Annotated in this window: 53 protein-coding genes and 4 tRNA genes (2 of these 57 running past the window's edge); 25 read left to right on the forward strand and 32 right to left on the reverse strand. The window is 35.2% G+C overall.

Going from position 1 to position 57671, the window contains the following annotated elements; translation table 11 throughout:
- The 4 genes from AC2A1G_RS12180 to AC2A1G_RS12195 all read right to left on the reverse strand — a co-directional run.
- On the reverse strand, positions 1 to 337 hold the 5' portion of the coding sequence (locus AC2A1G_RS12180) for a sigma-54-dependent transcriptional regulator (protein ID WP_484047185.1). Its footprint begins 1010 nt before the window's first position; 337 of the gene's 1347 nt are visible here — the first part of the coding sequence; the start codon lies at positions 335 to 337; its stop codon lies beyond the left edge, outside the window.
- A gap of 115 nt (positions 338 to 452) precedes the next feature.
- The gene (locus AC2A1G_RS12185; RefSeq protein WP_484047186.1) at positions 453 to 833 is read right to left on the reverse strand and encodes a DUF7674 family protein; all 381 of its coding nucleotides are present in this window, start codon (positions 831 to 833) and stop codon (positions 453 to 455) included.
- A 42-nt stretch (positions 834 to 875) separates the two neighbouring features.
- A complete protein-coding gene (locus tag AC2A1G_RS12190) occupies positions 876 to 1013 on the reverse strand; it encodes a hypothetical protein (protein ID WP_484047187.1) in 138 nt (45 codons plus the stop codon).
- A gap of 12 nt (positions 1014 to 1025) precedes the next feature.
- Entirely contained in the window at positions 1026 to 1385 is a 360-nt protein-coding gene (locus AC2A1G_RS12195; protein WP_484047188.1) for a DUF7674 family protein, read from the reverse strand.
- A gap of 400 nt (positions 1386 to 1785) precedes the next feature.
- Here AC2A1G_RS12195 and AC2A1G_RS12200 point away from each other — a divergent pair, with 400 nt between their 5' ends.
- From AC2A1G_RS12200 to AC2A1G_RS12240, 9 genes are all read left to right on the forward strand, one after another.
- Positions 1786 to 2574, forward strand: a complete 789-nt coding sequence (locus AC2A1G_RS12200; protein WP_484047189.1) for a hypothetical protein — start codon at positions 1786 to 1788, stop codon at positions 2572 to 2574.
- 98 nt (positions 2575 to 2672) lie between these two features.
- Positions 2673 to 3482, forward strand: a complete 810-nt coding sequence (locus AC2A1G_RS12205; RefSeq protein WP_484047190.1) for a helix-turn-helix domain-containing protein — start codon at positions 2673 to 2675, stop codon at positions 3480 to 3482.
- Between the two features lie 696 nt (positions 3483 to 4178).
- The gene (locus AC2A1G_RS12210; RefSeq protein WP_484047191.1) at positions 4179 to 4802 is read left to right on the forward strand and encodes a hypothetical protein; all 624 of its coding nucleotides are present in this window, start codon (positions 4179 to 4181) and stop codon (positions 4800 to 4802) included.
- Between the two features lie 244 nt (positions 4803 to 5046).
- Positions 5047 to 11544 (forward strand): DUF8202 domain-containing protein, encoded by a 6498-nt coding sequence (locus tag AC2A1G_RS12215; RefSeq protein WP_484047192.1) that lies wholly within the window; start codon positions 5047 to 5049, stop codon positions 11542 to 11544.
- Positions 11545 to 11623: 79 nt separating this feature from the next.
- A complete protein-coding gene (locus tag AC2A1G_RS12220; RefSeq protein WP_484047193.1) occupies positions 11624 to 12256 on the forward strand; it encodes a hypothetical protein in 633 nt (210 codons plus the stop codon).
- Positions 12257 to 12376: 120 nt separating this feature from the next.
- A complete protein-coding gene (locus AC2A1G_RS12225) occupies positions 12377 to 13111 on the forward strand; it encodes a DNA-binding domain-containing protein (RefSeq protein WP_484047194.1) in 735 nt (244 codons plus the stop codon).
- A 197-nt stretch (positions 13112 to 13308) separates the two neighbouring features.
- Positions 13309 to 13755, forward strand: a complete 447-nt coding sequence (locus AC2A1G_RS12230; RefSeq protein ID WP_484047195.1) for a transposase — start codon at positions 13309 to 13311, stop codon at positions 13753 to 13755.
- Complete coding sequence (locus AC2A1G_RS12235) at positions 13742 to 13948, forward strand: hypothetical protein (protein WP_484047196.1); 207 nt, start codon at positions 13742 to 13744, stop codon at positions 13946 to 13948. The genes AC2A1G_RS12230 and AC2A1G_RS12235 overlap by 14 nt, the downstream gene beginning before the upstream one ends.
- Before the next feature lie 61 nt (positions 13949 to 14009).
- A complete protein-coding gene (locus AC2A1G_RS12240) occupies positions 14010 to 14339 on the forward strand; it encodes a helix-turn-helix domain-containing protein (RefSeq protein WP_484047197.1) in 330 nt (109 codons plus the stop codon).
- Positions 14340 to 14438: 99 nt separating this feature from the next.
- Here the strand turns inward: AC2A1G_RS12240 and AC2A1G_RS12245 are convergent, their stop codons facing one another.
- Positions 14439 to 15725, reverse strand: a complete 1287-nt coding sequence (locus AC2A1G_RS12245) for an adenylosuccinate synthase (RefSeq protein WP_484047198.1) — start codon at positions 15723 to 15725, stop codon at positions 14439 to 14441.
- Positions 15726 to 16056: 331 nt separating this feature from the next.
- On the opposite strand from AC2A1G_RS12245, the gene AC2A1G_RS12250 reads away from it, so the two are divergent.
- Together AC2A1G_RS12250 and AC2A1G_RS12255 are read left to right on the forward strand one after the other, a co-directional pair.
- Positions 16057 to 16212, forward strand: a complete 156-nt coding sequence (locus AC2A1G_RS12250; RefSeq protein WP_484047199.1) for a hypothetical protein — start codon at positions 16057 to 16059, stop codon at positions 16210 to 16212.
- A 203-nt stretch (positions 16213 to 16415) separates the two neighbouring features.
- Positions 16416 to 16664, forward strand: a complete 249-nt coding sequence (locus AC2A1G_RS12255; protein ID WP_484047200.1) for a hypothetical protein — start codon at positions 16416 to 16418, stop codon at positions 16662 to 16664.
- Positions 16665 to 16736: 72 nt separating this feature from the next.
- On the opposite strand, the gene AC2A1G_RS12260 is transcribed toward AC2A1G_RS12255, so the two are convergent.
- The gene (locus AC2A1G_RS12260; protein ID WP_484047201.1) at positions 16737 to 18332 is read right to left on the reverse strand and encodes an ABC-F family ATP-binding cassette domain-containing protein; all 1596 of its coding nucleotides are present in this window, start codon (positions 18330 to 18332) and stop codon (positions 16737 to 16739) included.
- Between the two features lie 328 nt (positions 18333 to 18660).
- Here AC2A1G_RS12260 and hpt point away from each other — a divergent pair, with 328 nt between their 5' ends.
- From hpt to AC2A1G_RS12280, 4 genes are all read left to right on the forward strand, one after another.
- The gene (gene hpt, locus AC2A1G_RS12265) at positions 18661 to 19215 is read left to right on the forward strand and encodes a hypoxanthine phosphoribosyltransferase (protein ID WP_484047202.1); all 555 of its coding nucleotides are present in this window, start codon (positions 18661 to 18663) and stop codon (positions 19213 to 19215) included.
- A gap of 159 nt (positions 19216 to 19374) precedes the next feature.
- Entirely contained in the window at positions 19375 to 19953 is a 579-nt protein-coding gene (locus AC2A1G_RS12270) for an adenylate kinase (protein ID WP_484047203.1), read from the forward strand.
- Positions 19954 to 20032: 79 nt separating this feature from the next.
- On the forward strand, positions 20033 to 21016 hold the full coding sequence (obgE, locus tag AC2A1G_RS12275; RefSeq protein ID WP_484047204.1) for a GTPase ObgE: 984 nt from the start codon (positions 20033 to 20035) through the stop codon (positions 21014 to 21016).
- A gap of 85 nt (positions 21017 to 21101) precedes the next feature.
- Positions 21102 to 21746, forward strand: a complete 645-nt coding sequence (locus AC2A1G_RS12280; RefSeq protein ID WP_484047205.1) for a porin family protein — start codon at positions 21102 to 21104, stop codon at positions 21744 to 21746.
- A gap of 31 nt (positions 21747 to 21777) precedes the next feature.
- Here the strand turns inward: AC2A1G_RS12280 and AC2A1G_RS12285 are convergent, their stop codons facing one another.
- The gene (locus AC2A1G_RS12285) at positions 21778 to 22338 is read right to left on the reverse strand and encodes a class I SAM-dependent methyltransferase (RefSeq protein ID WP_484047206.1); all 561 of its coding nucleotides are present in this window, start codon (positions 22336 to 22338) and stop codon (positions 21778 to 21780) included.
- A gap of 205 nt (positions 22339 to 22543) precedes the next feature.
- Here AC2A1G_RS12285 and AC2A1G_RS12290 point away from each other — a divergent pair, with 205 nt between their 5' ends.
- Both AC2A1G_RS12290 and AC2A1G_RS12295 read left to right on the forward strand, forming a co-directional pair.
- Positions 22544 to 23032: a DUF6438 domain-containing protein gene (locus AC2A1G_RS12290; protein WP_484047207.1), complete on the forward strand. Its 489-nt coding sequence runs from the start codon at positions 22544 to 22546 to the stop codon at positions 23030 to 23032.
- 168 nt (positions 23033 to 23200) lie between these two features.
- Positions 23201 to 24460, forward strand: coding sequence for a DEAD/DEAH box helicase (locus AC2A1G_RS12295; protein ID WP_262148607.1), 1260 nt, complete (start codon positions 23201 to 23203; stop codon positions 24458 to 24460).
- 51 nt (positions 24461 to 24511) lie between these two features.
- On the opposite strand, the gene AC2A1G_RS12300 is transcribed toward AC2A1G_RS12295, so the two are convergent.
- The 7 genes from AC2A1G_RS12300 to AC2A1G_RS12330 form a co-directional block, all read right to left on the reverse strand.
- The gene (locus tag AC2A1G_RS12300) at positions 24512 to 25276 is read right to left on the reverse strand and encodes a TatD family hydrolase (RefSeq protein WP_484047208.1); all 765 of its coding nucleotides are present in this window, start codon (positions 25274 to 25276) and stop codon (positions 24512 to 24514) included.
- Between the two features lie 4 nt (positions 25277 to 25280).
- On the reverse strand, positions 25281 to 25793 hold the full coding sequence (locus AC2A1G_RS12305; RefSeq protein WP_484047209.1) for a DUF4269 domain-containing protein: 513 nt from the start codon (positions 25791 to 25793) through the stop codon (positions 25281 to 25283).
- Positions 25794 to 25813: 20 nt separating this feature from the next.
- Positions 25814 to 26770, reverse strand: a complete 957-nt coding sequence (locus tag AC2A1G_RS12310; protein WP_484047210.1) for a GSCFA domain-containing protein — start codon at positions 26768 to 26770, stop codon at positions 25814 to 25816.
- 93 nt (positions 26771 to 26863) lie between these two features.
- The gene (locus AC2A1G_RS12315; protein WP_484047211.1) at positions 26864 to 27835 is read right to left on the reverse strand and encodes a polyprenyl synthetase family protein; all 972 of its coding nucleotides are present in this window, start codon (positions 27833 to 27835) and stop codon (positions 26864 to 26866) included.
- Between the two features lie 105 nt (positions 27836 to 27940).
- On the reverse strand, positions 27941 to 29080 hold the full coding sequence (locus AC2A1G_RS12320; protein ID WP_484047212.1) for an anion permease: 1140 nt from the start codon (positions 29078 to 29080) through the stop codon (positions 27941 to 27943).
- Positions 29081 to 29095: 15 nt separating this feature from the next.
- The gene (locus AC2A1G_RS12325) at positions 29096 to 29734 is read right to left on the reverse strand and encodes a DUF47 domain-containing protein (RefSeq protein WP_056081940.1); all 639 of its coding nucleotides are present in this window, start codon (positions 29732 to 29734) and stop codon (positions 29096 to 29098) included.
- A gap of 229 nt (positions 29735 to 29963) precedes the next feature.
- A complete protein-coding gene (locus AC2A1G_RS12330) occupies positions 29964 to 31709 on the reverse strand; it encodes a DEAD/DEAH box helicase (protein ID WP_484047213.1) in 1746 nt (581 codons plus the stop codon).
- Between the two features lie 271 nt (positions 31710 to 31980).
- Between AC2A1G_RS12330 and AC2A1G_RS12335 the strand changes: the two genes are divergently transcribed.
- On the forward strand, positions 31981 to 32649 hold the full coding sequence (locus AC2A1G_RS12335) for a DUF2461 domain-containing protein (protein WP_484047214.1): 669 nt from the start codon (positions 31981 to 31983) through the stop codon (positions 32647 to 32649).
- Between the two features lie 95 nt (positions 32650 to 32744).
- On the opposite strand, the gene AC2A1G_RS12340 is transcribed toward AC2A1G_RS12335, so the two are convergent.
- The 6 genes from AC2A1G_RS12340 to AC2A1G_RS12365 all read right to left on the reverse strand — a co-directional run bounded on the left by AC2A1G_RS12340 (position 32745) and on the right by AC2A1G_RS12365 (position 36234).
- Entirely contained in the window at positions 32745 to 33653 is a 909-nt protein-coding gene (locus AC2A1G_RS12340) for a helix-turn-helix transcriptional regulator (protein ID WP_484047215.1), read from the reverse strand.
- 5 nt (positions 33654 to 33658) lie between these two features.
- Entirely contained in the window at positions 33659 to 34105 is a 447-nt protein-coding gene (locus AC2A1G_RS12345) for a hypothetical protein (RefSeq protein WP_484047216.1), read from the reverse strand.
- A 92-nt stretch (positions 34106 to 34197) separates the two neighbouring features.
- Complete coding sequence (locus AC2A1G_RS12350; RefSeq protein ID WP_484047217.1) at positions 34198 to 34893, reverse strand: hypothetical protein; 696 nt, start codon at positions 34891 to 34893, stop codon at positions 34198 to 34200.
- Between the two features lie 16 nt (positions 34894 to 34909).
- The gene (locus AC2A1G_RS12355) at positions 34910 to 35281 is read right to left on the reverse strand and encodes a hypothetical protein (RefSeq protein ID WP_484047218.1); all 372 of its coding nucleotides are present in this window, start codon (positions 35279 to 35281) and stop codon (positions 34910 to 34912) included.
- Positions 35282 to 35355: 74 nt separating this feature from the next.
- Complete coding sequence (locus tag AC2A1G_RS12360) at positions 35356 to 35601, reverse strand: hypothetical protein (RefSeq protein ID WP_484047219.1); 246 nt, start codon at positions 35599 to 35601, stop codon at positions 35356 to 35358.
- Positions 35602 to 35619: 18 nt separating this feature from the next.
- On the reverse strand, positions 35620 to 36234 hold the full coding sequence (locus AC2A1G_RS12365; protein ID WP_484047220.1) for a hypothetical protein: 615 nt from the start codon (positions 36232 to 36234) through the stop codon (positions 35620 to 35622).
- A gap of 126 nt (positions 36235 to 36360) precedes the next feature.
- On the opposite strand from AC2A1G_RS12365, the gene AC2A1G_RS12370 reads away from it, so the two are divergent.
- Together AC2A1G_RS12370 and AC2A1G_RS12375 are read left to right on the forward strand one after the other, a co-directional pair.
- Positions 36361 to 37155, forward strand: coding sequence for an FkbM family methyltransferase (locus AC2A1G_RS12370; protein WP_484047221.1), 795 nt, complete (start codon positions 36361 to 36363; stop codon positions 37153 to 37155).
- A gap of 9 nt (positions 37156 to 37164) precedes the next feature.
- Entirely contained in the window at positions 37165 to 38640 is a 1476-nt protein-coding gene (locus AC2A1G_RS12375) for a lipopolysaccharide biosynthesis protein (RefSeq protein WP_484047222.1), read from the forward strand.
- Here the strand turns inward: AC2A1G_RS12375 and AC2A1G_RS12380 are convergent.
- The 3 genes from AC2A1G_RS12380 to AC2A1G_RS12390 all read right to left on the reverse strand — a co-directional run bounded on the left by AC2A1G_RS12380 (position 38633) and on the right by AC2A1G_RS12390 (position 41742).
- Positions 38633 to 39658, reverse strand: coding sequence for a hypothetical protein (locus AC2A1G_RS12380; protein ID WP_484047223.1), 1026 nt, complete (start codon positions 39656 to 39658; stop codon positions 38633 to 38635). The genes AC2A1G_RS12375 and AC2A1G_RS12380 overlap by 8 nt on opposite strands.
- Before the next feature lie 90 nt (positions 39659 to 39748).
- Positions 39749 to 40603, reverse strand: a complete 855-nt coding sequence (locus AC2A1G_RS12385) for a glycosyltransferase family 2 protein (RefSeq protein WP_484047224.1) — start codon at positions 40601 to 40603, stop codon at positions 39749 to 39751.
- 113 nt (positions 40604 to 40716) lie between these two features.
- A complete protein-coding gene (locus AC2A1G_RS12390; protein ID WP_484047225.1) occupies positions 40717 to 41742 on the reverse strand; it encodes an N-acetylmuramoyl-L-alanine amidase in 1026 nt (341 codons plus the stop codon).
- 134 nt (positions 41743 to 41876) lie between these two features.
- On the opposite strand from AC2A1G_RS12390, the gene AC2A1G_RS12395 reads away from it, so the two are divergent.
- The 5 genes from AC2A1G_RS12395 (at position 41877) to AC2A1G_RS12415 (ending at position 42659) form a co-directional block, all read left to right on the forward strand.
- Positions 41877 to 41963 (forward strand) — tRNA-Ser (locus AC2A1G_RS12395).
- A 14-nt stretch (positions 41964 to 41977) separates the two neighbouring features.
- Positions 41978 to 42052: transfer RNA gene (locus AC2A1G_RS12400), tRNA-Pro, on the forward strand.
- Between the two features lie 135 nt (positions 42053 to 42187).
- Positions 42188 to 42258, forward strand: a tRNA-OTHER gene (locus AC2A1G_RS12405).
- A gap of 32 nt (positions 42259 to 42290) precedes the next feature.
- Positions 42291 to 42364: transfer RNA gene (locus AC2A1G_RS12410), tRNA-Arg, on the forward strand.
- Positions 42365 to 42407: 43 nt separating this feature from the next.
- Positions 42408 to 42659: a GIY-YIG nuclease family protein gene (locus AC2A1G_RS12415; protein WP_484047226.1), complete on the forward strand. Its 252-nt coding sequence runs from the start codon at positions 42408 to 42410 to the stop codon at positions 42657 to 42659.
- 107 nt (positions 42660 to 42766) lie between these two features.
- Here the strand turns inward: AC2A1G_RS12415 and AC2A1G_RS12420 are convergent, their stop codons facing one another.
- The 9 genes from AC2A1G_RS12420 to AC2A1G_RS12460 form a co-directional block, all read right to left on the reverse strand.
- On the reverse strand, positions 42767 to 43135 hold the full coding sequence (locus AC2A1G_RS12420; protein WP_484047227.1) for a hypothetical protein: 369 nt from the start codon (positions 43133 to 43135) through the stop codon (positions 42767 to 42769).
- A 66-nt stretch (positions 43136 to 43201) separates the two neighbouring features.
- Positions 43202 to 44470 carry an ATP-binding protein gene (locus AC2A1G_RS12425; protein ID WP_484047228.1) on the reverse strand — a complete coding sequence of 423 codons (1269 nt, stop codon included), beginning with the start codon at positions 44468 to 44470 and terminating at the stop codon, positions 43202 to 43204.
- Between the two features lie 5 nt (positions 44471 to 44475).
- Positions 44476 to 46632, reverse strand: a complete 2157-nt coding sequence (locus AC2A1G_RS12430) for an eCIS core domain-containing protein (protein ID WP_484047229.1) — start codon at positions 46630 to 46632, stop codon at positions 44476 to 44478.
- A gap of 18 nt (positions 46633 to 46650) precedes the next feature.
- On the reverse strand, positions 46651 to 47472 hold the full coding sequence (locus AC2A1G_RS12435) for a peptidoglycan-binding domain-containing protein (RefSeq protein ID WP_484047230.1): 822 nt from the start codon (positions 47470 to 47472) through the stop codon (positions 46651 to 46653).
- Between the two features lie 26 nt (positions 47473 to 47498).
- Complete coding sequence (locus AC2A1G_RS12440; RefSeq protein WP_484047231.1) at positions 47499 to 48854, reverse strand: contractile injection system tape measure protein; 1356 nt, start codon at positions 48852 to 48854, stop codon at positions 47499 to 47501.
- Between the two features lie 3 nt (positions 48855 to 48857).
- Entirely contained in the window at positions 48858 to 49454 is a 597-nt protein-coding gene (locus tag AC2A1G_RS12445) for a hypothetical protein (protein ID WP_484047232.1), read from the reverse strand.
- 18 nt (positions 49455 to 49472) lie between these two features.
- Positions 49473 to 51926 (reverse strand): hypothetical protein, encoded by a 2454-nt coding sequence (locus AC2A1G_RS12450; RefSeq protein WP_484047233.1) that lies wholly within the window; start codon positions 51924 to 51926, stop codon positions 49473 to 49475.
- 10 nt (positions 51927 to 51936) lie between these two features.
- Positions 51937 to 54945, reverse strand: coding sequence for a hypothetical protein (locus AC2A1G_RS12455; protein WP_484047234.1), 3009 nt, complete (start codon positions 54943 to 54945; stop codon positions 51937 to 51939).
- A 10-nt stretch (positions 54946 to 54955) separates the two neighbouring features.
- A protein-coding gene (locus AC2A1G_RS12460; RefSeq protein WP_484047235.1) for a hypothetical protein crosses the window boundary here: on the reverse strand, positions 54956 to 57671 show its 3' portion. Its footprint extends 395 nt past the window's final position; only the last 2716 of its 3111 coding nucleotides appear in the window; its start codon lies off the right edge, out of view; the stop codon is at positions 54956 to 54958.

Consider the following 57671-nt stretch of genomic DNA (forward strand, 5'->3'; position numbering starts at 1 on the left):
CCAAAGGAATAATTTTGTTGTTATCATCGCCTTTTGTAATGTAATCGAAAGCCCCGTTTTTTATCGCCTGAACGCCGTCTGGAATATTGCCATAAGCAGTGAGAAGAATCACTTCGGTTGCAGGATGTTTTTCCTTAATGATTTTAGAAAACTCAACACCGCTTCCGTCGGGAAGTTTTACATCACTCAGAACCACATCAATATCTGAAATATCAAGGCGCTTTTTAGCGCTTTTCAAATCAGAAGCCTGATACACTTCAAAGCCTTCCAAACTGATAATTCTGGAAAGCAATGTTCTGATTTTTTCTTCGTCGTCGATGATGAGGATTGTATTCAATTGAAATTATTATGAAGCAAATGTAAATAATAATCTATAAGTTTTCATCAAGCTATTTTTACAAATTAAATGCTGATCTCAATTTTCCATCTTAAATTATTAAGATTCAAAAGCTTTAATTACACCCTATTTTCTGGTCTTGTCTGATTTGCTCAAAATAGATATTTTTAAAGTCTGAAGGAATCTCTTGAAAAAGAAATTTCCATTGTTGTGAGCTGGCTTTCCTTCTTAGGCTTTCAAAAGACCTTATGAAAATATTCTCTATAATGTATCGGACGTAGGAATTACCTCTTTTGTAAATCCAAGCCATCCGTTTGACATTTCGAATAACCGATTGAACTTTTGATTGTGATAAGAGATTTTTTAGCTGGTCGACTGTAATCTGCATAATTCCTGCAAAGTTATTTGCCAGTGAAAGATTCGAAATTTCATTGCGGATTTCTGGATACAAAACTTGCAAATACTCTACTGTTTTTTTTTGATTAATCTTTTGCATTAGTCAAATTTTAAGTTTTAAACTTAATCTTAATATTTTCTATTAAGGCTGGAGAATATAAGCGCAAACAAATACAGCAATAATCACAGCTAAATTTACAGTCAGTATTTGCAAATCATGTCTTCTGTTTGAAGATTTCCATTGATTGTAACGGTCCTGATACTTTAATTTTCTGTTCATTGTTTTTTTATTTTAAATTCCTGATTTATAAACCTGTTTAAAGTATGCTCTACTCAAATCTTTTGGGATTTTAGAGAAAATTAGGTTTTTGTAGGCATTGGTACAAGAGAATGTGAGACTGTCGAGAGAATAGACAAAGACGTTTTCAATGGCATTTTTCAGAGATTGGTCGCCTTTTTTGTACAACTCATTCATCTTAACAAGTGACTTCAACAAAATCTTAACGTCGCCTTTGTTAATAAGATTTTTGATATGTTTTGTAAAAACGTTGATGACCATAAAAGAGTTCTTGGTTTTATAAACTTCCTGAAATTCATCTTTAGATTCCGGTGCTACTTTTATAATCTCTTGGATTGCTTCTGTGTGATTCATTTTATTTTGATTTGAATCATTAATGCCAAAAGATATTCCTTTAAAAAAGCATTAACTCCAACCAATTGCAAATCAAAAATTTATAATTTAATTTGTTTTTTTTCACATCGGAAAACATAGCAAAATGATAGGCTTTTTTATCAAAATGATAGAAGGAAAATAAAAATCTAATGTTACGTCGTTTGACCTAATTCATCTAAGACAAGCCTTTCAATTCTTTATTTTTATTAAAAAGAAATTCCAAAAAAAATAGATTTTAAAACTAGCTTTTTGAAATGCTGTAAAAGGCAATCTGAGTTTCGAAAAACATATAAAATAATAAATCTGCTTTACAGATTAAATTAATGTACTTTTGATTTGCCTAAATTTAACCAAACACACAACTGAAAACTATTCTCTGATGAATATTAAAGTATACTTATTTTTCATCTTCTTTTTGACCCAATCCTTACTTGCTCAAAATGCAGAGCCTACGGGTAATACGGTAGAAACAAAAGCTATCGACAGACAATTAAATGAGATTGCTGAAAAAAGCAAAACTTTTGTTGACCCTAAGTACGAAAATACATTACTAAAATTGAAGTCTGATTCTAAAAAAACAGATTATGACTGGGGAATATTGCGAAGTGGTAATTATCTTACATCTATTTACCTTGGGATAGGTGAAGATCAGAAAACCGTAGACCTTGCTAATGAACTTAAAAAGGTTGCAAAAAATAAAAAAGATCTTTATGGTCATATATCGAGTATCTACAGAAGAAGTGCTTTAGCATTGGGATATTTAGGTCTGAGCGATGAAAGCTACAAAGATTTTGAAAAAGCGATTGAGTATGCAAAGCAAGTAGAAAATCATGATAAAAAAATGCAGCTATTATCTTTTGCTTATGAGAACATCAATGTTTATTATGAAACCAGAGGAAAAGAGCAGGCGGCAAATGATTCTATGTTTATAAATTTCAAAAGAAGCCTTGAGATGGCAAAAAACATCAGTGATAAAAGTGATGTGATAAGTCCTGAGCAAAAATATGACCTGATTGCTTATATGAATATGAAATTAGGGCTTTTTTACCTGGAACATGAATTGATTAAGGATTATTTGAAATTGGCTGAAAAATACCTTTTAGATGCGCAAAAATATATGAAAATAAAAAGTACGATATTGATCCTGCCAATAAAGCTCAGACATTAAACAATCTGAGTAGATTATATATTACAAAAAAAGAATACCATAAGGCGATAGAATGCGCTGAACGTGCTTTAAATTATGAAAAGCAACACAGCTATCCAATGCTTAGAAAAAATTCTTATGAATTTCTCCTTCAGGCTTATTTAGAAATTAATGATACCGAAAAGTCAAAATTTTACAGAGATAAATACAAGGATCTTAATGACAGTATTGACTATGTACAAAGAAATGCAACCAATTCAACGATGAAAGAAATGGTAGCTAAAGTGGATACAAAACACGAAGAAAAATCAAAAAAGCAATGGATTATCACAGGAATTCTTGCATTACTTACGGGAATAATTACAGCTGTTGTATGGAGAAGAAGAAATAAAATACTCCGTAAGAATTACGAGCAAATCATTGAAAAGCTAAAGGATGATTCTCCTTCTACCGCTTCTGAAACTGTTTCTGATGATATAAATAATATCTACATAGACGAAAATGAGTTGCTTACTGGTGAAGAAATAGAGAGTAAGTCTGTAAGCAGAACTATAATCTCTAAAGAAACTGAAGCAAGAATTCTTAAACGATTGGAAGCATTTGAAAAATCTGAGAAGTTTCTGAAAAAAGATTATACCTCCAGCATTCTTTCTATTCAGTCAAATACAAACACAAAATACCTTTCTGAGATTATACGCACTCACAAGTCTCAAAATTTCAGCAACTACATCAACGAATTAAGAATTAATTACATTATACAAAAACTCTACAACGAAACCAAATACAGAGAATACAAAATCAGTTACTTAGCCGAAGAATGCGGTTACTCTTCATCACAGGTCTTTGTATTGGCATTCAAGAAATTTGCTGGTGTCACACCATCTTATTTCATACAAAGTCTTAAAGAAGATCTTGACAATAAGCTATAATTCATTGGTTTAAATTTTTCTTAATCATAATTCCAGATTATTTTGCTTTTAGTAAGTAGGATAATCTGGAATTTTATTTTTTTGATACTTTAAATCAATATTTAAAGTAGAATATTCTCATAGTTTTTGCCTAAAAGCTTTTCTTAGCAGACTTCATCAAATTTCTATTTCCAAATGAAATGCCTTACGGAATAATCTTCTTGAATTCTTATATCTGAAGTTCTGCAGGTTTACTTTGATGCTTCGTTTTCTGACTTTCATCACCCTCACAAAACATCCTACTTTCCACCTTGAATTGGAATTATTATAGATTAATCCTGACGAAGGCAGTGTTGTTTTTAGCTTACTAAATTTTATCTACTTCACGAATCTATTGATGATTTGTCAAGAATTAACCTATACAAGAACTAATTTATAGAAAAAATCTTTGCCTAGAATACACATGAGACACATGATAATTTCAGAATTGCAAAAAATAAAAACAGGGTACAAAACCACATAACAATATATAAAAGATTGATTTTCATATATGTAAAATTGTAAAACCAAAAATTTATAATGGAATGATTTCAGTAATTATGAATTAGTTTTGTTTTTTCATCAACAATATCACTGTATTATTGTCACACATTTATTAGAAAATATTCCCCTCTTTCTATTTAAATTATCAACTAAAAACTAATAAAATCATTTGTGATGAAAAAAGACAAGAACTCAGTTTTCTTCAAAATGAGACCCTTTGGTTTCATTAGAAAACTGGGTTTTATTTTTTCCCTGTTATTAGTTTTATTCTCCACTCAACTCTATGCGGTTTGTGACCCAAAAGATGCAGTATCGGAAGCTTATGTTGATGACCAAAATCCTGAAAATCCTCCTGTAGTTGTTTCTGAAAACGGAATTTTACATGTTTCTAATGGTGCCCTTGTGTACGGAATGGAAAACATTGAATACAAGAATGACACCAACAGTTCTCCAAAAAAATCAAAAACAGCTGGAAACAGTGTATTACACACCAAAGCAAAGCAAAAAAACATAGTTAAAAAGACTGTTGATGTAGCAGAAAATAAAACTCTGAAAAAAGAAGTTCCTGTAAATATCACTTCTCATCACCCTAAAAACGCTTTCGAATCATCTAAGCATAATAGTACAGTTGCTACTACAAACAGCAATCATTCTTTTAAAGCCATTACCATACATTATCATTGCCTGATTTTCTCAGCACAGTTCTGCGAAATAAAGGCCGTCAAATACCAATTTTCTTTTACGCCGAAAACTATGTACTCCCATAGTTTCACTCGTCCCCCTCCATTCATGATATAATCTAAAAACAGGAATAAACATCTCATGTGAAATTCTTGTAATATTCAGAATCAGTTAAGAAATAATAGGTCGGAAAACTTGAAAAACAGTTTTTGCGGTATATCTGTTTGATGAGTCTCTACTGTTCGGGGTAGGGAGATCACCAATCAACACACGAAGCAATGCACATTTCATAAAATCCGGAACATAGACTCTGGATAGATAAAAGCAAACAAGTAAAAAAAATTTTAAACCTAATGATATGATGAAAAATCTCCTAGTATTATTACTATTTTTCACGGGAAATCTGCTGGTTTTCTCGCAGTCCTGCTCGGTCAACGCCGGAGGTAACACAACCATATGTGGTACGTCTTACACACTGCAGGGATCCACAACAGGTACTCCAACTGGCACCCCGACTTGGACAATCGTGTCTAAGCCTCCCGGTGCAACAGATCCTGTATTTAACAATACCAATACCCTGACACCTACTGTCAGCCAAATGAACTCTTCCGGGAACTACGTTTTTCAGGTAACGCAAAACTGTACCCCATCCGGAACTGCAACTTCACAGGTAACGATTACATCTACCGGTGCTACAACTGGCTTTACAGCAGGACCAGATATTACAGATATACCTGCAACTACAGGTGTAGCCACTCTTAATGCTACCATACCCGATGGATACAGCCCTTCATGGAGGTTTTATAACATCTATGATTTTGAAACCTTCGGACAGATGAATCCTACCAATGCTACACTTAGCAGTAATACAACGGCAAGTACTACATTAACGCTTACCAGCAAGGCAAATCATACCATAGATCCTGCTTACCGTGTTATTGTAAGAATCACTTCTAATGTAAACTCGAGTTGTTGGTATGAAGATGATGCAATCGTTAGGTTTATTCCTAATCCTAACATGCTTTGGAATCCTATAGCAACTACATGTGTGTCTCCACCCGTTGGTGGCAGTACATTTTATTATGATCCTACTAATGCTTCACCCAAATTGGCAACTACAACTGCCAACTCATCGGGAAATCCTGCTTTTGGTACAACAGTTACAATGACACCTGTAAGCCAGCCGCCTGGAGGAAATATTCAGTATTCCCGTATAGCGAATGGTAGACTTTATTTTACAGGAATTACAGCTACCGGCGATTATGTATTCGATCTTACCATTTCAAATAGCACAGGAAGTTTTACTAACAGACTTACTTATAGATTTAATGGTTTCCAGCCAAGTGCTTTAACGTTCTTAGACCCTGCTCATCCTAACCAGACAGAGGTGTATAGTGCTGGAAATACAGGAGGGGCAGTATATTGTGGTATGGTAAATTCTACGGCACCCATTACTTTTTATTATAAAATTAATGCAGCAGATCCGCCGACAATTTCTGATGTCATAACAAACGGAACAGCAGTGCCACCGGGAGGGTCACCCACATTTGTACAGAGTGGTGCGGGAACTGCCAACAGAAGTGTAACCCTTACACCACCATCGGGAGGGTGGAGAGCGGCCACTTATAAAGTTGCTGTTACGCTTACCTCAGCCGGAGGTTGTACAAGACAACATATTTTTTATGCTCATATATCAGATGGAGCACGCCCTGCTGTGAATGTAAACAACATTACGATATGTTATCCTGGTTCTGGAGTGGTAGCGGCAACAGTGCCATTACCGGCATCTTATATAGCGCCGGCATCGAATCCAACTTATCTTCAGGAGTATGGCGGACGTTATGATTTTACTTTGCTTGCAAGTCCTGCAGGGGCAGCGACTCCTGTTTATGAGGTTCAAGCTAACAGATCACTTACCAGTGCATCTACAGTCATCAGCAATCTTAACAGAGCAGGAGAATATGTCTTCAGAATAAGAGCTGTGGGTAGCGGTTCCGGAAAAATATTAACCGATGAATATGCCTGCTCAGGAACTTCACTTGAAGATACCTTCTCTATTTTTGTTACAGCACAAGTAGGTGCCAATGCAGGGTCAGATCAAAATATCGTTACGGCAAGCACCACTACAGCTACGCTTAACGGAAACAATGCAGGAACTTCTACCGGCACATGGTCTTTGGTATCAAAACCGGCAGGTGCACCAGATCCTGTAATCGTAAGTCCATCAGTGCCTAACACCAATGTTACAGGGCTCAATAACGTAGGGGCTTATACTTTCAGATGGACGGTTGCTACCGGAACTTGTACAAGTTCTGATGATGTTACCGTAAATGTAAATGCAGCATCACCTGCAGGTGTTCAGAATGGAATATCATATTGGTACCGTGCAGATAGAAATGCAACAAATACAGGCGATGGTACAGATCTTACTGCATGGGTTGATCAGTGGTCTGGAACTACAGTTTCACAAGTAGGCGGAAATAATCTTCCTAAGTACAAGCAAGGTGCAGTAGACTATTTCAACTTTAACGCGGGAGCTAATTTTACAGCCATAAACCAAACCATAGGAACGCTTGGCGTACAGACCATTTTCAATGCGAATAACGACCTGTTTATGGTGACCAAAGAAGGCATGACAAATCCAGGCAGCGGTAACCCCCATTTATTCAGTATAGGTATGAATAACGTTAATACTTCTATTGATAACTGGGATTATTTAGGTATTTGGCCAACAGGGAATGTTGAAAGAAGGATTTATAACGGATCAACTACTTTTCCAAATGTTGCGCCTGGTTTCAGTACAACCATACCAAGTATTATGTACTATAACTTCCTGAACCAACCATTCAGCAGAGGATTAAACGGTGCTGCAAACGGAAGTACTTATAATAGTAACGGAGCAATGGGAATTCCTTTGGGAGGACACATTTTTGGTTCTACTCAATGGACAGGAAGTGGAAGTGACAATGGTGGTTTCATAGGTCATATTGCTGAAACCATTATTTATGGTTCAGGAAACATTACCCCAGCTGAAAGAAGAAGAGTAGACTCTTATCTTGCCATTAAGTATGGTATCACGATGGGACGTGTAGATACAGACCATTATCTGGGTGCTGATGCCGGAATAGTATGGAACGGTGCTGCCAATACAGCTTACAACAATAATATCTTTGGTGTGGCAAGAGAAGACATCGGCGTTTTCCATCAAAAAGTATCAAAAAGCGTGAACGACGGAACGATACTTACCGTGGCAACAATTAATGATTTTGTTAATCCTAACCTTGCACCAGCACGTACAGGATTGGCTAATGACAAAACGTATTTCTTATTGGGAGATAACAATGTTACTTCAAATACGCTTACTACCATGAATGTGAATAGTGTTGCAATGCAGCGCATTCAGAGAACATGGTTGTCTCAACGTACCAATACCGCAGGAGCATTGTACTTTGAAGCAGATCTGTCAACTTACGGAGGCTCATTTGCAAATGGCGGTAATGTAGAAATGATCATTGCAGATGATGCTGCATTCACGACCAATGCAATACGGGTTACAGGTACTTTTACGAGTGGAAAATGGGTTTTCACTAATAATTTTAACCCAGACAACACCCAAAGGTATATTACTTTTGCGAGAACTGTAACCAGCAATTGTGTTACTGGAGACTGTAACCCAAATACTTTTGTAAATACTTTAAACCCTAATACCATAGAGTATGATAATATGGTTTCAGGTTTTCACGCTACTATCATAAAAGAAAGTAATGGCGTATTTAAAACATGGGGAGAGTATAGTGCAAACAGTGGCAACGGACACAATCTTTCTCCTACAGAAATAAGCCCAACAACTGGTTATAACTATATTGGTACTCCGCTTAAAGCTACAATGGGTAGTAATTCTGAAGGATCACATCAATCTGCTCTTTTAACCACAGATGGTTTATATGTATGGGGGGTAGCAAATGTTTTAATTAGTAATACTATTAAAAACACCAGACCTTTTGAAAAAATCACTATAGGTGTTGGCAACACAAATGGATTACCTACAGGTGTAGCCCCTGCTGATGTAAAAATGATGTTTGGTTCTCACGGAACTTTAGCGATTACTACTTGTATCGGCGATGCTTACGTGTTGTCTTTCAATGGAACTAAAAATGGTGACGGTACGCCCCAAAATGCAGCCAATAATGTCATCTGGCATAAAGTAAAAACAGCGGAAACAGGAAATCCAGACCTTGTCGATGTAGTTGCCTTACGTGGTACATCCAATGCTATGTTTGCATTAACTTCTAGCGGGAAGCTCTATACCTGGGGTACAAGTACATACATCAACAGCGGTGCTGCTGCTGCAAGACCTTATGCAACGGAAGTAACAGTACCTGCGGGTGTAACGCCTAAAATGATAGGAATGACTCAAACTACTAGTGCTGCTGCACAAACCTATTATCTTTTGGCAACCGATGGGAAGCTTTACGCTATGGGGAATAACGCCAGCCGACAGTTAGGAGATGGTACTACCACCGCTAGTAATACATGGAAAGAAGTTACGGCTACTTCCACTGTTTCAGGCACTACCTATACCTTAGGAGGGAATATTGCCTGGATTTCGCCAAACGAACATAACGGTACAAATTCAGGGCAGGCTACTATAAGTATTCTTACTACTGATAAAAAGCAATGGTCTTGGGGATCTAATGACGATAATATGATTGGCGGAACTGTAACACCTTCTCAGAACCCTACTTATATGTCAGGAAATAGTCTAAATGCTAATGGGCTGGCACTTACAGATAAGGTAATTGCTGTAGAAACAGGTGGACATACCACCATTAATGTGAAAGAAGGTTCAAGTGAATTTGGGTATGTAGGGCATAGAAAATTCGGAAGTATGGGAAGTGGTAATAGTGCAGAAGCTAATGTTACTACGTATACTTATAGTACCGCAGTTGTGACAATATGTGCTGCAGTGGCAGGTCCTGCTGTACAAGATTTAACAATCTGTAACGGTACAACAGCCAATCTTAACGATGCCAACTTAACTACGCCACCAAGTGATGTAGAATGGCATGCAACAAATGATGCTAGCAGCCCTGTAATGACAAATGTCACTGCGGTATCACCGGGTACCTACTATGCATTTTTCACTGTAGCATCAGGAAGACCAAGAACGGTAAGCTCTGCAGCTACAGTAACAGGAGTAGTTTGTTGTACAACAGGAGACTGTAACCCAAATACCTATGTAAACAGTGTAGATCCTAATACCATAGAGTATGATAATATGGTATCGATGTTCCACTCTACTATTATTAAAGAAAGTACTGGAGGTTTTAAAGTTTGGGGAGAAGAAACTGATCCTAACGGAACAGGTAATTTACTATCTCCTACAGCAATAACCCCGGCAAATGGCTTTAACTATACCGGAACACCATTAAAAGCAACAGGAGGATCAGGGAATTCTGGTGAAAATTATCATCAACACGCTTTATTAACTACTGATGGTCTCTATGTTTGGGGAACACCTAACTACTTAATAAGTTCATCGATTAAAGGCACCAGTGCATTTGGTAAAATCACGGTAAATGGTAAAACAGACGGTTTGCCTGCAGGTGTAATCCCTGGTCAGGTTAAGATGATGTTTGGATCTTATGGAACATTAGCAATTACAACATGTAGTGGTGAGGCTTGGGTACTCTCTATGACAGGTGCCAAAAATGGTGACGGTACAGCCCAAGATGCAACCAATAATGTGATCTGGCACCGAGTGAAAACATCGGCAGCAGGAAATCCAAATCTTGATAATGTAGTTGCCATGCGTGGTACATTTAATGCTTTGTTTGCTTTAACTTCCACCGGTGGTCTCTATACTTGGGGTACAGGTACCTATGTTAATAGCGGAGCCGCTACCAACAGAACCTATGCAACACCAGTATCTCTACCAGCTGTAGGAGGAGTTACTCCTAAGATGATTGGAATGACAAGGGGATTACCATCAGGATCACAATCCTATTATTTGTTAGCTACTGATGGAAGACTCTTTTCTATGGGGGAAAATAACAGCAGACAATTGGGAAATGGGACTACCACAGTCAGTACGACTTGGATACAGCCACAAAAACCGGCAAGTCAAGGACAAGGTACAGGTGCATTAACAAATATTGCGTGGATATCACCTGGTGAACATTCTGATTATGCATCAGGTATTGGTGCTATTAATGTATTGACAAACGATCGTAAGCAATGGGCTTGGGGGGTCAATGATTTTTCTATGCTTGGTGGAAGCGCAGCAGCTAGTATTAATCCAACCTATATGCCGGGTAGCAGCACAAATGCTAACGGAATGCAATTGACTGACGAGATCATTGCTGTAGAAACAGGTGGTCACACCTCGATGAACGTCAAAAAGAGCGATAACAGATTTGGTTATGTAGGACATTATATTAATGGAAGTATTGGGAATGGTACCAACACAGATAGTGCAGTTTCTACTTATACCTATAATACAGCTGTAATTGCGTTATGTGGTGCAGAGACTACATCTTTCTGCTACAAACCGGGTGTTTTAACAGGTACTGCACAAGATACCAAAGCAGGAATTACTGCATTGAGCAGAGCAGGATCAGATAATACAGACAACTGGCCAATGGCAAGAAAAGGTGCGTGGACTGTTTTGGAATCTAAAGAAAAAGGATTCGTTATCAACAGAGTAGCTACTACAGCCGGTTTAAGTTTAATCACCAATCCTATCGAAGGAATGGCGGTGTATGATCAGGAAGCGGCTTGTCTGAAAATCTATACCATCAAGGATGGAGAAACCACTGCCAACTGGCATTGTTTAAATACTCAGGCTTGTCCGGATTAATTAGAATATAGTATTGAAGAATAAAGAGGTGAGACACCCTCACCTCTTTTACTTCTTCTTTCATTTAAAAATCAAAACAATGAAAAAATTAACAATAATAGCTTTAGGACTTCTTTCGATACCGGCATTTTCACAGATTGCCATCGGAAAAAGTGCAGTAACTGCAGGCTCTAATGTTTCTCTGGAATTTTATGATAATGCAGATAATACCAAAGGAATTGTAGTACCCTGGACGACTACTGTTGCCAATAATCCTGTTGCTTACAACGCAACAACAGGTGCAGGGTACAGAGGAATGCAGGGAACAGTTGTAGACGGAACCTTTATCTTTGACCTTTCTGATAAAAAGCTGAAATACAGAAAATCGGGCGCATGGACAGACCTTACGGGAAGCCCTACTTTCCCATTGACCGTAAAAGACGGTTCTAATAATGATGTCATTTTTACGCAGTTCAACGCCATTAACTCCGCCTTGCAGGATAATGTAAAGGAAACCGATAATGCTAAAACTGCCATCGGCACAAGCGCTGCTACAGACACCACCAATGGAATATTGGTATTAACCGATACCAACAAAGCAATGGTACTGCCTAAAGTGGCAAGCCCGCATCTCAACATCATCAATCCGGCTCCCGGAATGATGGCGTACGATACCGTGAAAAAACAGCTTGCCGTTTACAACGGTACAGTCTGGAGTTTCTGGAAACCATAAAAATAAAAATCTCCCCTATTTCCCCTCTTCCGGAGGGGAATCTTAGGGAAGTATGAAAGAGCTTTACAGGCATGTTTAGCATTAATGAAAAAAATTATCAACAATTAAAAACACATACTTATGCCAATTTTACACAAGATCAAAGCTTATCTTTACGATAACGTTCTTACAAAAGACAATCCCAACGATTTTATTGCCCGCACCGTAAGCGAGCGCTCCTTAAATGTAAAGCAGATTTGCGAATCTGCTGCTAACCGTGGTGGCGCAGATGTATCTGCAGCGGCTATGGAACATGCTGCAGCGCTTTTCCTTAAAGAAATGGCTTATCAGCTTTGTGATGGCTACTCCATTAATACCGGATATTTTACTGCCGGAACACAGATTCGTGGAGTATTCGACAGCTCTGCTGAAAGCTTTAACAGTGAAAAGCACAGCATTCTTTTTCAATTTAACCAAGGTGAAAAGCTGAGAGCAGAAATCCCGAATATTGAAATTAATATCCTTGGGGTAGCAGACACTTCATCAGCCATATTACAGGTAAAAGATGTGAAAAGTGGCACTGTGAACGATACTCTTACTCCCGCAAGAAACCTTAAAATAAGCGGAAATAAAATAAAAGTAGCCGGCGAAAATACCGCCAACGGCATCTTCTTCTTAAATACAGTAACCAACGAGCGTACTCCTGTGGACACAAGTGATTTGGTGATTAATAATCCATCGGAAGTTATCGTCGTTATCCCGGATCTACCGGCAGGATCTTATCATCTGGAAATCGTAACGCAGTACACCGGAAACTCTGTTTTTCTAAAAGAGCCCCGAACTGCCCTACTGGATAAAATTTTAACTGTGGTATAACGCATAAGCAGGTATTGGCAACCCCAACACGATGCTGTTGGTTTTTTTTATATACCCCTGTTGGGAACCATAATACGAGGCTATTGATGAATACAATATAAGGAATATAAAAGCTTAAAGATTATTATTTAAATCTGAAAAATCTGAAAGCCTGAAAACACAATAAATGATAAAAATAATGATCAAAAAGAATCTCAATGATTGATTTTAAGAATATCCATATCGGTCAATTGCTTGAAGAACGGGTGAAAGAATCCGGTATTGGTATACACCGCATCTGCAGTTTTTTAAAATGTACAGAAAACGAAATAAGGCAAATGTACACCTCAGAAAGTATTGAAACTTCTACTCTTCTACGGTGGAGTAAATTACTGGAGTATGATTTCTTCCGAATTTATTCACAGCATCTGCTTTTATTTTCTTCGGTGCATGGAGAAAAACGGCAGATGGGAAGTTTGAAAAAAGCAGACCCTTCAGCTTTGCCTCAATTCAGAAAAAACATATATACCAAAGAAATCATAGAGTTTATTCTGGATGCTCTAAAGTCTGGTGAAAAAACAAAAAAACAGATTATAGATGACTACAGAATACCTAAAACCACTTTATACAAATGGATAAATAAGTATAATAATGAAAGGAAATAAAAATTCAGCACAAAAAGATGTAAAGCTTTCGGGAAGAACAAGAGCGGAAATCATATCATTATTAGGAGACGATTATGTAACAGATGCTAATGGGAACATGATCTACTCAATAACAATCTTCCTTTTTTATAAAAAGAAAACATTCATAGGATTTAACGAAAATGATATTGCTGATGTTGTTTTCACGATATGACAATCAATATTTTTCATTGATTATCAATAGCTTTTAAGAGTTTAAAAACACATATACGGTTATGAAAAGTATAAAACCCAATTACCAAAGAATATTTGAAGATATTATTGCTAAAAGATGCCCGGAAAGAAAAAATGAGTTTAGCTCTCTTCTACAAAAAGAAGATCTATCCATCATGAATGTAATCGAACTCAACGACAAAATCTTTGGTTTAAAAGATAGAGATACACTCTCTTTTGATCAAAAACACAGGTCTTATGATGAGCAAACTATTCTTCATATACTTCGGTATCAAACGAAAGAAAAGCTGAATAATATTACGCTTGCCAATCATTTTAACCTGAGCAGAAATACGGTAACCAAATGGAAAAGGCTCTACCATATTTCATAAAATAGTTTACATTTTTCCATATTAAAAGTTATGGTGCAATGAACAAAAAACCGTCCTCAATGGGACGGTTTTTATATTTTAATTCTTTCAAAATATTCCTTAGAATAATTCTTTTCTGATAATGTTCTGACTTCTTTCAGGACCTACAGAAACCAAATAAACATTGATTCCCAGATACTTTTCGATGAACTCGATGTATTTCTGAGCCGTGTCCGGAAGTTCATCGTAGCTTCTTACTTTCGTCAGATCTTCGTTCCAACCTGGTAAATCCTGATAAATTGGTTCGTAGTTGTATAACTTTTCAGTTGAAGAAGTAAAATAATCGATGATTTTTCCGTCTTCAGTTTTATAATGGGTTACGATTTTCAGATTTTCAATTCCTGTAAGAACGTCTAATTTAGTGATGACCAAATTGTTGATCCCATTGATCATACAAGCGTGCTTCAAAGAAACAAGGTCTAACCAACCTGTTCTTCTCGGTCTACCTGTAGTCGCTCCGAACTCACCACCAATCTGTCTGATGCTTTCACCCAATTCATTGTCCAGTTCAGAAGGGAAAGGTCCGTTTCCTACTCTTGTGCAATATGCTTTGGCAACACCGATCAAATTCTGAAGTGAAGTTGGCGGAACACCGGCTCCTGTACAAACTCCTCCCGTTGACGGAGAAGATGAAGTTACGTACGGATACGTTCCAAAGTCAATATCCAACATCAACGCCTGAGCGCCTTCAAACAAAACGTTTTTACCGTCTCTGATGGCTTCGTTCAGTTCCAATTCAGTATCAACGATTCTGTCCTGAAGCTGTTTTCCGATTTCCAGATATTCGTTGTAGATTTCTTCAACGTCTAAAGTTGGTTTGTCGTAATATTTTTCGAAAAGAGAATTCTTAATTTTTAAGTTTTTCTCGATTTTGTCTCTCAAAATCTCAGGATTCAGAAGGTCGATCATTCTGATTCCCACTCTTGCGATTTTATCTTCGTAGCAAGGTCCGATTCCTTTTTTGGTCGTTCCGATCTGCGTTCCTCCGTGCTCTTCCTCACGGTAAGTATCCAAAAGAATGTGGTAAGGCATGATCACATGCGCTCTTCTGCTGATGAAAATGTGATCTGTCTTTAAGCCTTTGCTCTCAATCTGATTCACCTCCTTAATGAAAGATTTAGGATTTACCACTACACCATTGGCAATGATACACTTCCCTTTGCACTGAAGAACTCCCGATGGAAGAAGGTGCAAAACGAATTTCTCTTCACCCACATAAACCGTGTGACCAGCGTTGTCGCCCCCTTGGAAACGTACAACGTAATCTGATTTTGCAGATAAAACATCCGTGATTTTTCCTTTACCTTCATCTCCATACTGAAGACCTACAACTACGTAAGTTGACATATTTTACTTTTATTTTAGATTCATGCAAAATTACTTTTAAAAAATTGGGTGGGCAAATTTGAGGTGGATTTTATTTTTGGGTGGGTGGAAATCATGTGGTTGAGGAATGATGAATTTTGTTTAAGTATAATAATAAATTTATGTTATTTGTATATTTGATTGAATTTAAAACGAATCTTAGACAAATAATTTAAAATGAATAAATCGCAGCTGAAAGATTATAAATTGGAATTAATCAATCAACTCAAAAAAGGCGAAAACTCAGGTTTCATAAAAAATTTCAATCGCAAAAACTTCTTAAACAATCTTAACAAAAAACGCGTAAAATAAAATGCAAGAAAACTCAAAAGATGAATATTTAAAAATAGCTAAAAATTATCTTTTAAATGAATATGGAGATATTGTTCAAATATTCGAAGATGATATACGTGAAACTGATGACACATTTTGTTTTCATTATCAATCTAAAAAGTTTTTGAAACATTAAAATTTGAGGATCAATTTGTAGGACAGGGTCATCTATTCATTTTAAAAAGAAGTAAAAAATAATTTCCTATGGAAGTACAATAGGAGAAAAACCTGGTCTTATCCATATAATTAAATAATGAAAGATTAATAAGGGTTTACTGTAAAAATTATGATATATGGGATGGAAAGTATGATTTAATAATTAATAAAGTTGAAGATGAAATGGGTTTTGAAGAACTAATTATGGCGGACTTACTAAGTGTTTTATTAAAACATAAAATATGGAAAGCTAATCAATATGATAGTAATCACCCAAACGCTCATTATTATACTGAAGAAGAAATAAAAGAAACTCTAATAAAATCTCCATTAATATTAAAAAGACCTTTTTGCAAAAACTTAGAAGATCTTCTTGTTGACCTTATTAACAAAGATATTTATCTTGATTGGACATTATCAGAAGTTAAATAATAATAATCATTCCGCAGAAACCTTTCAACCGCTTAGATTCCTGCGGAATGACAAACAGTATGGATATTTTTATTATTCTAACCTCAACAAAACCTCGCTTACCACCCCAATCTCTTTCAAAAAAACCCCATCATGCGAAATCACCATTAAAGTTCCGTTATAATCCTTAATAGAATTCGTCAGAATTTCCACATTTTGAAGGTCTAAATTATTCGTCGGTTCATCGAGAATAATCATATCGGGCGCTTTATTGCTGATGGAAAGTCCACACAGAAGAAGCCGCAGACGTTCTCCGCCACTCAGAACATCGCACTTTTTGTCCCAGGTTTCCTTTCCGAATAAAAATCTTGACAATAAGGTTTTCACTTCAGATTCCTGCAACGCATTATCGTTGAACTGTTGGGCAAAATCATAAACCATCGTCTGTTTATCAATCAAAGAATACTCCTGATCAATATAAATCGTCTGAAAATCAGTTCTCGAAATTGTTCCAACAGAAGGTTGCAAATCTCCCAGCAACAGTTTAATCAAAGTCGTTTTTCCCGAACCGTTCGAACCTTTAACCGAAATTCTGTCTCCACTTCGGATTTCAAGATTGAGGTTTTCTTTCCAAAGATTTCCTTCATTATATGTATAATTAATTTCTTCTGCTGAAATCAAAATTTTCCCCGAATGAAGATTGGAATCATTAAAATTCACTTTCATCTGATCCGCATTTCTCACCGACGAACGCAAATCCCGCAAGTCACCCGAAATATCATTGATTTTCTCTGCGTGAATTGATTTTAATTTGGAAGAATTTTTCTCAGCATTATTCCGCAGCGTATTCATCATAATTCTCGCCACGCCTGATTTTTCCTGCTTTCCTTTTCCTCGTGCATCGAGTTTTTGCTTTCGTTCGATCGTTTCTCTTTCCTTTTCTTTTGCCTTTTTCAGCGCACGTTCTTTCGAGTGAATATCATTTTGCAAGGCTTCATTTTCGATTTCTTTTTGTTCGGCATAAAAATCATAATTCCCTCCATAAGTCGAAATTCCCTGATTGCTCAGTTCAAAAATTGTATCCACCAAATTCAGCATTGCACGGTCATGACTGACAATCACAACTGTTGAATTGGTTTTTCCTATAAAACCATACAACAGATTTCGACCTTCCAGATCAAGATGATTTGTAGGTTCATCGAGTAAAATAATGTCAGGCTGATTAATTTGAATTCCGGCAAGAAAAACCTTTGTTTTTTGTCCGCCACTCAGGCTTTCTAAGGTTTGATTTAAATTTAAATTCTCCAATTTCCAATGTTGGAGAGCCATTTGACATCGCTCTTCAATGTCCCAGTCGTCATTTAAAATTTCAAAATACATTTCATCCACTTCCCCACTCGTGATTTTTTGAAGAGCTTCTAATTTTTTATCGATTTTTAAACATTGTGCAATCGTGAGATCATTAAAATTCCCGAACATCTGCGGAACATAGAATAAATCACCCTGAACATTAATGTTTCCATCCAAAGGTTCAATTTCATTCGCCATGATTTTCAGCAGGGTTGATTTTCCCGTGCCGTTGCTTCCGACCAAAGCCGATTTTGTTTGAGAAGATACTGTTAAGTTGATAGAATTAAAAAGCAGATTCCCTGCAGGAAACCCAAAGGATATATTTTGTAGAAAAAGCATAATTTCTTTATTTAAAAGGTTAAACTTCAATAACTTTTTAGGTTAATGTTGATTAAATCTGAAAGAAATTAAATTCTACATGCTGTTTGTTTGGGTTTTATGAATTGCAAAGATAAAGATTTTATTTTTTTTGGAAATTTGCAGTATTTTTTTTGGTTAAATTAAAATCTGACCGAAATGCATTGAGAATAAAGCGACCGTCTGGAGGAGATTAAAATACATACAAACTTTACCAATTTCTTTTATAAAATCAAGTTTCACAAACCTGATACACCTCACAAAAAACTTTCATCAAAATTCCGTAACTTTGCCGCCTACTAAAAATTTTATGGAAAGTATTCAAGTTCACGACAAAACTTTTGTGCCTTATTTAGAGGATGCCGAAATTCAGGAGATTGTAAAAGCTACCGCTCTGAAAATTTATGAAGATTATAAGAATGAAGTTCCTGTTTTCATTGGCGTTTTGAACGGTGTCATTATGTTTTTCTCTGATCTTTTAAAACATTATCCGGGGGAATGCGAAATTGCATTTATCCAAATGAGCTCCTACGCCGGAACTGAGTCTACAGGAATTGTTTACCAAAAAATGGAACTGACGAAAGACGTAAAAGACCGTCACATTATCCTTGTAGAAGATATTGTGGATACCGGAAATACGGTTGAAAGTCTTTTCAAATATTTCAACGAAACCCAAAGGCCGAAATCTGTAAAAATCGCTTCATTTTTATTAAAGCCTGAAGTTTACAAGAAAGATTTCAAACTGGATTACATCGGAAAGGAAATTCCAAACAAATTTGTTTTAGGTTATGGTCTTGACTACGATGAGTTGGGAAGAAATTTACCCAACCTGTATCAACTGGCTGACGGACAAATCAACCATTAAAATGCTGTTGGCTTTTAGCAGATAGCTTTTAGCCTTCATTTAGAAAAATAGAAAGAAATAAATTTTAATAATAACTAAAAATAAGCTGAAAGCAAAAGTAAATCGCCAAAAGCCAAAAGCCCAAGGCAAATTTCCAACTGCCAAAAGCAATTCACTATTATGATAAACATTGTTCTGTTCGGCCCTCCGGGAAGTGGAAAAGGTACACAAGCTCAAAACTTAATCGAAAAATTCAATTTAAAACAAATCTCAACGGGAGATCTTTTCAGATTCAATATGAAAAATGATACCGAACTTGGGAAACTGGCTAAATCGTACATCGATAAAGGAGAATTGGTTCCGGATCAGGTAACGACAGATATGCTGATTGATGAGATCAGAAAACCGACCGATGCTGCCGGATTTATTTTCGACGGATATCCACGAACAGCTGTACAGACAGAAGCTTTGGAAAAAATCGTGAAAGAAGAACTGAATGATGATATTGATGTATGTCTTTCTTTGGTTGTGGCGGATGATATTTTGCTGGAAAGACTTTTGAAAAGAGGCGAAACCAGCGGAAGATCAGATGACAGCAATGCAGAGATCATCGGCAGCAGAATAAAAGAATATTACGCAAAAACTGCAGAAGTTGCAGAATTATATAAGCAGCAGGGCAAATACGTTGAGATCAACGGTGTAGGAGAAATCAATGATATCTCTGAAATGCTTTTTGCTGAAGTTCAAAAATTTTCATAAATTTTTGATTCAATATTCAAAGTTCAATATTCAAGGTTGGGAACTTTGAACTTTAAACCTTAAACCTTGAATTGAAGTTATGAGCAATTTTGTAGATTACGTAAAAATCCATTGTAAAAGTGGTCATGGAGGTGGCGGTTCTGCCCATCTTCGCCGTGAAAAATATATTCCCAAAGGTGGTCCTGATGGCGGCGACGGAGGTCGTGGCGGTCACGTGATCATGAGAGGAAATGCCCACGAATGGACTTTACTTCCGCTTCGTTATACCCGTCACGTAAAAGCTGAACGTGGACAAAACGGAGCCAAAAACCAGTTAACTGGAGCTTTTGGTGAGGATGTTTATGTGGACGTTCCCATTGGAACGATTGCTAAAAATGAAGAGGGTGAGGTAATAGGCGAAATCATGGAAGACGGTCAGGAAATTATCCTGATGGAAGGCGGAAAAGGCGGAAGAGGAAATGAATTTTTCAAAACTTCTACCAACCAGACGCCCCGTTTTGCACAGCCAGGTATGCCCGGACAGGAAGGTTACGTAGTTTTCGAACTTAAAATCTTAGCAGATGTAGGTTTGGTAGGATTTCCAAATGCCGGAAAATCTACTCTTTTGGCATCAGTTTCTGCTGCTAAACCAAAAATTGCCAATTATGCTTTCACCACTTTAACTCCAAACTTAGGAATTGTAGACTACAGAAATTACAAATCTTTTGTAATGGCAGATATTCCGGGAATTATTGAGGGAGCTGCGGAAGGTAAAGGTTTAGGACACCGTTTCTTGAGACATATTGAAAGAAATTCGATTTTATTATTTTTAATTCCTGCGGATTCTGAAGATCATTTTCAGGAGTTTAAAATTTTGGAAAACGAGTTGAAAGAATACAATCCTGAACTTTTAGATAAAGATTTCATTATTTCGGTTTCAAAATCTGATCTTTTGGATGAAGAATTAAGGAAAGAAATTTCGGCAGAATTTCCGGAAAACAAAAAGCCCTTATTTTTCTCAGGTGTTACCGGTGAAGGAACAATGGAACTGAAAGATGCCATCTGGAAACAACTTCACGGATAAATTACAATAATGTGCTGTAATCGTTGATTGCAGCACAATTTCTTTTAGAATTCTCCGTTTCATATTTAAATTAAACTTAAAAAAAATGACAAGGAATTTTTTTTTGACCTTAGCGGTCACAATTTCGGGACTTATGAGCGCTCAGGAATCAGAATCAAAACCAGATTTCGATTCTAAATTTAAATTTGGTGTAAAAGCAGGGTATTCATTATCAACCATGAAATTTTTTGATAATAAACTGGATTCGAAATCTTACTTTTACGCAGGTGTGATAGGAGAACAACCCGTTTCATCAAAAGTAGGCATTCAGGCTGAAATACTTTACAGCAAGATTGGAGGAAAAGAAAAATGGCCGGTTTTACCCATCAACGGAAATACTGGCGAGCAACTGAGTTTTATTGATTTTAATTACGAAATCAACCAAATTCAGGTTCCAGTATCAGTAAAATATTATTTCATTCCTAATCTTTCGGCTTCCGTAGGGATGAATGTGGCATTTAGTATCTCAGAAAAAGTAAAAACCGACATGATGGTGAACGGAGCAACATCCAGAAACTACGAAGGAATCAAGAGTTTAAACCTCTTCCCTTTCCTGGGTGCCGAATACAAACTCACTGAAAAGTTTTTTGTAGACGCAAGATATAATTTCAATTTTATAGAAATACAGAATGGTGATTTGCCTACCAAAGTCGGATTTTTGCAGGCAGGCGTTGGTTACAGATTTAATTAAAATTTAAAAAGAGAAGCTGAAAAGTTTCTCTTTATTTTTTACAGACAATCACGACTTCATTTTTTGAAAATCCCTGATAAAGATCCTCGTCAAAGATCTTTATCTCAGTTTTAAAACCAGCATTTCTTAAGCGGCTTTCCAACCCTGAAACAGAATAAATTCTTACATGATCTTTTTGCCCGAAGTGTTCCAACCTTTCGGCTTCCGTTTTCTTCGTATAATCTTCATAGATTTCTCCATCTTTAAAAGGTGTCTGAATTAAAAATGAACCTCCCGGTTTTAAAACTCTGTACAATTCTTTCACAGCAATTTCATCTTTTACAATATGCTCTAAAATGTGATAGCAGACAATCAAATCAAAAAAATTGTCTTTTGCGTCTATTTTTGTAATGTCAAAACGGTAATCAGAAAGAAATTCATTTTCAAAATCAGTTGGAAAATAGGAAATATCTTTTCTTTTCTTCCATTTTTTGTACAGCATTCTTGAAGGTGAAAAATCAAGAAAAGCAGAATTCGATTTTAAATATTGACTTTTCAGAAGATGATTGAGCCTTCTTGTCCGTGGCAAACTTCCACAAACCGGACAGATCAAGTCAACATTTCCAGTTTTACAAATTGTTTCAAATTCGTCTGGCAGATATTACAATTGTGATTTTTGCCCTGATAAAAAGGTTTTAATAATTTCCGAAACTGATCTTAACAAAAATTCAAATAAAAACCAATGGTTTCAGACTTAAAATTCAACCTTAAATTTCGTTGGAATAATTATTGTAAGACCCCACAAAAAAAATTCAGTTATGAAATATTTATTGGCAATCTTTGCTTCCATTTTTCTACTTTCATGTGCTTCACAAAAAGCCGAATCAAAATATTCTCAGATAGAATATGAAGCCGGACCGTGCTTTGGCTCATGCCCTATGTTTAAAATCACGATCAATCCAGACCGAACTGCAGTTTTTGAAGCTGAACATTTTAATTTTTCTAAAAACTTCAGCAAAAGCGAATTTGACAAACCGAGAGAAGGCACTTTCAAAGGAACCATCAAAGAGGAAGATTATAAAAAACTAACTTCATTAATCGACGGACTGAATATTAAATCGATGAATGATAAGTACGGAAGCCGAAATGTTACTGACATGGCAACTTCGTATTTAAGAATAAAATTTGCTGACGGAACTTCAAAAGAAGTTGAAGATTACGGCAAAAAGGGAACAGAAAAACTGGTAGAAATTTACAAATTTTTCGAAGACTTCAGAACTAATCAGGACTGGAAAAAAGTAGAGTGATTTTCTTAAAATAATTTAAGCTATCTTTGCAGTATATTTCGCGGCATTCTCAGCCAGACAGTAAATGATTTTACTTAAAAACTCTGTTAAAAAAACACTTTGGCAGATCTGCTAAAAATGATGAAGTATACTGCTTCGACCGCATTATTTTAATACACAACAAATATTTTGTTATTTACCGACTTAAATTTGATTAAGCCCATCCTCGATGCGCTTCAAGATCAAGGTTATGAAAAACCAACCCCTATTCAGGAACAAGCGATTCCTTCAATATTAGAACAAAGAGATGTGCTTGGTACAGCACAGACGGGAACAGGAAAAACAGCCGCTTTTGCCATTCCAATTCTGCAGAACCTTAGCGAAAGAAAAGGTCCGAAAAACAATCATATCAAGGCACTGATCCTTACTCCAACAAGAGAACTGGCGATTCAGATTGAAGAAAGTTTCAACGATTACGGAAAAAATTTACACTTAAGACAACTTGTTGTTTTCGGTGGTGTAAAACAGGGAAATCAGGAGAAAGCTTTGAGAAGAGGCGTGGATATCCTCGTGGCTACACCGGGAAGATTACTGGATTTTATCGCACAGGGAATTATCTCCCTTAAAAATCTTGAAATTTTCGTGTTGGATGAGGCCGACAGAATGCTCGACATGGGTTTTGTACACGACGTAAAAAGAATCATTAAACTTCTACCTCAGAGAAGACAGACTTTGTTTTTCTCTGCAACGATGCCCACTGAAATTCAGAAACTGGCAGATTCAATTTTGAATACACCAATCAAAGTTTCAGTAACTCCGATTTCTTCGACTGCGGAAACGATTAAGCAATCCGTTTATTTTGTTGATAAAGACAAAAAGCTGGATTTACTTTCTCACATTCTTCAGGAAAACATCAAAGAATCTGTTTTGGTTTTCTCAAGAACCAAGCATGGTGCAGATAAAATTGCCCGAAAATTACAGGCTTCAAACATTACAGCAGAAGCGATTCACGGGAATAAATCTCAAAATGCGAGACAGAATGCTTTAAGTAATTTTAAATCAGGAAAAACACGCGTTTTGGTGGCAACAGACATCGCTGCAAGAGGAATTGACATTGATGAACTGAAATATGTAATCAACTTTGAACTTTCTGATGTGGCAGAAACTTATGTTCACAGAATTGGTAGAACAGGCCGTGCGGGAGCAGAAGGAAGTTCGCTTTCGTTTGTTGACGGTTTAGATTTATTAAATTTAAAGGATACCGAAAAATTAATTGGTATGAAAATTCCGGTGGTAAAAGATCACCCTTTCCATACGGATAATCTGGTAGTTGAAAAGAGAGATTCTAACAATAAACCATTTATTCCAAAACCGAAACCTGCAGGTCAGCAAAAATCTGATCACAGCAAGAAGCCTAAGAATAAAAGTAATTTTTTCAGAAAGAAATAAAAGCAAAGCCTTCCGATTGGAAGGCTTATTTTTTGTAAAATAAGAAAGAAACTAGTATTTAAAAATCATCTTCGCATTTTCCGTTGTAATCCTGTCAATTTCAGCAAAATCGACTCCGTAAATATCCACCAGTTTGCCGGCAACCAAATCGAGATAAGAACTTTCATTTCTTTTTCCTCTGAAAGGAACGGGCGCAAGATAAGGTGAATCTGTTTCGAGAACGATTTTATCTAAAGGAATCTCCTTTAAGAACTGATCAATCTTGCCATTTTTAAAGGTCACTACTCCACCAATTCCGAGGATGAAATTTAGATCTAAAGCATGTTTTGCCTGTTCAAGATTTCCTGAAAAGCAATGAAAAATCCCGCGCAATTTCGGATGTTTTTTTCGTTCTAAAACCTCAAAAGTTTCGTCAAAACTTTCTCTTGTGTGAATGACAATCGGCAAATCTTTTTCAATTGCCCAATCGATCTGCTGTTCAAAAGCTTTCACCTGAATATCTAAAGTTGTTTTGTCCCAATACAAATCAATCCCAATCTCTCCGATGGCAGGAAATGGTCTTTGATCAAGATAATTCTTTACGATTTCAAGCTCTTTTTCCCACGATTCCGGTTTTACATAACACGGATGCAGCCCCATCATCGAAAAAATCTGATCAGGATATTCACTTTCAAGTTTCAACATTTTTTCATGCGATTCTGAGTCGATTGCTGGAAGATAAAACTCTGTAATTCCTTTATTTAAAGCTCTTCGAATAGCTTCTGCTCTGTCTTCATCAAATTCTTCTGCGTATAAATGAGTATGTGTGTCAATCATTTTTCTAAAGTTTTAATAAATCTTGATAAGGGTTTTCCAAATTCAGAAGCAGTCCGAAAGCGGGTTCTGTTTTAATTTCTTTTTTCTTAAGATCTATTATTTTCTGTTTAAATTCCTCTCCTTTTTCAATCAAAATTTTGTGCTCAGCAATCATGTGGAGATAGGCATTTTGCTGCGTTGGCGGCTTATTCTGTCCGAAAATTTCGATGGGAAATTCTTCTAATCTAAAATTACAGACAACCGATTCAGTTTCGTTGACTACAATGGTTTCAATATTCAAATCAAATTCAGAAAATGTTTTATTTAAAATTTTTTTAAACTCAACCTGATCTTTAACCTCGCAAATAATATCTAAATCGCTTCCTTCAATGTCAATTTCTATCGGAATTGTTCCTGCTAATATTGGATAATAACCTTTTAATTTTTCAAAGATCTTGTATTGAGTAAGAATTTCAAAAGCTCTTTTCTGCTTTTCATTTCCTGTTTTTAAATAATCAGGTTTCGTAAAGTCAATCATTTCATTTTAAATTTTAAACCTTACATCTTGAATATTTTATGTTTCACTTTCAATCTCTGAACTTCAATTCTTTGTTTCAGTTTTTCTTTAAACTCAATGAATTTCGGATCTTTTTCGTCGTCTGTTCTGTGTTCCAAAGCCTGATTGATTTTAAAATTTTCTTTGATAAAATCTTTGGTTTCATCTGAAAAATAAGATTCTCCAAATTTCTCAAAAATATAGTTGACCGCCTGTGAATTGGGATGAATCAAATCTTCTTTATAGAATCTGTAATCCCTCAAATCATCCATTAAAATCTCATAAACCGGCAGATAATGACAGTTTTCAAACTGAGAAATCACTTCATGAACGGCTGTAATCATTTTAGACTTACTCAACTGGTTTTCAATCATTCCGTCTTTGGTGTGACGGACGGGAGAAACCGTGAACAGAATCTGCAGATTTTCCGGACAGATATCCTTTAAATTGATAATCGTATCGTAAATAGAATCTGTAATTTCCTGATGCGTTAAAAGTCTTTTTTCAAAGAACTTCTGTGGAATTTTGTGACAGTTGGCGACCAGTTTTTTCTTCGGTTCAAATTCATATATAAATGAAGTTCCGTAAGTGATGATCACCCAGTTGGATTCCTGCAGAAACTGGTTTCCTTCAACCAGATTTGAATTTATTTTATCTAAAGTCTGATGAATATACCTCGTGTCAAAAGATGTATGATGATCAAGCGAAATAAAGTCCTCGTTGTAACTGATCAGTTCATCTTCATGATAAAATTCTGAGTCGTGAAGCCTTTTCACAGCATTATTAATCGAAAATGGATTAAAAACCGTCCCGAAAGGATTGTTGACCGTCTGAAGCTGACCTTTCTGAAATAAATCAGACATTTCCGAGGCAAAACAGGAACCGATCGAAAATATTTTATCTTCAATTCCTATTTTCTTTTCAGATTCTGCGATGTTTACTTCGGTACGGAATTTCATTCTATCACTTTGAAAATGAGTTAATTTGATAATTTGAAAATAAAAATTGAATCTCTAAAAATTTTCAAATTGGTACATTTCCAAATTTTCAAATTAAGATTCTCTTCTCAAAAGATAGTTTGCCAATTCTGCGAAAGGTTTTTTCTTCTCATCATCGATGTCGATTTTGTGAAGGAAGCTTTGACCGATCTCATTGTGTTTTTCAATTAATCTTAAAGCTTTTTCGTCAACACCAGTGCGTCTGAAAATCTTTTCTACGCCGTAGACTTTATCAATATTATCGGTCTTTTTAGAATACCAGAAATCAAGTTCTTTCAGTTCAGCTTCGGTAGCGTATTCTCTTGCCAAAAGATAAAGAACGGTTTTTTTGTTTTCATAAATATCTCCGGCATGCTTCTTTCCAAACTGTGCCTGATCTCCGAATACATCCAAATAATCATCCATGATCTGGAAAGCAATTCCGATGTGTTTTCCGAAATTGAAGATCGCTTTTGCATCTTTAAAATTAGCCTTCGCAATCATTGCTCCTATTTCAAAAGATGAAGCACTTAAAACACCTGTTTTATAAGTGATCATTCTGATGTAATCGTCAAAAGTAACATCTTCTTTTGTTTCAAAATTGATGTCGTACTGCTGACCTTCACATAGAAGTAATCCTGTATGCGTGAAAATTCTGATACAGGCTTTAAAGATTTCAGGTTCAAGATCTTCAAAAAACTTATAGGCTTTCAGCATTAATCCGTCACCGGAAAGAATTCCTGTGTTGATGCCGTGAAGCGTGTGGATGGTTGGTTTGTTTCTTCTTAACGGTGCTTCATCCATAATATCATCATGGATCAGCGTGAAATTATGGAAAAACTCAATTGCCAGAGCAGGTTTTATTGCCTCTTTCATATCACCTCCAAAAAGGTCGCAGGCCATCAGCACCATAATTGGGCGAAGACGTTTCCCACCGTGTGAGATGATGTAGTTCATCGGGTCGTAAAGCTCCGCAGGTTTATCTTTGAAAGTATATTTGGTAATGGCATCAGCAACAATCTGTTGGTAGGTGTCTAAGAATTCCATAAAATGTAAAATAGTTTGAACAAAAATACAATTTTCTGAGGGGTTTTGAAACAAAAAACTTTGCCCAAATGAGCAAAGTTTTAATATTTTAAAGTAAATTTTTCTTTAAGTAAGAGCAGTCACAACAAGATAAGTAAGACCCGCCACAATCGCTGAAATAGGAATAGTTAATACCCAAGCCCAAAGAAGACTCACGGTAATCCCCCAACGTACGGCTGAGATTCTTTTCGTTAAACCTACCCCGATAATAGAACCTGTAATCGTATGTGTAGTAGAAACAGGAATACCGAAATGGTCTGTTAAAAATAATGTAATTGCACCAGCAGTTTCAGCACTGACTCCTTCAAGAGAAGTAACTTTCGTGATTTTGGTTCCCATCGTTTTAATAATCTTCCACCCTCCACTCATTGTTCCTAAAGCAATTGCAACGAACGAAACTAAAGGTACCCAAAGATAATCTTTAGCAAAGTGATCAAAACGACCTGCAGAAGGAATCTGTAAATAACTATCCTGCAATATATTTACATGATAAAAAATAACTGCTGCACCAATGATTCCCATTACCTTTTGAGCATCATTAAGACCATGTCCTAAACTGAATAGCGCAGAAGAAGCCAACTGCAATCTCTTAAAAGACTTGTCTGCTTTATAAGGATTTGAATTTTTGTAAAGGTGTACGATAATCAAAGTAATGATAATTGAGATAATCATTCCAACAATAGGCGCCATGAAGATAAAGAGAAATATAGGAATCACTTTATCAAACTTCACGATATCCTGAGTAGCAACTTTAGCAAGAGCTGCTTTTATATTTTCAAAAGTTCCCAAATCAGGTTGAGCAACTGCAATCTCATGATAATCCATCATAAATGCATGCATTAATGCAGCACCTAAGAAGCCTCCAATCAAGGTATGAGAAGAAGATGAAGGTATCCCAAACCACCAGGTAAGAAGATTCCATGCAATAGCTGCTACCAGACCAGAAAATATTACTTCAAGATTAATAAAATTTTCGTTAACCGTTTTGGCAATTGTATTACCGATTTTAAATTCTCCAATAATATAAGCGGCGATAAAGAAAGCTGCAAAGTTCCACAATGCTGCCCAAAGTACGGCCTGAAAAGGTGTAAGAACCTTTGTAGAAACAATAGTAGCAATAGAGTTGGCTGCATCATGAAAACCATTGATGTAATCGAAGATAAGCGCCAAAGCAATGATCACTATAAGTAAAATAGGAAATTCCATTTTTAGATCTCTTGTTTAAGCGTATTTAATCATGATATTTTCGATTGTATTGGCTACATCTTCAGCTTTATCGGTAACGATTTCAAGATAATTCAATACAGAAGAAACTTTGATGATATTAATAGCATCATTGGTTTCAAATAAGTCTACCATTGAGTTTGAAAGCAAATCATCAGCAATATTCTCGATAGAATTCACTTTTATACAAGCCTCTTTCACCTGCTCCATGTTTTTGAATCCTTTAAGATTCTTCATCGCATTTTGAATTTCAATACATGCTTTGTGGATCAATAAAGAAAAATCTGAGTAAGCCTTCATTTCTGGAGACTTGTACAGAAAAATATATTTTGTAGAAGCGTAGATGTAATCTGCAATATCATCAAGCCCTGTTGCAAGCGTGTGAATATCTTCTCTATCAAAGGGAGTAATGAAGTTTTTCCCCAACTCTACAAAGATTTCATGAGTCAACTCATCGTTTTTGTGCTCGTAGTCACTCATTTTTTTCAACATGGTATCGTCATTTACATCAAAATCTTTGATACCATTATTGAACTCTTCAGACATCGCCACAAGATTGTCGGTTACTTTTTCAAAAAGTACGAAGAAGATTTTATCTTTTGGTTGAAAAGCGTGGAAAATATTACCAATTCCCATTGTAAAGTATTTATTATAATTCGTCTGCAAATTTCCTAAAAAAGCTTGTTATCAAAAAGCTTCCAGCGTTAATTTTTGTTCATATTAGAACAATGTTTTTAACAATCGATTTTCTATTAAAAAAAATCTCCACCAATAATAAAAGAACCCAAACAAAACACTGATTTACAACAAACTAAATAAAAAAGCCAGCAAAACTGCCGGCTTAATTTATATGGTATGGATAAGATTAGTTAGCTTCTTCAGCTCTCATATCTTTTCCTTTGAACTTCATAGACTGAATATTTCCTAAAAGTTCGTTCTTATAAGATTTTTCAACCTCAAAGAATGAGAATTTTTCAAGAATTTCAATATTACCAATTTCAGCTCTTTTAGCTCCTTTGCTAGAAGTTGCTTTGTTGATAATTTCTAAGACATCCAGTTTTTTCAACTGATCTTTTTTACCGAGATTAAAGAAAAATCTTGTCATATTTTCGTCTCTCTGTCTTGGCTTTCCGCCACGGTCGCTTCTGCCTCTTTCGCCTCTTCCGTCACGGTCACCTCTTGGGCCTCTGTCACGGTCACGGTCTCTGCCTCTGTCACGGTCTCTGCCTCTGTCACGGTCTCTTCCACTATCGCGGTCTCTTCCACCTCTGTCGTCATCTCTGTTGTTAAATTTCTGCTCGTGAAGATCGTCTCTGTCTTTGTAGTAAGCAGCAAGATCTTTCAACTGAAACTGAAGAAGTTTGTGTACCAGTTCTTCTTTTGTAAATTCCGAAAGATCCGGGATTAAAGAATCATCAAACTCAAAGAAATCTTCGTTTACTTCCAAAAGATTTTCAAAAACTCCTCCTACCTGTGCTTTTATAATATCTTTACCTGTAGGAATTCTTGCTTCGTGAATCTCGATTTTAGTAACCGCTTTAATCTGCTTTAATTTTCTGCTTTCTTCAGGTTTAATCAAAGAAATAGAAATTCCGTCTTTCCCGGCTCTACCCGTTCTACCACTTCTGTGAACAAATACTTCAGGATCATCCGGTAAAGAGAAATGCACCACGTGAGTTAATGAATCCACATCCAAACCTCTTGCAGCCACATCTGTCGCTACCAAAATGTCGATATTTTTGAGTCTGAATTTCTTCATTACCGTATCTCTCTGCGCCTGAGAAAGATCTCCATGAAGAGCATCAGCTGCATACCCGTTCTGCATCAGGAAATCTGCAACTTCCTGAGTTTCCATTCTGGTTCTGCAGAAGATAATTGAGTATTGATTAGGATTTGAATCAATTAATCTCTTCAAAGCCTCTTTTTTCTGACGGTAACCAGCTACGTAATATTCGTGCTTGATGTTCTTCTTAACTTCGTTAATAGAACCTACAGAAATTCTGTGTGGATTGGTCAAATAATTTTTAGAGATTCTCTCTACTTCTTTGCTCATTGTAGCAGAGAAAAGGAAAGTTTGTTTAGTTTCCGGAGTTTCGCTCATAATTGTTTCCAATTCGTCTTTGAAACCCATAGAAAGCATTTCATCTGCTTCGTCTAAAACCAACCAGTGAATAGCTGAAAAGTCTAAGGCTTTTCTGTTGATCAAGTCGATTACTCTACCAGGAGTTCCCACAATAATTTGCGGTTTTTCCTTTAGAGAACGCATTTGATCCATAATACTGCTTCCTCCATAAACCGCTGTCGATTTAATGTTGGGCATGTACTTTGTGTAATTTTTAATGTCTTTTGCAATTTGAAGACATAGTTCTCGTGTCGGACAAAGCACCAATAATTGGATTTTGCGACTCGTATCGTCAATCATATCCAAAATCGGAAGCGAAAACGCTGCTGTTTTGCCTGTCCCTGTCTGCGCAAGTGCGATTAGATCGCGAATATCTGAAAGAATGAAAGGGATAGTCTGTTTTTGGATTTCTGTCGGGCTTTCATAGCCCAGTTCGCCAATTGCCTTAAGTAAATCAGGACTTAAATTGGACTCCGTAAATAAATTCATTAAATTATATAAAATTTTTGCAAAGGTACAATTATTATTTGGATAATCTTTCAACGTATATTACAGAATTAATAATTTAACATCTCATATTTGATTCATTTTTTAAAATAATCAAAAAAAACAACTCTTTTTATTCAAAATTTTAAAAATACAACACGGTTGCAACAATTTAAGAGATTTCGTATTTAACCCTTAATTTTTTATTAATACCTCAAAAATCAATCCTCAATAGATTAAATTTGATTAAATTTGAATTAAAATTAATCAACGTATGTCTGTTTCTATTTCTAAAAACACTTTAGAATTTCTACAAAATCTTAGTCAAAACAATAACCGTGAGTGGTTTACCGAAAATAAAAAACGCTACACCGATTCTCAGGAAAACATGATTTTATTCATAGAGAATCTTATTACTGAAATGGGCGTTTTTGATGAAAACATTCTAAAAACTGATGCTAAAAAGACATTGTTCAGGATTTACAGAGATGTACGTTTTTCAAAAGACAAATCGCCGTACAAAAACAATATGGGAGCATCTTTGGGAATGGGGAAAGGCAGTCAGAAAGCGGGTTACTATCTTCATGTAGAGCCAGGCAAATCGTTTCTCGCATCCGGAATTTATATGCCTGATTCTTCAGCATTAAAAACTATCCGGAAAGAAATATCTATTTATTCTGAGGATTTTCTGAAAGTTGTCAATCAGAAAGAATTTAAAAAACTTTTTAAAGAGCTCGATCAGGAAGACCAGCTAAAAAAAATCCCACAGGTTTTTGAGAAAGAAGACCCTATGGCAGAATATTTAAAGTTGAAGAATTTTATCGTTGTGTATTCTTTAAAAGATGAAGATCTGACAAAAAAAGAAGCCGCAAAGAAGTTTGCCGAAATTTTCGGGGTCGCAAAACCATTGAATGATTTTTTGAATCGTGCGATTGAGGGATAGCTGGAGATAGCAGTCCTACGGACTGCGCCGAGGTTTTTAATATTTCTTGCTACACAGATACCGCCCCACTTGGAGCAGTTTTTTTTAGTATTCTTTCAGCGATACCTCTGATACATTTTAGTGGTAATATCTTTCATTTCTTTCCTCAGACTTTCGGGCGAAATCACTTCTACCATTTCGCCATGAGAAAGAATTTGCTGTATGAAGTCAAAAGTTGGAACCAAAAATAGTTTCACGGTTAATTTCCCATCATTTTCTGAAGCAATTTCCTGAGAATGATGCAATGGCATTGACTTTATGTATTTTCCCTGAACAGAATCAAAAATCAGAATAATCTCTACAGGATTTTCATTGAGTGTAGAAATAATCCCAAAAGAATTTCTAAAAATATCTTCGGTGTTTACTTCAAGTTTAAGAAAGGTAGAATGATGGATTTCGAGTTCTGAAATTCTATCCAGTCCGAAAGTTTTTATCAAAAACTGATCTATATTTCTTTCATTTGCCATAAGATACCAGCGCCCTCCAAATTCTTTGAGTGCATATGGTTGTACTACCCTTTTCTGAGCAGTAGTATCCCAAAATTTATGATAGGAAAATGAAATTAATTTCCTGTTTTGAATGGCATGCAACAAACCATGAAGATGATCCAGCCCATTGGCTTTTCTCTGCTCAAAAAGCATAATTTCCGAGTTTTCTTTAGTGCGGCGATAAGCGTCTATGAGCAGAACGTTGTCTAAGACATTTTCGCTTTGCGGATCAACTTCAAATTCTGTAATTTTAAAATTTTTGTCTGTTCTGGAGTACGAACTTTCCATATTTAAGAGGTCAAAAATCTGTGCTCTGTCTCTCTTGAAAGTTTTTTCCGAAAACTTCAGTTCCATATTTTTTCCATCGAATTTCTTCCGGAGATAATCAAAAGCTTCTTGATAAGAAACACCTTTTTTCCTGCTTTTAAAAAGTTCTGCGAGGAGTATGAAACGGTAGATTTGTTCGGTTTGCGCCATGGGAATCAGTTTGTCTGCGTAAGCGTCAGAATACTCAATATCAATCTGAGTTCATGTATAGATTTTGTTTTGACAAGTTTTTCAAATTTCTGATGAATATTGTGGAGAGAAAAATCAAAATCCGTTTGCGGTTTGTTATCTAAATTGTCGATAATAAAATCACGATAAAATATATTTGTCGTTCCTTCAAAGAATATTTTATATTCAGTTTCATTTTTTAAAAATTGTCGGAAAATATTTTTTTCTAACTCTGAAATCTTTTCTCTCAAGTGGATTTCTTTTTTTACAACTGAAATGAAGATATTCTCAAGAAGAATTTCTTTTCCATTTAAATCATGTCTTGAGTATAAACTTTCATTGATTTTTACAGCTTTTTCAATCTTTGAAATAAAGACAGCGATGCTCGCAGTATTGACTTCTATTAATTGGTTGACTGGAATTGTTCTTGTCATAGTTTTTTTAAAGTAAAATTTTTGTTTCAAGAGAAATTTACAATACGTATTTTCCGTATATAGAAAATGTGCAAAATTTCATTTAGATTTGTTTATAATATCCAATTACAGACATTTTTAATAATTGTATTACAATAAATCTCCTCTCCTAAACTTCGATTTGAGGGATGATATGTATCGACAATCATTAAATTATTGTCATAAAAAAACCTCGCCTTATTGTCCTTTATCACATTCATTTTATCATAATCATTACCAAATATTTCTTCAAAAAGATTATCGAGTAAGTCAAATGTTCCTCCACAGATTATTACTTGTGGTTTAAATAAATTTATCTGTTTTCTCAAAATATCATTTTCGGAAAAATGCTGTTTAACTTCGTTGTGATTTGCTATACTTTTTCCAGGGAGTTTTTTCACATTTACATAAGCAATATTTTTCATTACATTGGCAATCTCTGGTTTCTCAGAGATAAATGGCATTTCTTCCCATTCTATTTCATTATAAACCCCAAAGAGTGTGTAAACAATTGGGTTAAAAGTTTTATTCCAACCTTTTTCATTTGTAAGTAGATTTGGTAAATCATTCAAGACATCTATCAAGCTCCAACAATCTTTATCATCTTCACTGTTAACTTCTTTATTAATCCAAAGTATTTTAGGATTTGCATATAAATATTTTTCGACATCTATTATTCCGTCGGGAATAGGAGTGCAGTTTGCGCCTTTAAGATTTTGAATTTCTTTAATTATATTTTCTTGTTCAGTTTTTAAATTTTCTAATGTCATAATATTTTTTCTAACTTTATACTTTAGATAATTCAGCGGATAAATTTTTAATAGCATTGATTATTGAATTAATATAATTTCTTTTTCTTGATGCAGGATGAAACGCATCTAAATAAACCTTGCCATCTTTTAAATAAACATTTAATAAATTATCAATAGAAAGCTCACCGACTAAGTGGTTATCATCAATATTAAAAAAATCTTTGTACAAATGAAATGTGTTACCAAAAATATTCACATTTGGACTTAATAATTCCGTTTGTCTTCTGATTAAATCTTTATAACGTAAAAATCCATTAAATAAATTCTCATCACTAGTCCATGTTCCTGTTTCTGAATAATTTTTATTTGCGTTAATAATCGCAATACTTCTAACGACATCACACATCGAATGATCATCTCTAATATAATCTAATTCTTCCCATGTTTTAAATCCATTTAATATACTATATGAAACATAAATTATCGCATGCCAAGTAGGTTTTGCAACTGTCTTAAACCACCATATAAGTCTTCGCTCTCAAAATAGCTTCTATAATAAAATGAATCTTCTTCTTGTGAATATGATTCTTTTAAAAACCAAGCAATTCGGTACTTGCTCGCAAAATATTTTTCATTATTTATTGCTCCATCCACCATTGTTTTTGGAAAAGATTTTATCTCTTCCTCCATTTTTAGAATTTCTCTGATTTTAGAATTTAAGTTCATAATTTATTTTTTCTAAATTTAATTATTTTCCTTTAAGAAAGGTAGATCTTTAACCATTTGAGTTGTAAAGTCTCGAAAGATCTTCACAAGAAAAATTTCGTTTATAAGATTTAAAGCAACTTTTTCAAACTCTTTTACAAGTTCAGATATGTAATAATCTAAGGCGTCATCAGCATTCAGTTTTTTATTTTTAATAATTTCATAATTCGCTTTTACATTGTTTGTCATCAAAAATTTCAGCAAATCCTTATCTTTAATATCATTTTCATTCCCGAGAAGAAATGCCGCCCATAAAACATCTCTCAAATCCTCATCGTTGCTGAATCTGCAAAAACCTAAATGATTTTCATTATGATTTTCTTTAAAAAATCTTTCAAAAATATCCATTAATATTTTCTCTTGAGATTTCCATTCCCTTTGCAATTCTAAAGTATCAGTTTCTCTTCTTTTATAGGTATAACAAAAATAAATCCTCCCGTTTTCATCAATTTGCACTTCACTTTTGAGAGATCCAAATCTAAAAAAATATAGAAGATTTAAATTCGTATTCTTCTTTTCCAGACGTTGCAAAAAGATTTGATCTAATTTACTCTGCCATTCTTTTTTGAACTTTTCGTAATCTTTCACATTCATTTTTGTGCAAAACTAAAACCTCACAAACCCAAACCGCGTCCGTCTGATTTATTATCTCAAAAAAATATATTAAAAGTTTTTTGGCAAAATCACTACCTTTGCAAGTCGTTAAAAAAAGAAAAACTAATGTCTTTATACCAGCAACTCGCAGAAAATCTACAGTTTATAAGTCCGGCATTTTACAAACAGAGGTATTTTAAAAATCTGAAAAACCTCACCAAAGAAAACTTTTCGGCGAGAAATGTAGAACCGGAATTGGTTTGGATAAAAGATTATCTGCAAAATAATGCTGTAATTTTCGACATTGGCGCCAACGTGGGCACGTTTCTTTATCAGTTTGAAAACAAACTGAAACATCAGAATATTTTTGCTTTTGAACCCAATCAAAAACTGAACATCCGTCTGAAAAGACTTTTTACGTCGATGAACATTTCTTCTGTGGCACTTTCTGATGAAAACACAACTGCTCAGTTTAAAGTTCCTATTATCAAAGGAAAAATGGTCGCTTCGAGAGGCACTTTAAATACTGCCTACAAAGAAAAAGACGAAGAAAATTCTTTTACAGAAACCGTAGAAGTTGTAAAACTGGATGACTGGGTAAAATCTAAAAACATCAGCAGAATCGATTTCATTAAAATTGATGTGGAGGGAAATGAGATGAAAACCCTTTTTGGTGGAAAAGAAACAATACAAAAATTCAAACCAACTTTAATGGTTGAAATGGAACAACGCCACCACGAATCACCGATTTGGAATGAGATTTCCGAGGTTGAAAATTGGGGTTTTGATGCTCATTATTTAAACCGAAAAACATTCACTCTGGAAAAACTGACTGAAGAAATCCTGCTCAAAAATATCAGCGACGAAAAAAACAAAACAGAATACATCAACAACATTATTTTCCTTCCTAAAAACGTTTAAAAACTGAGTATGAGTGTAGTTGCAAGGCAGGGATTTAAATATTCAGTGATTGGATACGTCGCGACTCTGATCGGGATGTTTTCGATTTTTATTTTCACGAACAATCTTATCTTTTACGGGAAATTGCGGTACATCATGTCTGCTGCGGAGATGCTGGTTCCGTTTGTAGTGTTGGGAATTTCGTATTCGAACGTAAAATTCTTCGGAAAAGCTCAGGAAGACGGCAAAAATCAAAATATGCTGTCGCTTTCTCTGGCTTTGATTTGCATTAATTTTCTTATTTTTCTAATCGTATTTTTTTTCATCCCGAATTTTTACCCTCATTTTACTGAACTGAAAATCTGGGAAAGCAAAAAATATATTCTTCCGCTTGTTTTGACGCTTTCGCTTTGCGCGGTTTTCAACAGATATATTTCCAATTACAAAAGGATTGTCGTTTCCAATATTTTTGACAATCTGTTGCCTAAACTGGCGAATTTAGGTTCGTTTTGCCTGTTTTTTTATTTTCAGTTTTCGGAACAGATTGCATTGGCTTTTTTCTTCGGAATGTTTGCCTTGATGCTTTCCGGATACATTTATTACACCAACAGACTTGAAAAAGTGCAGCTCGATTTCAGCAGAGATTACTTTAAAAAAGATAATTTTTACAGAGAATTCGCAGCGTACAGTTTTTTCGGATTTCTGGGAACTTTCGGAAACCACATGGCCATCAACAATTATATGATTGGCGAGTTTATTGGTGACGAAGAAATCGCTGTTTATAGTATTTTACTGGCTTTGATCTCTTTGATTTCCATTCCGCAACTGGGCTTATTTAATATTTCCGCACCGATTATCAGAAAAAATCTGGCTGATGGAGATATGGAAGAACTCGACAGATTTCACAAAAAAACTTCACTGACGATTTACTTTTTGGGAGCCGTTCTGTTTGGATGTATTATGGTTGGATTTCCGTATCTGACGCATTTTATGCCTAAAAAAGGAGATTTACTGAGAATGTATGAGCCGGTGATCTGGATATGGGGATCTGCGGTTTTACTTGATCTGGCAACGGGTTTCAACGGAAATATTATTTCGCTTTCAAAATACTACAAATTTAACATCATCGTCATGCTTTTGTTAGCAGGATTGACGATTGGATTAAACTGGTATTTCATCAACAACACCGACCTTTCGCTGATTGGAATTGCGTTGTCTACGGCGATTTCAGTGACGCTTTACAATATGATCAAAGTGATTTTTAATTATTTTGTGTTTAAAGTTTCGCCCTTTTCGATTGAAATGATTTTTGTATCAATTATCTGTACGCTGGCAATTACCGTGGCAATTGTTTTACCTGTTTTTGAAAATAATTTCATCAATTTAGTTTACAAACCGGCAGTTGTTTTATTGCTGATTTTTACTGGAAATCATTTTACCAAAATATTTCCTATCGAAGATTACATCAACATGAAATTCATTAAAAGCATATTGAAATTTAAATAAGCTTTAAAAGTGTATTTTCTAAATTTCTGAGAGTAATTTGTTTGCTAAACTCTTTCTGAAAATCAAATTTATAATCTTTCAGCTCATAGAACTGTTGAATTACATTTTCTTTTTCCTGAACTACAAAATCAAGATTTGATGCGTAAATTTTAGGGAAAACAGCCATTTTTCCAAACTTGATGGCATCGCCGATGTTGCCGGTCATTTTGGTTGTTCCATAAATTTCTTTCTGACTGAAAAACTCTGTTTCCTGCTGAATCGGGCACCACAAAACATCAGCCTTTTTCATCCACATTTCAAATTCTTTCTGCGAAATTCTTTCGGTAAAATATTTTAAATCAAATTTTTCCGAAACTTTTTTAATATTCTCAAGCTCCTCTCCTTTTGCCTTACCCAAAAATACAAACTCAATATTTTCAGCTGATTTTGATTTTTGAATTGTACTTAAAACATGTTTGTAATCTCGTCTTTTCTGTGAAACACCGCCGGGAATAACAACAATCAATTTTTCATTTTCATTCTGAAGAAATTCTTTGGTGTAAAAAAGCGGTAAAAACTGATATTCTGATGAGGAAAAACTTTTATCCAAAACAAGTTGAGACGCGCTCTGATAAACTTTGGAAGAATTTGTCAATCCCTCTTTCCATAAAAGTTTTAAACGGTAAAATAGATCTTCCTTGAAAATATTTTTAATTAAATCAAATTTAGAAGCTTTGGAAAAATTGAGATTATGAACGATTACAGCGGTCTTATATTTTTGGGTAATGCTTAAAAATGTACTCAAATAACGGTGAACAGTTCCAATAATTATTAAATCATATTTTTTGGATTTAAGCTGATCAAAAATCATAGAATTATCAGATAACCAAATATTTTCATCGTGTTGCGGAATCTGATTTTTAATCTTTTCTGAAAAATAATAATCGACAGAAAACTCTTTTGAATCTTTCATTAAATCCAAAAAATCTACAGCAATTTCTGCGTGGGTGTCGATTTCGATATAAGCGATATTTTTCAAACTGATGACTTGTAAGTTTTGGCTAAAGCCACTGGAAAATTTTTATTTATAAACGGGCTAAAGCCCGTTCCTATTGATACATTTAAATTCTTAAATGTTAAACCATTTCTTTTTAAACATATTCCACCGTTGCTGATTGATGACTTTTTGTTCATCATTAGAAATTTTCAATTCCAGCTTTTGAGATTTGCATTTTTCATATGAACGGATGATTTGAAATAAAAAAGATGGAGATTTTATTTTCATCGCTTCTTTAGCTGAAGCAATGTAGGTCAGAAATCGTTTTAAACCTAAAAAATAAAAATATCTTCCGTAGTAATCTGCTGGTTTTATCGTGTAATCTGCACCTTTCACTTTTATTAGTTTCACATGCAATTCCGGAATCACAACTTCTTTCCAGCCCAAATTTTGTAGTAAAATAGCATCAATATTATCCCAGCCTAAAGTTTCCCGTAAACCGCCTATTTCAGTAAAACATTCCCTTCTGTATGCTTTCATCGGACCGCGGACGTGATGTTTATTTGAATTGCCTTCATAAACCCATTCTCCGTTTTTTTCAATATATAAAAGTCCGCCAACCAAACCGTAATCGGAATTTTCATTAAAAGAATCCGAAACTGCCTGAAGATAATTTTCATCTAGAATAATATCAGAATCAAATTTACATATGATATCAAAATCATTAAAATTTTGAGTTTCCAAACCTTTTTTAAAAGCCGCAACCACTTTTGAACCCGGTTGATGTCCTGATTTTTGAAGATTGATGGTTCCAAATCTGGAATCACTTTCCACATATTTTTGAATGACTTCTGCAGTTCCATCCGTTGAGCCGTCGTTGACAACAACAACTTTAAAATCCTTACAATTTTGCTGTTGTAAAGAATCCAGAGTGAATGGCAAATTGTTTTCCTCGTTGTGCGCAGGAATAATGATTAGAAATCTCAAAGTGAAAATTTAGTTTTCAAATTTAGTTTAAATCCATCAAAAAACCTTCTTCTCATCTTGAAAAAGAGTAAAAAGAAGGTTGAATAATTTATAATTTTTGTTTAAAACAAGTATTATTTTGTAGGATACTTTTGCATTAACGCCTGAAGAATTGCCCATGTTTCAGCATCCATAATTCCGTCATAATTCTGCGGTCTGAAATGATATTGGAATGCTTCAATGGTTCTTTTTGTAGCATCATCCCATTTTTCGGAAAGTTCAATTCCGTAGCCAAATTTCTGAAGATTGGTTTTCACTAAAAACACAAATCCCGGTTCGTTATATTTTGTAGCAAAATCTGTTGCAGCCAAATTGTAGAAATTCTGTTTTGTCGCTTCATCGTACCACATCCCGATTTGATATTCATCATACAGTTTTTTCCATGGAAACAAAGGTCCCGGATCCTGTTTTCTGGTTGGCGCAATATCTGAATGCGCCAGGACATTGGTGGGAGGAATTTGGTATCTGTCAACAATATCTTTTGCCAAAGCCGCCACTTTTTTTACCTGCTCATCGCTGTATGTGTAAAAAGTTTTCTTCCCAGAAGCATCGGCAGTATATCCAGTATTTACTATTTCAATCCCGATAGAATTGTCATTTAAATTCATGTCAGATCTCCAGGCACTCACTCCTGCATGGTAGGCTCTTTTATTTTCATCAACCAACTGGTAAATTTCATTATCGCCAGTATTGTTCACAAGATAATGTGCACTTTTATCCTTTTGAGTAAGAGCTACCAAAGATTTTTCATCATTTATAGCTGTATAATGCAAAATGAGATATCGTTGTCTGAAATTCTGTCCTAAAGAAGGAAAATAAGTTTTCACAACTTTATAACCCTGAGGTTTCGCAGAAACTATCGAACCATAACTTATAGTATTGTCATTATTGGCTGCGTTGGCAATATTTTCTTTATAAAATTCTACTCCGTTTTGTGTTTTAATCTGAGGCTTTTTCGCATTTTCATCCTCTGTATCTCCTGCAGTTTTGGTTGTGGCAGAAGCAATTTTGGGTCTGTAAGTAGTAGCAACAGTTTTTTTCTTTGCAGCACACGAAAAAATAAGTGTACTTAATCCGATGATATATAATGTTTTACGCATCTGTGGGTTTTTATAGTCAATTATTAGGGTAAAAATACACATTTTTTTTGTTAAAAATATTTGCTTGTTAATGAAAACTAATCTATATTTGCACTCGCAATAACGGAATAAAGATCTTCAAAATATAAGATAAAGGAGAGTTGCCTGAGAGGCCGAAAGGACATGTTTGCTAAACATGCGTACTGGAAACGGTACCAAGGGTTCGAATCCCTTACTCTCCGCTTTTTATCTTTCTCGGGGCGTAGCGTAGTCCGGTCATCGCGCCTGGTTTGGGACCAGGAGGTCGCAGGTTCGAATCCTGCCGCCCCGACAGTTTTAGATAATTTTCGCAAAATTACAAATGGGTGCGTAGCTCAGCTGGATAGAGCATCCCGACTCATCGGGACGGTCTGAGGTTCGAATCCTACCGCTCAAATTGTTTTAGTAATTTCACAAAATTACAAATGGGTGCGTAGCTCAGCTGGATAGAGCATCCCGATTCATCGGGACGGTCTCAAGTTTGAATCCTGACGCTCAAATTGTTTTAGTAATTTCGCAAAATTACAAATGGGTGCGTAGCTCAGCTGGATAGAGCATCTGCCTTCTAAGCAGACGGTCTCAGGTTCGAATCCTGACGCGCTCACTGAAAACTCACAATTTTTTGTGAGTTTTTTTATTTTAAATCTATGTGTTTCTGCTATATATTATATTCAAAAATTTTAAACAAATATTACATTGGTCACTCATGCGAGCAATTGCAGGAAAGATTAAGAAAACACTTATCTGACCATAAAGGATTTACATCAAAAGCAAGAGACTGGATCTTGGTTTATTCTGAAAATTTTGATGCTAAATCTGAAGCCTTTAGAAGAGAGCTGGAAATAAAATCATGGAAAAGCAAAATAAAAATTAAAGAATTGATATTTACAGCTGGATAGAGCATCCCGATTCATCGGGACGGTCTCAGGTTCGAATCCTGGTGCGCTCACAGAAAACTCACAATTTTTTTGAGTTTTTTTGTTTAAAGCATGTTTCACAACATCTTTTATTTCCATGACTGAAATCCTTTAATACTGAACATCGATTCTAGTGGATTATATTCTGTTCTAACCCTTATACATTTTTCTTTATTTTCAATAAAAACAGCTTTGTTTTGGAAAAAGAAAAAATAATCTTTTCTCACACTTATTTTAGATTTATCAATGTTCATTCGTAATAATTCCTGTTGAAAACTGACACCAATATTTTCAATATTATTTTCTGAAAAATTTTTGTTGGAAATATGTTCTAAATTTTGAAGCTTTTTGAAATTTATCTTAGAAAAAGCTGCCAAAAGTTTACTTTCAAGGTAGAGATTAAAAGTAAATGATGCAATCAGCATCAAAAATATGAATATCCAAATTTTATTTTTCATCTAAACATCATTTTACAACCATTAATTATTTTACTAAACTAAAAAAGATTTAGTAAAAAACAATTTTTAAATAAGATTAAAAGGTCTTTCCTCTTTCTCAAATTCGTCCTTAATTCCTGATAAAAGATTTTCTTTAGACAAAAATTTTTCATTTTTATCTATAGCTAAAAGCGATGCGTGCAGAACTGAAGAAACAATCTGAGCTCCCGTCAATTCATATTTTTTTGCAATCTGAAAAAGAATTTTCTCATCAACTGATGCGTTCTTGGGAATCGCGTTCTGCCAAAGTCTCAAACGTTCTTCTGGCGTAGGTTTTTGAAATTTAATAATGGAATTAAATCTTCTTAAAAAAGCTTCATCAATATTATTTTTAAAATTGGAAGTCAAAATTACCAAACCGTTAAACTGCTCTACTCTTTGCAACAAATAGCTCACTTCCTGATTGGCATATCGGTCATTGGAAGATTTTGTGAAAGTTCGTTTTCCAAACAAAGCATCGGCCTCATCGAAAAGAAGAATCCAGTCTTTGTTTTCTGCCAGAGTGAAGATTTTTTCAAGATTTTTTTCAGTTTCTCCAATGTATTTTGAAACAACTTGCGAAAGGTCGATTCTGTAAACTGGTCTGCCAAATTCTTTTGCCAAAAGAGTTGCAGCAAGCGTTTTCCCAGTTCCGGAAGGTCCATAAAATAAGGTTCTGAAACCTGGTAAGGCTTGTTTTGTCATCCCCCAATCATTCAGAAGAGTCTGCTGATGTTTAATCCAGAGTTTTATATAATTGATCTGCTTTCGGATATTTTCATTCACCACAAAATCTTCCCAATTCATCATTGTTTTTACTTCTTTTGCAGGAAAGCTGTTGCTGAATTTAGGTTTTAAATTTTCGCCAAAACAAAGTAGATGAACAGTTTCTTTAGACATCATCAATCTTCCGCTCATGATGGTTTCTCCCTCTTTCACATCTTCTATGCTGACGATATTTCCAGTATGAAACCAATGATTACTGCTAAAATACTGTTGTATTTTTAAACGTTTTTCAATGTCGTTTCTAGCTAAAAGATATTGCACAGTTTCACCTGTAGGAAACATTCCCCTATGGTTTCCTGATCTTACTCCGCCCAATTCCGGAATATCGCCACCTTCGGGATAAACTTCTTTAATAATCTCATCAAAAAAAGATGGATAAACATGGGGAGTGAGTGCCATCAATAATATAAAACCTTCCTCGTGAGAAATTGTTTTGCCAAACACATCTGAAAATGTCCCTTCAAAAGAAATATCCTGAGCAGATTCAGATTTTAAAGATGTTAAGATGAAAATTTTAAGTTGCTGATTCATATTTATTATTTAATTAGCTGAAGTATACCTTTAAAATTTCTCTGTCTGAACAGTATTGCAAATCTATTGACTGTCACAATTTTTTCATCCTCATTTGTCACTAATGTTTGGTGTAAAATAGTGAGAATTCTCTGTTTCATTAATGCCCAGTCTTTTGGTAATAACGCAGTTTGATTTATTTGTGATACTATGGTAATCATTGATCGAATCGTGAAATCTACAATCGAAGGTTTGAAACAATCTGGTAAATATCTCCAATAAAACGATACGTAAATTAATGGTAGCATCCACGGATTATAGGCTAACATATTGACTCTGTCAATCATTGCGCTAAAATTGCCTGCCATTCTGGTTAATGTTGTCATTACCCCACTGAAAATAACATTGAATCCCGAAAGGCGTGAAATTGCTCTGGAAACCGTTTGGAAAACAGCCAAAGATATAGATTGAGCCACGTTTGTAAAGACACTGAAAATCCCTGTTTGTATCACTCTGTTTGCAAATGCCTGAAATACTGACTGCAATCTACCGAGCATTGCCTGCGTCCAATGAAGGCTTGTAGCAAAAAGACCTCTAAAGATTTCCATTCCTCTCAAAATTGGATTAAGTACCATCTGATAAAGAACATTTCTGGATCTCACTAAAATATTTCTGCTAAATGAAGATGTTACAAACTGTAAAGTTGCATAAAAACTGGCTGCTGCAGTAGCCATTATTTCGAGAGGATTTAAAGATGAAAATACCCGAATCGTACTTTCTATCATGGAGGTAGCAATTCTGATGGGGTTGAATTTGGCTAAAATTAGATTCCAGATGGGTGTAATTCTGGCAATCATCCACGCCCAGATGGATTCGGCATTTTGCCAGCTGATATTGAAGTTTCTTGAAATCCAATTCCATACAACAGAGAGTCCTGTTCGAATGGGTGAAATTAATCTCCAAACAAAATTTACTTTTTCAGTTAAATAATTCAATGCATCTCCTGCGAAATACCTTATCGCATCCATCGTCGGTAAGGCAAAACGCGTCCATAATGACCCTAAAATACTTGTGATATTATTAAAAGATGCTCTCAGATTTGCCAAAGCTCCACCTCTCAATTGTCTTACAAAATTTACAATTTTTTCTGCTCCCTGCGAAAAGCTTTCACATGCTAAAACAGAACTTCCCTGAATGGTTTGAAAAACACCATCAACAAAATGATTGAGAACACCAAAAAGTCCTTCCTGTTGCAATCTACTGAAAAGTCCTCCTGTAATTCTGTCTAAACCTCTTTCAATCATGCCTCTTACCGGAGCTACTATATCAGTTCGTAAAAAATTGAGTAAACCCGGAGCAATTGAATTGATGATTGATTCTGCACGCTCTTCAGCCCAAACGAAAGTCCTGCCGGCAAAATTGATTATCATCCCCGCTGCTCTGCCTGCAAAATCCACTGCAACTCCACCTGTTCTGTCCCAAATGGAAGATGCGACCTCACCAATTCTGTCCAAAATCCCCCTTTGAATTTTCGTTCCGTGAGTCGATTTTAATGATAGTTTTTTAATATTCCCTCCGCTCTGCTGAAGTGTGTGCGTCAACTCATGAGCCAGCAAAAATTTACCGGAATTTTGCGAAGGATTGTACTCTCCACTCTTAAAATAAATATTATTTCCAACTGTAAAAGCTCTTGCATTAAGCTCTTTGCTCATTAAATTTGCCCGTGAATCTGTATGAATTCTGACCGATGAAAAATCTACACCAAATCTGTTTTCCATAAAATTTTTGGTACCATTATCCATCATATCTCCACTTCCCTGAGAATTTCTGATTTGATTTTCTATATGTGATGGAGCGAAATGAGTATTTAAATTTGATAAATTTTCGCTTGCGGATTTCTTTCTCACTTTTTCTTCCTCTTCACAATGAGAACACTTTCTCTGAACAGCATTAATTTTATTTAAAACCAAATCTCCGCCAGGTTGAAGAATAGAAGATTTCTGTACAGAAACAGGAGATTGACTGACCACTTTTTCTGCAACAGAATCCGCTTCAGCTTCAAAGACATCATGCACCGAACCAATACTCAGTTTTTTCTGAATAACAGCCGGAAAGAATGGCTTAGACTTGCTTGCCAAAGTATTCTTAGAATTTTGTTCGCTGACTTTCTGAGCTGAAAACATGGCTTTTAATTTTAAAAATTAAACCAACCAACTATTTAAACTGAACACATCGAGAGCCGATTTTCTGAAGTTTCTCACCCTTTTGTAAACGCCGTCTCCGTTGCTTGAGCCATCGTTATTGGTATTTCCTTCAATTGTTATAAATGTATCTCCAACCACATCAACAATGATGGCAGTGTGAATCCAGTCATTTTGAGATTTTCTTACTAAAAGGACATCACCTTTTTTTGCCAAGGCAGGATTAATTCTGATTTTTTCGTTTCTGATTAAAGCATTTTTATGAATTCCGTGGGTTCCTACCGTGTCGCAACTGTAGCTGATTGGCATCATATCAGTAAAATTTCTGCCATGTAATGATGTTGCCTGATCCAGAATAGCCTGCACAAATCCCATGCACCACAGCCAGTTTGAGCCTTCGTTTCCGCCCATATAACTTCTTACCCAAGGTCCGCAATTGGTTTGCTGTTTGATCACCAGCTCAAAAGGAAATCCTTTGAGATGATTATGAGCTACTTCAGAAATTGTATCTCTTAAATTTGCCTTTTTTGCAGCTCCTTCAAAAGAATTTTTGAGGTTTGACGTTAATTTTGAAAAAAGCGATGCTGTTACAATTCCGTCAGCTGGCAGGCCAAGAAATTTCTGATAATTTTTCACTGCAACTTCTGTCGCTGTACCATAATCTCCGTCAATTCCTGTCATTGTACCGATTCCGCGGTGTTGTCTTTCGTGAAGACAAAGCCAAGACTGAATTTTTTCTACATCTGCTTTTTTGTTTGCTAAACCTTTTTTCACAACCGCAGTTGAAAGGCTTAATTCTTTTAAATAGTTGGTTTTTTTCATGGTTATTTTGTTTTATGATGTTAGTTTCAGTAATTCCAATGGCAGAACATAAGATGCTCCATCCATTGGGTTTTTATGGTAGAAATTCCCCATGGAATCTGATCCAGAAGAATGTCTACACCTTTTCCTTCTATCCAAAGTTCAAGGTTTTCATTTTTAAATTCAATTTTGCCGTTCCGCTGAAGAAATGTTTCACGAAGAGCGTCAATGGAAGATTTATTCAGCAAGCTCCAATGTTCTATAACTGCTTTCAAAAGATCTTCACAAGCTTCCTTTTCATCGGCATTTAAACGAATATTTACATTGATAACCTCATCTGAAGGCAACCCGCAAAGGATTTTATTTAAAATCAATTTATTTTCCTCAAATGTTTCATCTCCGTAGACTAAAAAATGCATCAGCAAAACAGCTTTGTGTGCTTCGGTTTCAGATTTCCATACGTTTTTTTCTGTAAGACTGAGCTGCTCAAAAAGTGATGTGAAAAACGGATGAAGTATTGTTAATCCTGAATTTTCCATGTAAATAAATTCTTGTTTTTCAGTTTTACTTTCTTGAAATTCAATATTTTCGGATTCAGATTCAAGGTTATTTTTCCATTTTTCGATAAAAATTGATTCTTTTATGTCTAAATATTGCTTTGAATTTAAAAATTCTAAAATCTCAGCTTTTTCTAAATTCCAGTATTTTTTTGCGGATTGATTTAGAAATTCAAATACGTTTTCATTGATCATAATTTCATTTGAAGAAATTACCATCAGCAATTCCAAAAAACGTTTTCTTTCAGAATTATCAGTATTTAATACATCTCCAATTTCTGAATATCTGTTTTCCACATTTATAAAATGATACAGTTCATTTCTAAAATCAATTGGAACCGAAAAAATCCAGCGAAGAATTGTTTGATTCTGATTTTTAAAAATGTCAATTGTTTTATAATAGAATATTTCAGATATTTTAATTTCAGCAATCACTGATTTTAAATCTGAAAACATTGAATTTTCTATAATTTGTCCACTTTTTAAAAATTCCAAAAACAGATTCTCCGCATAATTTTCTATAGATAATTTTCCGGAATCTGACTTTTTATCAGAATTTTCGGACTCGTAATTTTCAATTTTATTTAATCTTAAAAAATTTTCAATCTGTTCAAGCGATTTATTTACAATCTCTTCTTTCCAGTTTTTTTCTGAAATTTCTGAAATTTCGATTTCCAGATTATCAATAAGCCAAATTTGATTTTCTTTTGAATATTGGTCTAAAATAATTTCTAATCTAGGATAAAATTCTTTTTCCAGAACATACGACAAATTTGCATTCACTTCCTTACCGAACGATTCGGAAGAACAGTTAACTTCAATAACATGTTGTCGTATTTGATGCATTTTTTAAATCTTACCTAAATTAAAATTTGGATAATGGAATGTAACTGAGCTCACAGAACTTCCTGTAGCAATGCCCAATTCCGCAGAATTTTTGGTGTAGTACGTATTATTAAAATCGAAAACGATTCCTTTTTCACTGAAAAATATGCTGGTACTTAAAGGATAATCGACCAAAGTCTCTCCGGTGGAAATCGTAAACGGAATAAAAAATTTGACGTTTGGTGAATTTAGCATTGCAATTTCTTTTAAGTTATCCAAAAACTTCAAATCCTGCTGCTGAAACGGAAATACGAAAATATTATTTGACATATTATTGGTCGCATTAGCATTTGTTTTTCTTATTTCAATTCTGAAAGTAAAATTGATGTATTGCCCTTTAACTCCTTTTATCGAATAGTACAAGGTATTCTGCAAATTATCAAAAACGGGATTTTTGTCTGTCCAAAGATGAAAAAACTCTACTTTCTCAGTCGCTGGAAAGGGTACATTTTCGGTATAATTTAAAATCTCTGTAAGCACATCCCGAACTTCCTGTGCGGTGTTGTTGCCTTTATCCTGTATTGCAGCAATTTTTGCTTCTGCGGTTTGTCTTGTTGCCATGGTTATTTTGTTTTTAGGTTATCGGTTGGTATTAAAATCTTCGCTGTCAAAATCCGGGTAATCAAAATCCCCGATTTTTGGTTCTGGTTCGGGAACTACTTCTTTCTCCTTTGAAAGGACAAAATTGATTGCATCGCCATCGCTACAACAGATGTAGGGAATGTAAAAATCTGCAATCACGGTCTTATCTGCGATCGTATCCTGAATAGGAAGCAGAATGTTCGGATTAAAATAATAATGTAAATATTTATTGAGATCTACAGCCAATTCCGGATGATAGTAGCTGATGTAGTTTTGCATTTTTAATACTGAATTTTCGACAAAAGTGCTGTAATCCAAATCGGTCACCTGTGATTTTTTCGTTCCGATAACTGTAACCTCATCCAAAACAGTCGTTCTTTCTGCTGCAGGTTCAATATTTCTTACAGCTGCATCAGTAAATCTGAACACTCTTTTTTTTGCAGGTGGATTTTCTTTGTACACCAAAATAAATGTTCCACCTCTCGGAACTCCGGCTTTGTGCTCAATTCCGGGATGTTTTTCTATAAATCTTTGCAAAGAAAGTCTTTTGCCAAGCTCTTTCCATTTTTCCTGAGCGGCTTGAAACAGTGCTCTGAACTCTCCTTTTTCGCAAACCATAATGACCTCATCCAGATGATCAATTAAGTCTTCATCAAATCTAGCATCTTCTCTTCTGGCATTTTGAACGGCTTCTCTGAAAGCAATTGAAAGTTCCTCGATTTTCTCATAAACAGGAATAAACTGATGGTAGATTTTAAGAAAAGGAGTCAGAGATTCATACATGAAATTTCTTCCTTTCTTCAGATAGCGAATGTACTGATCAAAGTATTTCTGGTCTTTAATATAACGGTTTCCACGGATGGTTTCCTGATTAAACTCCAGCCATTTGATGATTTTTCCGATTACATTTTCCCAGTTCCGGCGCACCAGATCGTAATCGAGTTCCATGTGACCCCAATCTGTTTCGTCAGTAGCGAGACTGAGCGGAAGATTTTCAAACTGAACAGCATTGAGAGCAATCACCTTGAAAGGCAACTGATGAATCTGCTGGATTTTTAAAATATCCGTCAAAGCATCCTGATAATTTTTGCCGATATGACCTTCAATTCTGAAGAAATTATAAGGTTCCAATTCAAAAAGCAGTGGAGTTTTCACTTCATTTTTTGTTGTATACAAATTGTGAAGAGAATGGTAAGACAATACGGAATCGTTTTGCTTTTTAGACCATAATTCGGGATTCCATTTGTCTCTTAAACTGAGAATATCATCGTAATAATAAGGCAAAGCTTTTTCAGAAAGCCTGAAATCTCCATAGTTTGAAGGTGTAATTCTTATTGAAAGATTTTTTCCGACTTTAAATGAGCTGATGATGTGAGCCAGTTTTTCAAAAAGAACTTTGATTTCATCTTTATTTTTTCTGCTTTCGGAAGAGGAATTTCCCGTTGCAAAAAACGGTGTTCTGTATGATGAATTATTTTCGTCAATTCCTCCCAAAACCACATGAAAAGGGAATAAACCTTCATCTACACAACATAAAGCAAGATCATTTTTTCTGTAATATTTTATTTCATTGTAAGCCGCCACAATATCAGAAATCCAATCCCAAAAATACTGTACGTTGATGGTACCTTTGTATGATTTCAGATTTTTCTCTATCGTAACTTTACAGTCGTTTAAAATATTTAAACTTTGATTGGTTAAACCTTTATATTCATTATAAATTTTAGAAACAGCATCTGAAATATTTTTTATAAATGTTGTATTAAAAGGCGTTATGAAGTTTTCTAAAACTTTTTGAGCATTTAAAATATCATTAAACGGAACATTGTATCTCGGAAAAACCAAAGAATTAAAATTATACGAAGGATATTTTGGAAACAATTCGTTTTTAAAATCAGCTTCTGAAACAGCAATCGGGCGGAGATTAAATTCCAGTCTTTTGCCTTTGTCGTCGCAATTGGTCGTAACGCAATTTTTTTCGTCAACCAAAGTGATCTCAAGTAAAAGAATAATGAGTTTATCTTCAAAAAAATCATCAGGAATGAGCTTTTTATTTTCATCTGAATTTTCCGCAGGAAGCAATTCGTAGATCTTTTTTAAAGAATGGTAATTTTTATTGTGCTTAAAAATATTGTCGAGATAGGCTTCCTCCTTATAATCCGGAGCCAGAAATAGGTCAGAAAGCTGAGCTTCTTTGTAATGAGTCAACAGTTTCTCATTCCAGTTGATTTGAAAACCTAAAGAAGTCAAGGCAGTTCCACAAGAGATTCTAACCTGAGTTTTTGTTGGAAAAGAAAGATCCAAACCGCAGGAAATCCCAATTCCGGTAAGGTTTTTTCTAGTAATTCTGTCCTGCTCTTCCAGATGACTTACGACCAAATTGAGATCTTTCTGGCTGAGCACCTGATCGGCTTCAAAAACAGGATAGGATGATGAATTATATGCTTTCATGGTGGTGTTTTTATAAGGTTCCTAATGATGTACTTCCGAGTATGAGAGGATTTTTGGTTTCACTGATGTCGCAATCGTAAAGATTTCCTTCAGGATAAATGGTGTTGAGTTTTTTTAATGCTTTTACCAAATCGCCCAGCTTTTTCACATAATCTTTTTCGTCTTCAGTTTTCAGCTTGTGACCACAGAATTTTTGGCGGTAATATCTGTATTCTTCGAGCCATTTTCTGTACGTTTTCTGAAATTCCAGCATATCTTCCGGATTGACCCAACAGATTTTTAAAAGAACATGAGCCGGCGCTTCCTGACGGAAAACTTTCTCCGCAAACTTCCGAAAAGTGAGATTTCTAAACCTCGCCAAATATCCCGGAAGCACAATCGTCGCTTTAAATGAATAAGGATCATCGTTGGCTTCACTGCTGCAGTCGTCATTCAGACAAACCGACAGCAATTCTTCATCTGTAAAATGAATTTGATTGAATGGCCGTAAAAGAACATGTTCCAGACAGAAAAAGTTTTCGTAATAGTTATTCAGAATTGAGATGAGCAGAACAAGGTAATCATAAGCCTGTTGTTCGGTTTCAAATTTCTTCTCAAAACGGGCCATTTTTCGGGTGCCGTCTTTCAGATATAAATAATATTTTCCCGAAAAAAGATCTGTTTTATATACATTCTGATCCAAAAAATTGAGTTGAGACCATTCCCACTTTTCTTCCAGATCAGAGGTCGGATTTACAATTTTAAAAAGATAATTTCCGTTCTCCGTTTCTACCGTCCATTGTTTTTGCTGAGAATCTTCGGTCACAATATTTCGCAGACCAATATTATTGATACCAAGCAATTTTGCGACTCTTTTTTCGTAACCTCCACGATGATCGGTTTTCCAAAAAGGCTGGAAATCATTTTCATCATCTGTATTCCAGTAATCTATCCCCAAACCTCTTTTACTGCTGATTTCAGGGTAATCTTTGAGAAAATTCTGCTTATCCTGAATAATATCTTTAAAATCAAAACTTAAATGAGACGAAGTATTTTGCGTAATCTGATACATCGTGAAAACATACTCATTGAAACTCTCCGCAAATCTTGCCAAAAGATGATCCAAAGCTCTGTTTCGTCGGTTGCTGAATGAAGATTCCGTTTCGTAAAGTGTTTCAATTTCAGAACCTGAAAAATCTGTTTCAATGGCTTTTTTTCTGTCGGAACTGAAGATTTCATTTGAATAAAATTCCTTTCCTGTGAAATCATCGATTTCGAGCAAAGAAGGAAAATAAGTCTGATGAATCGTCTCCGTATCCAGCAAATTTCCGGCATTGTACAACTGACTGAAAAAGTCTGCCAAAATCTGTTCATAAAAAGACAAGTATCCCTGTAATTGCTTTGCCTGAGCCTTTCTCAACGGTGTTGCTTTTTCTGAAATCCTGTTTTTCCCTAAACCGTAAGTTGCCGGAAAATCATTTTGGATGCTGTAATATTTGTTGACTTCAAAGTGTTCTCCGCTTTCAATTTCAAAATCAGTGGAAATTCCTTTGAGTTTTCTCTGTTGAATCTGACTTTTGTAAAACGTAAACTTTTGATCAACCATCATTTGCTGTGTTTCATTCAACAGAAAAGGAATATTTTTCTGAAACAGCAAAAGCTTAGATCTTTTCACATCAAAAACCGGTTTTTCTTCGCCCGAAAGTTTCAGAATCCACTTTTCGTTGGTTGCACCTGAAACAGGTTTTCCTAAAAGATTGTAAGCGGTCATCATCAGATTTTTCACAGAAACAACCTCCGGAATTTCCATTAAAACGGCAATAATATCCGAAGCATAAATTTCTTTAATTAGATTAGCTTTTTCAAGTTCAGCATCTTTTATAAAACCATGCATCAACTTAGGACCTGTGAAAATGTCTTCCGCATGCAACCCTTCTTCTACAAGCTGATTTAAAGTATAAAAATTAATTCCGGGATTAATAATTTTATCGATTGCTATTTGAATCTGACTCATCGCTTCTATCGCATCAGCAGAAGGTTGAAGCTCAATATCAGCGCAAATTCCGATGTTTATTTTTTCAATAACTTCAAGACACAAATAATCTTCTCCGAGATTTCGGTTTTGATGTAACGTCGAATTAACTGTCGCAAAACTCTCCTGCACTTTTTTTCTTTTTTGTGCGAAAAGCGAAATAAATTCGCAAATTTGTTTTTCGGTATCGAAATGATTTAAAATTAAATCAACCTCCGAACTGTCATCCGAAAAAATTCTGAAATGAAGCTCCTGCGACGGCTTCGTATATCTGTGAACCACGATGAATACAACGTCGCCCACTTTTTTTATGCTGTCAACCGAGATTTCTCCGGGTTTATCCATAGTGCGGAAAAAATCTGATTTAGGATCGCTCCAGTTCGTAAACTGAGGAACGATTTTGCAGGTTACCCAATGATTTTTTTCCCAGAAAGCAAAGTCGATCAACAGAGAATTTAAATCTCCGAAATCAGGATCTTCGCCAAGCTCAATTTTAATTTTATTTAAACCCCGAACTTTCAGCTCAGGGATTTTTTTACCGTTAGTATCTGTGTTTTTTAAACTTAATTTATCCTCCAGACGGTTGATAAATATTTTCGATTCAGCATCATTCGGGAGTAAATATCCATTAGAATCCTTTGTGTTTTTGGTAGGAATCAGCCATGCATTTGAGATTCCGTCAATATCGATTAACAACTTTCTGTAGTCATTTACGGTAAGCGCTGCATTGGTATAAATTTTGGCAGGTGTAAAGAAAGTTTTATTTTCAATTTTACCACTCTTCCCTGTCAGAAGATCCTGAATATTGAAATCTGAGCGGTAACCCAATTCAGTAATCGCATAACATAGAACTTCCAAGATTGTGATTCCGGGATCGTGGGTGTTGTAATCTGTCCAGAATTTGCTTCCCAATCTTTCCACATATTCCAATCCGGATTTGAACAGGAACTGGAAATCCTGTGACGGTGGAAGCTGTCGGTCTCTGCTGATGAAATTTTGTGTTTCCATGGTTTGTGTTTTAGATTTCCTGAATTTGATGCGTTTCTGTCGGGATAAACAAGCTGAAATCGGTTTGTGGACTCACTTTACTCAGATTTTTTACCGGGTTTCCTTTCACTTCATAATTTTCATCCAAAATAAATTGTACAACAGAAAAATCTGTGATGTAATCTACATAATATTGATTGTCAATAAGTTTAATCAATGATGAAAACTCAATATTCTGAGCAAAATTGGTTTCTTCAAGGTCAAAAGCCCAGGGAGAAAGGAATTCATTGATTGTTTTCATCAATTCCTTTTTATAAACCGTGCTGTCTGTCCCCGGATTTTTATGAAATTTAACTTTAAAATTCAGTTCAACTCTTTCAGCTCTAGGAGGTTTTACATTGATTCTCGCATGAGGCGAACTGATTTTTGCCAGAAACTCTTTGATCTGCTGCATTTTGTTGATGCTCAGAAGCGGTTTCCAGTTGATATTTTCGGTTGCTGAAGATTTTGCCACCGGAATTATCGTCACAAAACCCGCCGAAACATTGGATAATTCTGAATCATATCTGTAATGGTTCAATGTTTTCACACGGTAGATCTCAGGAAATTGCTGGAGCAAAATATGCTCATAATCCCATGAGGCAACCGCACGGTTTTTATGTCTGAGTCTTTCGCTGGTTCTTGTGTAAAGCGCTTTGTCTTCCTCTTTCAATCTTCCTCCAAACGAAGAATAAGGTTGATGAATTTTCCTGATTCCGTTGATAACTTTGTAGCTTTTGCTGATGGTTTCCTTAGGCGTACTTTCTGTAAAGGCCGTTCCTTTATTTTCAAAATCCGCCAGAACCGCTTTAAAAGCCTGATGATGGACACCCAAAATTTTGCATACCGCCCGAATATCTGAAACCGAAATTCTGATCCAGAATAAATTTTCTGAATGAACCGTATTTTTAGGATTAAATTCAGGTATAGTTATCGCAATTATTCCACTTTGAGTAAGCGCATAAGTTTCGTCTGCAATGGAGTTTTCATTAAATTTCTCCCATTTGTTTTCAGATAAAAATTCCCAATTTATTTTGGCAGTTGGCAATTGAGGGTTTGCCGTGCCTTCTTCCAGTTGAATTAAAAAACTAAGACTGTCATTCGGAACTGCATTTTCAAAACCCAAAAATATAAATCCTTCTAAATTAATGAGTTTTGTAAATTTTAAAACCTCATCAACGATTTTTCGATATCCAAATGGTTGTGCGATAAAAATTTCTGTTGGCGAAGCAGAATTGGTTTTCAAATCGATCATTTCCTTTGCTGAATAGTTGAAAGTAAAATCTTTAATTCTTGGTTTATATGGCAAAACAGCTGTCGTTCCTTCCGCAATTGTTTTGCTCGCCAAAACATAATCCTGTATGTATTTTTCTGCTGAATAATCGGAATGATTTAATTCAATTCTCAACTTTTCAGAGCTTCCGATTTCTTTAAAATTATAATCTTTTATTTCGAAATGGTTGTTCGTCGCTGAAAAAGTATCTGAATGATTTTCCTTTCCGTTGTCGTCCTGCTGGAAGATTTTCACTCTGTCATTCAGCCAAAAAAGAGGTTCGGAATCTTTATCGGTTTCCGCAACAAACTGAGCCACCGCATCTTTTTTCATGAAAAACTCGTTGGAGCTGATGGTCATGCCGTTTCCATTTTTTGGAAATTCGCTGAATGGGTAAAATGGTTTTTTGAGATTGACGCTTCCAAAATCTGATTCTATATTAAATGAAGTAAATTTTTCAACGCTCACTTGCAAATCAATCTCAGAAACAGAAGTGATTGTATTTTTATTTTTTGGAACAATTTTCAGAACCGGAAAAATTGTACTGACTTTTAAATCCTGATGAATTTTTTGGTCGAAAGGCACGATTGCTTTTTCGGTATCTGAAATGACAAGTTTGATAAAAAAATCGGTTGAACTGATGTCTTTCTTTTCAGTATAAAGATCATTCAACTGGATAATTTTTTTCTCGCCTGTGATGTAAAAATCAAAATCGTAATGATTTAAATTCTGCTTATTGAAACGGAGAAAAATCGTTCTTACGCCACTTTGCAGAAATAACAGCGGACTTGCAATTAAAATTTCCTGTCTGCATTCCTGACGGTCTGTCCGGAAAGCATCGAAACTTTCACCAGTTCCATTTATTTTGATAAGATTTTCTGATTTATAAAATTTTTCATCTTCTAAATAATAAGACGAAAATTGATTTAATTTAATTTGATTAATAATCTGATCGTTGATGGAAGTGTAATATTTTTTTTCACCTAAAGTATTTTTACCGGCAGGAAAAACCGTGTTTTTTGGCAGAAGAAATTTTGAATTTTTCTGTGGTTCTACGGTAAGGAAAACGAAATCTGGTTTTGCACTTTGATTTTCTGTCCGGATGACATCTTTGTAGTAGAATTCGAGATGGTTTTTGGTAAATTCATTCAGTTTATCTTTTGCAACATCCATCAGTTTTAAAAATGACAGGAAAAGTGCATAATGCGGATGATGGCTGTCATAATGATTTAACTGAAATTCAACCGCAGATTCTGCATATTTTTTCCAGCTTGAAAGCAAACCAAAAAACTGCTGAAGTTTTCTTGTATAAAACGGATTTTTCAGAAAATTTTTAATCTCGAAATTGGTTTCAGCACTTTTAATATTGATCTCGTTGGTCAAATTCTGCAACTGATTGACAATAATTAACAGACTTCCGATTAAATTTTCTTTA

Source organism: Chryseobacterium sp. HNCC26DJ240, assembly GCF_057180485.1.

Excerpts from the sequence above, each read along its gene's own strand:
- AC2A1G_RS12185 (WP_484047186.1), bottom strand. The coding sequence starts at position 833 with ATGCAAAAGATTAATCAAAAAAAAACAGTAGAGTATTTGCAAGTTTTG.
- AC2A1G_RS12190 (WP_484047187.1), bottom strand. The coding sequence starts at position 1,013 with ATGAACAGAAAATTAAAGTATCAGGACCGTTACAATCAATGGAAATCT.
- AC2A1G_RS12195 (WP_484047188.1), bottom strand. The coding sequence starts at position 1,385 with ATGAATCACACAGAAGCAATCCAAGAGATTATAAAAGTAGCACCGGAA.
- AC2A1G_RS12200 (WP_484047189.1), top strand. The coding sequence starts at position 1,786 with ATGAATATTAAAGTATACTTATTTTTCATCTTCTTTTTGACCCAATCC.
- AC2A1G_RS12205 (WP_484047190.1), top strand. The coding sequence starts at position 2,673 with ATGCTTAGAAAAAATTCTTATGAATTTCTCCTTCAGGCTTATTTAGAA.
- AC2A1G_RS12210 (WP_484047191.1), top strand. The coding sequence starts at position 4,179 with ATGAAAAAAGACAAGAACTCAGTTTTCTTCAAAATGAGACCCTTTGGT.
- AC2A1G_RS12215 (WP_484047192.1), top strand. The coding sequence starts at position 5,047 with ATGAAAAATCTCCTAGTATTATTACTATTTTTCACGGGAAATCTGCTG.
- AC2A1G_RS12220 (WP_484047193.1), top strand. The coding sequence starts at position 11,624 with ATGAAAAAATTAACAATAATAGCTTTAGGACTTCTTTCGATACCGGCA.
- AC2A1G_RS12225 (WP_484047194.1), top strand. The coding sequence starts at position 12,377 with ATGCCAATTTTACACAAGATCAAAGCTTATCTTTACGATAACGTTCTT.
- AC2A1G_RS12230 (WP_484047195.1), top strand. The coding sequence starts at position 13,309 with ATGATTGATTTTAAGAATATCCATATCGGTCAATTGCTTGAAGAACGG.
- AC2A1G_RS12235 (WP_484047196.1), top strand. The coding sequence starts at position 13,742 with ATGAAAGGAAATAAAAATTCAGCACAAAAAGATGTAAAGCTTTCGGGA.
- AC2A1G_RS12240 (WP_484047197.1), top strand. The coding sequence starts at position 14,010 with ATGAAAAGTATAAAACCCAATTACCAAAGAATATTTGAAGATATTATT.
- AC2A1G_RS12245 (WP_484047198.1), bottom strand. The coding sequence starts at position 15,725 with ATGTCAACTTACGTAGTTGTAGGTCTTCAGTATGGAGATGAAGGTAAA.
- AC2A1G_RS12250 (WP_484047199.1), top strand. The coding sequence starts at position 16,057 with ATGCAAGAAAACTCAAAAGATGAATATTTAAAAATAGCTAAAAATTAT.
- AC2A1G_RS12255 (WP_484047200.1), top strand. The coding sequence starts at position 16,416 with ATGGGTTTTGAAGAACTAATTATGGCGGACTTACTAAGTGTTTTATTA.
- AC2A1G_RS12260 (WP_484047201.1), bottom strand. The coding sequence starts at position 18,332 with ATGCTTTTTCTACAAAATATATCCTTTGGGTTTCCTGCAGGGAATCTG.
- hpt (WP_484047202.1), top strand. The coding sequence starts at position 18,661 with ATGGAAAGTATTCAAGTTCACGACAAAACTTTTGTGCCTTATTTAGAG.
- AC2A1G_RS12270 (WP_484047203.1), top strand. The coding sequence starts at position 19,375 with ATGATAAACATTGTTCTGTTCGGCCCTCCGGGAAGTGGAAAAGGTACA.
- obgE (WP_484047204.1), top strand. The coding sequence starts at position 20,033 with ATGAGCAATTTTGTAGATTACGTAAAAATCCATTGTAAAAGTGGTCAT.
- AC2A1G_RS12280 (WP_484047205.1), top strand. The coding sequence starts at position 21,102 with ATGACAAGGAATTTTTTTTTGACCTTAGCGGTCACAATTTCGGGACTT.
- AC2A1G_RS12290 (WP_484047207.1), top strand. The coding sequence starts at position 22,544 with ATGAAATATTTATTGGCAATCTTTGCTTCCATTTTTCTACTTTCATGT.
- AC2A1G_RS12300 (WP_484047208.1), bottom strand. The coding sequence starts at position 25,276 with ATGATTGACACACATACTCATTTATACGCAGAAGAATTTGATGAAGAC.
- AC2A1G_RS12305 (WP_484047209.1), bottom strand. The coding sequence starts at position 25,793 with ATGATTGACTTTACGAAACCTGATTATTTAAAAACAGGAAATGAAAAG.
- AC2A1G_RS12310 (WP_484047210.1), bottom strand. The coding sequence starts at position 26,770 with ATGAAATTCCGTACCGAAGTAAACATCGCAGAATCTGAAAAGAAAATA.
- AC2A1G_RS12315 (WP_484047211.1), bottom strand. The coding sequence starts at position 27,835 with ATGGAATTCTTAGACACCTACCAACAGATTGTTGCTGATGCCATTACC.
- AC2A1G_RS12320 (WP_484047212.1), bottom strand. The coding sequence starts at position 29,080 with ATGGAATTTCCTATTTTACTTATAGTGATCATTGCTTTGGCGCTTATC.
- AC2A1G_RS12325 (WP_056081940.1), bottom strand. The coding sequence starts at position 29,734 with ATGGGAATTGGTAATATTTTCCACGCTTTTCAACCAAAAGATAAAATC.
- AC2A1G_RS12330 (WP_484047213.1), bottom strand. The coding sequence starts at position 31,709 with ATGAATTTATTTACGGAGTCCAATTTAAGTCCTGATTTACTTAAGGCA.
- AC2A1G_RS12335 (WP_484047214.1), top strand. The coding sequence starts at position 31,981 with ATGTCTGTTTCTATTTCTAAAAACACTTTAGAATTTCTACAAAATCTT.
- AC2A1G_RS12340 (WP_484047215.1), bottom strand. The coding sequence starts at position 33,653 with ATGGCGCAAACCGAACAAATCTACCGTTTCATACTCCTCGCAGAACTT.
- AC2A1G_RS12345 (WP_484047216.1), bottom strand. The coding sequence starts at position 34,105 with ATGACAAGAACAATTCCAGTCAACCAATTAATAGAAGTCAATACTGCG.
- AC2A1G_RS12350 (WP_484047217.1), bottom strand. The coding sequence starts at position 34,893 with ATGACATTAGAAAATTTAAAAACTGAACAAGAAAATATAATTAAAGAA.
- AC2A1G_RS12355 (WP_484047218.1), bottom strand. The coding sequence starts at position 35,281 with ATGTGTGATGTCGTTAGAAGTATTGCGATTATTAACGCAAATAAAAAT.
- AC2A1G_RS12360 (WP_484047219.1), bottom strand. The coding sequence starts at position 35,601 with ATGAACTTAAATTCTAAAATCAGAGAAATTCTAAAAATGGAGGAAGAG.
- AC2A1G_RS12365 (WP_484047220.1), bottom strand. The coding sequence starts at position 36,234 with ATGAATGTGAAAGATTACGAAAAGTTCAAAAAAGAATGGCAGAGTAAA.
- AC2A1G_RS12370 (WP_484047221.1), top strand. The coding sequence starts at position 36,361 with ATGTCTTTATACCAGCAACTCGCAGAAAATCTACAGTTTATAAGTCCG.
- AC2A1G_RS12375 (WP_484047222.1), top strand. The coding sequence starts at position 37,165 with ATGAGTGTAGTTGCAAGGCAGGGATTTAAATATTCAGTGATTGGATAC.
- AC2A1G_RS12390 (WP_484047225.1), bottom strand. The coding sequence starts at position 41,742 with ATGCGTAAAACATTATATATCATCGGATTAAGTACACTTATTTTTTCG.
- AC2A1G_RS12415 (WP_484047226.1), top strand. The coding sequence starts at position 42,408 with ATGTGTTTCTGCTATATATTATATTCAAAAATTTTAAACAAATATTAC.
- AC2A1G_RS12420 (WP_484047227.1), bottom strand. The coding sequence starts at position 43,135 with ATGAAAAATAAAATTTGGATATTCATATTTTTGATGCTGATTGCATCA.
- AC2A1G_RS12425 (WP_484047228.1), bottom strand. The coding sequence starts at position 44,470 with ATGAATCAGCAACTTAAAATTTTCATCTTAACATCTTTAAAATCTGAA.
- AC2A1G_RS12430 (WP_484047229.1), bottom strand. The coding sequence starts at position 46,632 with ATGTTTTCAGCTCAGAAAGTCAGCGAACAAAATTCTAAGAATACTTTG.
- AC2A1G_RS12435 (WP_484047230.1), bottom strand. The coding sequence starts at position 47,472 with ATGAAAAAAACCAACTATTTAAAAGAATTAAGCCTTTCAACTGCGGTT.
- AC2A1G_RS12440 (WP_484047231.1), bottom strand. The coding sequence starts at position 48,854 with ATGCATCAAATACGACAACATGTTATTGAAGTTAACTGTTCTTCCGAA.
- AC2A1G_RS12445 (WP_484047232.1), bottom strand. The coding sequence starts at position 49,454 with ATGGCAACAAGACAAACCGCAGAAGCAAAAATTGCTGCAATACAGGAT.
- AC2A1G_RS12450 (WP_484047233.1), bottom strand. The coding sequence starts at position 51,926 with ATGAAAGCATATAATTCATCATCCTATCCTGTTTTTGAAGCCGATCAG.
- AC2A1G_RS12455 (WP_484047234.1), bottom strand. The coding sequence starts at position 54,945 with ATGGAAACACAAAATTTCATCAGCAGAGACCGACAGCTTCCACCGTCA.